Origin of the sequence: Vibrio owensii (genome assembly GCF_002021755.1) — a bacterium.
GTDB lineage: Bacteria > Pseudomonadota > Gammaproteobacteria > Enterobacterales > Vibrionaceae > Vibrio > Vibrio owensii.
This window is the reverse complement of sequence record NZ_CP019959.1, coordinates 3459193-3516863: the sequence shown is the minus strand read 5'-3', so window position 1 is coordinate 3516863 and position 57671 is coordinate 3459193. Positions and strand designations below refer to the sequence as shown.

The window sequence follows — 57671 nt, the reverse complement described above, 5'->3', positions numbered from 1 at the left end:
GTCCTGATTACCAATCGTGGCAGTCCTTACGCAGTAAGTCCTCTGCGCGTTTTGTCGGTTTAGTGATGCCAGAAATGTGTATGCGTACACGTTATCAAAACGCCAAAGTGGGATTCATCTACAACGAGAAGCAAAACGGGCTTTGGGGCAATGCGGGCTTTGCGTTTGTATCCACCATTATGCGAGAGCATCAACGGGTGAGTTGGTTTGGCTTCTTGAAATCTCGTTGGAACGACAACAACCAAGGTGCCGTGGTCAATCAAAGCCAAAGCGATAGTCATTTTCTGATTCAACCACAAACCAAAGTGACCTTGTTTGGGCAACTGTCGACCTTCTACAGTCGAAGTGGTTTTATCCCTCTTACTAAGAGCCCTTTGAGCGATAAGTTTTACTTCAATGGTAACAATTCGATTTGGCACAACAGCGAGTCTGATAACGAGAAAGTCCTCACTCAAATCCAAACCTCGTTGATGTCTTGCCGTATTGCACATTATCTCAAAGTACAAGTACGCGAAATGATCGGTAGCTTCAAAACAGCTGCTGAGTGTGAGTTGTTCCTCTCTCAGTGGGTTGAAAAATTCTCTAGTAACGTTGCGTACGCCAACGAAGAAACCCTATCAAAATACCCTTTGAGTTTTGCAAAGATCAGCGTGTGCGACTCTGACCATCATCCGGGCAATTTCGTCTGTACATTGCGTATCGTCCCGCAGTATCAATACGACCATTTCAGTGGCGAAGTGGTGCTGACAACCGAATTGGATGAGGTGGCGTAATGAGTTTTTGGCGTACCTTTGTGCAAACTGCCCCTACGACTCGTCGAGATGATATCGAGGACATCAAATATCACCTGACTCGTCTGTTCGATTCGGAAGCGTCACTGATGAGCATTGATGATCGGTTAACCGAAGTGCAGCGCTCTAACTATCGTTTTGGCATCGAGGATGTACACCTATTGAGTGCCAGTCTCGACCACCAGCAATTAGCCCTCAAACTAGAAAACTACATTCGACATTTCGAGCCTCGTCTTAGCCAAGTCATGGTTGAACTTGTTGAACGTAAAGCGGGAGAAAACACCATCGCGTTCAATATTGTCGCCAAAGCCAAAACGGCACAGGGCGAAAAAGAGCTGATTTTTGATTCCAAGATTTCATTAAGCGACATGACCACCGATATGAAGGAGGATTTGTATGAGTGATCCTCTACTGCGTTATTACGAACAAGAGCTGACTTTTGTCCGTCGAGCCCTCGGCCAATTTGGTTCTGAACATCCAGAACACGCACAACGTCTCAATATTCATCAGGGACAAATCGAAGACCCAAGTTTGGCTCGCTTACTGGATGGTGTGGCACTGCTGAATGCCAACGTTGAAAAACGTCTATCTGAGCAAATCCCTGAAGTTGTCGAAGGATTACTTGGCGTACTCTACCCAAGTTACATTCAAACGGTACCAAGTGTGGCGTATCTAGAAATGAGCACAGACGCGCCTTCCACAGACAGCACGACGCTTCCCAAAGGCACACGATTTTCTTCCGAATCGCAAGGAAAAACATGTTTGTTCACCACAACGGATGAACTCAAAACGACGCCATTTGCACTGACTGACACCAAGGCAAGCAGCGCGCCCTTTGACTTCAATCGCCCACAAGGCAGCGAACAAACTACCGCCGTTATTCAGCTCACTCTGTCTACTGGAGATGATGATGTGCACTTCAGTCAATTAGCGTTAGAAGATCTCGACTTCTTCGTTCAAGGTTTCGAGAACAATGCGGATTCCTTGGTTGAACTTCTGCTCAGTGAAGCGCGTGCGATATCGATTTCCAACATCAATGGTGAGAACCACGCAGTCTTGGCTGCCGATCAACTCAAGAGCCGAATCAGCGATAAACAGTTTCAATTTCTGCCACAAAAAGGCAATCAATTTTCTGGCTACCATTTGATGAACGAATTTTTCTTCTTCAAAGAGAAACGTCAGTTCTTCCGTCTTAAAGGCTTTGGTGAAGCGTGTCAGCAACATGATTGCTCCACTGTGGTATTAAACCTGTTCATGCACTCTTTACCGATGGAGTTTATCCGTCTTTTCGACAACCAAGTGTTTAAGCTCAATGTCGTGCCTGCGGTGAACCTCTTCGAGCAAACGGGCGAACCAACCAGCTATGACCAACGTAGCCTGACCATTCCCGTTAATGCCGATGCGCATACCGATAATGAGATTCAAGTGGTCGACATTTTGGATGTGTTTGAGATTACGTCTAGCGGTCAAAAACTGCTGACGCCACTGTTTAAAGACAGTTACCAAAGCGACCCACATTGCGATTACTGGCAAAGCCGAAAGGAGTCCACAGGTGAACTGCGATTGGCGATCAGCCTAAACGCCAACCAAGAACTCGAATTCAACAAACTCTACGGTACTCGCCTTCTTTGTACCAATGGCAAACAAGCATGCACCATCAATGGTGAGATGACATGTTTAGAGCCGATAGATTTACCCGACGATTTTCATTCGCTCTACCCACCGTCAGCTCCAATAGAGCGTGAATCTGACGCTAATATGCACTGGCAATTTATCGGGCTACTGAACAGTAACTTCTCGTCTCTGCTGCACTCAGAAGATCCGACTCAGCAGCTTAAGCAAATGCTGCAATTGTGTAGCCGCAATCAGTTAGTAAGCGATGAAATTCAGATGATTCAGTCAGTAAAAGTGCGCTCACAAGTTTCATCGATGCGTATTCTTGGCAAGAACGTCTTCTCTCCGGGCACAGAGATTGAAATCACTCTCGATACCTCTGGTAACTATCTGACTTTCACCGATGTATTGAATCGCTTCTTCCAACAGTTCTGTAGTTTTGATCGCTACATTCAGCTCACAATTCGTCTTTATGGCAAAGATGGCATTGCGAGGCGTTACCCAAAAATCCACGGGAGCCAGCGCTCGATGTAGCGTGGAAGATAGATGATGTCGATGTTACTGATTAACGATTTAAAAGCGAACCCACATGAGTATGACTTTGCTCAAGCAATGCGATTGCTGATGCAAATGGCAAAACAGTCTGGGCACAAGCTGAAGTTAGAGCTTAAAGCGGAAGCCATGCCCCATGGTGATGCCGACGATATTCAATACTTTTCGTTCAGTGACCACAGCGCCAAGGTTCGTATTGCGCAGCAAGCACTATCTGGCGCACAAGGGGTTATCCCAAATTACATCTATGAGGAATTGTTGTTTGCACTGCATAACGACGATCACGCACTCAAGGACTTTTTAGACGTATTCAATCAACGCCATTTTGAACTTGCCGCGCAACTAGAGCTCGCTCCTCACCTTTTGGTGCAGAAAGAGCTGGCAAAAGAAAAAACCGATTTACTCAAACAACTGGCGAACCTGAAACGCGAACACGGTGCGCTGTTCCAGTATTCACTGCTGTTCGCTCAAGGACATCGTAACTTAGAAACGTTAGAGCAGATTCTCAACGACTACTTCCCTTACCAAATCGATGTGTCGACTAAGAGCCATGAACGTCGCCAGTTACCCGCTAGTTCTCTTACCCGTTTAGGACAGAAAGACGACTATAACAGCGGAATCGGACAGGGTTTCCTCATTGGTAAAACGTGCATGACTTACAACCAACATTTGGTGGTGAGTATCCAGCCTGCCAACCGCAAAGAACTGCATCAAATTCATAGAGATACTCAGTTGGCGAGCCACATGCGCCAGCTCATTCAACATTATTTACGAGACGCCACGCCGATTTCTATTTATCTCAACGTTAAGCGTGCGTATCTCGAAAAACCAAGGCTGTCTACTCAACCAGATCAAGCCGCGAAATTGGGTGAAGTGGATTGCCTCGCCCCAGAACGTAAACCTACAGAGCGGATTCGGATTCTTCTGAAGTAGCTAGGTAGACACCGCGACGACAAAGAAGGTTATCGCGCAAAAGACAAGGATAAGGTTATGACACAAGTAACGCTGACAAATTTAGTCGCCAAGTTATCGCCAGAATTAAAACGCGCATTGGAAGCCTCTGCGGGTGCAGCCATGAACCAAGGCGTTGCTGCCATCGAGCCGGAACATTGGTTGCTCACGCTATTGAATCAGCAAGACTCTCATTTAAAAACGCTGATTGAAAGTCAGAAGATCAACCAAGATCAACTTGCCAGTGAACTAGCAAATCGCATCGAGCGCTTACCAAAAGTACAAGACAGCCAGCCAACGCTCAGCCATGCACTGACTGAACTTCTCAAAGACGCTTGGATGATTGCCTCCGTTAACTATGGGCATGGCGAAATCATCAGTCTGCATCTCGTTCAAGCGCTGCTACAACAGAACGTCATGGGCGTATCGAGCAAGAATCTCGAATCTCTACAAAACGTGTCGACCGAGTCCCTGCAAGGTTTAATCAACAAAACGCCGGTTAAGCGAGCAACACAACAAAGCACAGGTGAAGCAAGTTCAGCCGCAAATACAGCAAGCGCGAACGACGCATTAAGCAAGTACACCATCAACCTGACTCAACAAGCGATTGAAGGCAATATCGACCCGATTTCTGGGCGTAATTCTGAAGTGAGAAAAGCCATCGACATTCTTTGTCGTAAACGCCAGAACAACCCTATTTTCGTTGGTGAACCAGGCGTGGGTAAAACCGCTGTCGTTGAAGGCTTAGCGCTGAGAATCGCAGCAGATGAAGTGCCAAGTGCGCTGCAAGGCGTTCAACTCCATTCGCTTGATTTAGGGCTATTACAAGCAGGTGCGAGCGTAAAAGGCGAATTTGAAAATCGCCTTAAAGACGTCATCAATGAAGTGAAAAACAGCGATGTACCAATCATTGTATTTATTGATGAAGCACATACGCTGATCGGCGCTGGCGGTGCAGCAGGACAAAATGATGCTGCCAACTTATTGAAGCCGGCTCTTGCACGTGGTGAGTTCAAAACCATTGCCGCAACAACATGGGCAGAATACAAAAAGTACTTCGAGAAAGATCCTGCTTTGACCCGCCGTTTCCAAGTCGTCACGGTAGAAGAGCCAAATGCAGAAGATGCCAAACAAATGCTGCGAGGCATTGCGGCTTCATTGCAAAAGCACCACGGCGCTTTTATTACAGAATCAGCCATTGATGCGGCGGTTAACCTATCTATTCGCTACTTACCTTCTCGCCAATTGCCAGATAAAGCGATCAGCCTACTCGACACGGCTAGTGCGCGTATTGCGTTAACTCAAGGTGCAAAGCCAGAAGTGATAGAAGCGTTAGAGCAAACCATTCGTTATCAACAGAACGAGCAGTCTGCTTTGGAGAAAGAGTTTGATTTATTCGGCTCAGGCGCAGAAGAAATTGCCGAATTGAAGCAAGAAATCACTATCAATCAATCTCAATTAGCGGACTACCAGACGCGTTGGGAACAAGAGATTACGTTGGTTGATGAGATTAAAGCGCTTCAACAAAGCATCACAGAAAGCGAAACGCCGGACGAAACTCAGCAAAGCCAGTTGAATGCCCTTCTCGACCAATTGCACGAACTTCAAGGCGAAGAGCCGTTAGTTAATGCAATGGTGGATGATTCGACCATTGCTCAAGTCATTTCCGGTTGGACAGGCATTCCCGTTGGCAACATGATGAGTGACGAAATCGCTCGCCTATTGTCACTGGAATCAGAGCTGGATAAACGCGTTATCGGTCAAAACGTGGCGAAGCAAGAGCTGGCAAAGGCGATTCGAATCTCACGCGCTGGCTTAACCGGCAACCGTAAGCCAATCGGTGTATTCTTGATGTGCGGTCCAAGTGGTGTCGGTAAAACAGAAACCGCCATGGCACTCGCGGAGCAACTTTACGGAGGCAGCAACGATCTCACGGTTATCAACATGACCGAGTTTAAAGAAGAACACAAAATCTCAATGTTACTTGGCTCGCCTGCTGGTTATGTTGGTTTTGGTGAAGGTGGCGTGTTAACCGAGGCGATTCGCCGTAATCCCTACTCTGTTTTGCTTTTGGATGAGATGGAAAAAGCGCATCCGGGCGTTCATGATCTCTTCTATCAAATCTTCGATAAAGGACACATCAAAGACAGCGAAGGTCGCACGGTGGATTTCAAAAACACCTTAATCATTATGACTTCTAACGCCGCTGACCAAGCGATTTGCGATGTGTGTGATGAAAACGCCGAACGCATCAGCAACGATGAACTGCTTGAAGCGATTCGTCCCGATCTACAACGTTACTTCAAACCTGCATTCTTAGGGCGTACCACCATCGTGCCTTATTACCCACTCAACGATGATGAGCTGGCGAAGATCACCGAAATCGCGCTAAACCGCATTCGCAAAAAACTGGCAGAACAGTATCAAGCGAGCTTTACGTGGGATGCAGGTTTCGTGGATTTGGTTGTCAGCAAAAACACCGATCCTACGACAGGTGGTCGTGCGGTTGAGCAAATCATTAACCGCTCTTTGATGCCGAAATTGGCAGAAGAATGCATCGCACGTCTGAGCGCACAACAACCAATTAGCCAAGTGACGGTCACCGCTGCGTCGACGCCACAGGGCTTTGAACTGGATATTCAGTAGTAATGAATCATGATGTTTAGAAGCGTACATTCACCCCATCTCGTCACCACCTCGATTCTTGTTCAAGAGGCGGCGGTCAGCTGTGGGGTGAGTCTTTTCCGCAAAATAACCAAGCTGGTTTCATCGCTGTTTATTTTGCTTGGTGCCCTATTCTCGTTCGAAGCATGGGCGCAAGTTTGGATTGGTCCCGACCGATTGCTGCTTGCGACCCACAAATGGGCACCGTACCAAACTCACCAAAATCAAAACATGGATGGGTTTGCGCTCAACCGCGTCAAATGTGCGCTGGGCGAAATGGGACAACCTTACCAACTGACCATGACGGAATGGTCTGACGCACAGCTCCACGTACACAGTGGTCAACAGCACGGCTTTTTCGTCTCGCCGAAAACCAGAGAGCACGACAGCTACGCAACGTTGTCTGCTCCTATTACCGAGCAAAAGTTGCGTTGGTATTTCGGCCCCGGTGTAGAGCCTAAGCTTGATGATTTGTCAAAGTTGAACCTTAAGTTCTCGGCAGAATTTGGCTCAAGCACATGGTTTTGGCTGAAACGTAATGGATACAACGTCGTTAAGCAGCCACGAGATGCTAAGGTTTTACTAAGGCTTTTAAAACAAAGAGAAATTGACGTCGCACTGGAAGATGAACGGGTGTTTCACACCGAAATCAGCCAAGCCTCTCTTCCAAGCGATTACTTCTATTCTCAAGTATTCGAAACCAAGCCCATGGGCGTGTATTTCTCTAACCGCTTTTTGGAAAAATATTCTGGTTTCTTAACCGCTTTCAACACAGCGTTGGCTAAATGCGAGGGATAACAAGTGGCGATCAGCATACATTTGATTTCTGTACCCTCTGAAGAGGTGGTGACTTCAAGAGTCATCTATCTGCCCGAGTCTGGCGGGCAGTTTGGGCGTTCTGCTTCTTGTGAAGTGGCATTGCCCGATCAATCAAAACGCATCTCGCGTATCCACGGACAAATTCGTCTCACTGACACAGGTTATTTGGTTAAGAGTACTGGCAAGAACCCAGCTCGCCTCAACGATAAAGCCATGGTGAGAGATAAAGATTACTCACTCAACGATGGCGACATTTTAAAGATCGAAAGCTATTCAATGTTGGTATCAACACTCACGTCGAGCAAAGCGCCTGTCGAAGAGCAATCCGATGACCTCTTTGCGACCAAGTTCGACCTGCAACTGGAAGACAATGTCGATTTTCTCGATGAAGGAGATATCGTCGAACCCGTGAAATCGGAAGTTCATTACTCTCACCAAAATGTAATGAGCGATGACCCCTTCTCCTCCGACCCGTTTGAAGACATCGACGATGACGAACTGGCGGATCACTTTGAAGTGGATGAGGTGTCGAAACAGCAGCAAGCAATGGAGCGTTCTACGGAGATTGAGTATCTTCCGGGAGACCACCTTCCAACGTCAGAGCTGGAAGCCTCCATCGAAAAGCTGATTACGATTACCGAGAAGAATCAACAATACCTTCGCAACCCACCGCTTGCACATGATGCTTTGTTTGATGCGTTGGACAAAACACTCGATCAGTTCCTCAATGAGTTCGCGCCAAACCAACTAGAGAATCAATTTAGTGAATTTGTGTCTGGCGGATTGTTCAGCAGCAAAGACAAGAAGTATTGGAAAATCTACCGCAAGCACTTCCAACATCGGCAGGACAACGGTGATTTTCGTCGCCAGTTCAAAGCGATGTTTATGGAAAATATGCAAAAGCAAAGCGAGGAAAGCTGATGAAGATTTGGCTTAGTTTACTCGCTTTCGCTTTGGTGGGATGTTCATCTGACCCAACACCGGTTGTGACGCAATATCAATTGGCGGTGAGCGCCGAGAAGACGATTAACCCAAGTGTTAACAACAGTACTAATCCCGTAGTAGTACGCTTGTATCAACTGACCGATGCACAGCAGTTTAAGCAATTGCCGTTTATCGATTTGTACAACGATGACGTGAGCCTATTGGGCGCAAACTTGGTGTCGAAACAAGTTCTGCCCGTGGTGATGCCAGACAGCAATAGCAAACAAACCTTAGACATCAACAAGACGACTCAATACATCGGCGTATTGGTGGAATTTGCCGAATACGATGCAAGCACGGCGACGGTAGTGACAACCACGCCTCAGGAAGAAGAACAATATATCCAGTTAAAGATCAGCGGTAACAAAGCAGCATTGCAAACCGTGACACCAGATTCGCCTTGGTGGGATGTCTTTTAACTCGATTCAGTAGATAGGGAAATCACGTGGACGCATATAAAAAAGTCGTTTGGCAAGAAGGTATGTTCATTGCCCCACAACACTTTCAACAACAAGACAGATACACACAAAACTACGTCAGACAAAACGTCGAAACGCTTGCTGGTTATGCCCCTTACTATGGTGTGACCGACTTGGTGATCAATCACGATCTACTTAAAATTGGCAAGCTTTCCGTCTCTTCTAGCGCGGGTTTGTTCCCAGATGGCACGCATTTCGAACTGAAACGCGAAGTCGCCAGAGATGTGCCGCACGGTACGATTGAGAAAATGGCTTACTTAGCGCTGCCTGTTTCTCTGCAAGGCAATAATGATTACGCCAATGATGAATCGGAACAAAGCCGCTATCTCACACGCACTATCAATGTGTTTGATACTTCAACCTCTGAGAATGCCAGCGTTGAGGTAGACGTCGCACAGCTCAATATAGCGATAAAACTAGAAGGCGAAGACACTTCGGGCTTTACCCTGATTCCTTTCGCCAAAGTATTGGAATGCAGTGAAACGGGCGAAGTGATGCTAGACCGTTCCTTTATTCCTGCGTGTTTGCATTATGGTGCATCACAGTTATTGGTTGAGCGTTTGAAAGAGATTCATGCCCTCACCTCTAACCGTGCCACCAGCTTGCTCAAACGTATTCAAGCCGGACAAGGGCAAAAGAGCCCACAGTCGATGATGCAGGATTACCTGTGGCTGCAAACACTCAACACTTGGCTTCCGTGGTTTGATTTATCTTTGTCGAATCCAAAGTTTCAAACCCATCAGCTTTATTTGGAGCTACGCAAGTTTGAAGCGCAAGTCATGGCATCTACACCCGCGATTCCAGAACCGTGTCAGCCGTTAGATTTCCATCGTCTGTATGATTGCTTTAATCCGCTTTTTTCGAATCTGCGCAATATGCTCACGCTGGTTCAACAAGACTCTGTGATTGAGTTTGTCTTCGATACTTCATTGTTTGAACGACGACGCTTGCTGCGCACGTTGGTGAAAGATGGTCACAACCTGTCCGATCGCCGATTCGTTCTAAGTGTCCGTTCCAATATCAGCAGCACCGAGCTTAACGAATTGTTCCCTGCAGCAGCGAAACTCAGCAGCAATAACAAAATTGTCGAGATTGTGCGTAATGCCCTTTCTGGCGTGCAACTGACGCCGCTTCCTGTTGCGCCAAGTGAACTAAAACCGATGCAAGGTACAGCGTATTTTGAAGTGGATACGTCAGACCGCAATTGGTTAGAAATGATTGAAAACCGCGATGCACTGGCGCTGCACGTCGATACACGTGTTGGCGACCTAGAAGTGATGCTGTACGCACTGAGGTAGTAAGTTATGAACTATTTGGATGAAGATACCTTAGTTTGGGACAGCAGCGAAAACGACTTCGTAAGTAAAGACACCGACATGCCAGACGTAAAGTGGCATTCGGTCAACGCTGCTCAAGCCAATATTGGGTTCTTACATCATTTCGATAAAGCCGAGAATCAGCTGATCAACATCAGTTCTGAGTTACTGGCTGTCACGCTCAAGATCAACACTTTACCGGAGCCCGAAGACATTACCACGCTCAGGCATCAACTGGTGGCTTCCATCAATGAGATTAAAACCAAAGGCGCCGAGTTGACCTACCCAGTCGCCGTGATCGACAAGCTTTGCTTCCTGTATGCCGTGGTTTTGGATGAGTTGATTGTCTACACCGATTGGGGTGAAAAACGCGGATGGGAGAACAAAACCCTACTCAGTGAACTGTTTGGTATGCGCAACGGCGGTGAGCTTTTTTTTACTGTGGCTGAGAAAGCAGCGCGCCAACCGCACAAGCTGATCGACTTATTAGAAGTGGTTTATCTGTTTCTCAATATCGGGTTTAAAGGTCAGTACCGCGAAACGGGCAGCGAACAGCTAAAGAGTTTTACCTACCGCTTAGAGCAGATTTTAAGTCAGTACCGACAAGCCGGTGGAATCTATTGTCATACTAAGGTTTCGGTGCCTAAAACACGTAAACCAACGCGCAAGAAACGTTACCTTGTCACCACATTATTTTTCCTAACTATCATTGGTTTGAGCGTTGCTCTGACCTATTTCTGGTACAACAAAACCAAACCACAGCGGGCACGAGATTTTGTCCAGCTTGGTGAGTACAGCCAACGCTATATTGAATCTGGTCGTGCGGAAGACATCGTTTATGTCAGCACTGACGACGATTTAAAAGGCAATAAAGTCGCGGTAAATACCACTCAACCACCTCGTCCAGTCCCGAGCCAACCAAAAGCCGTGACGCAACAAGCGAAAACTTCCACGCCAGAGACGAAGAGCGATCCAGTCTCGAGTCTTGCAGCAGACACTGATTGGCTGGTGCAGCTTGCGACCTTCTCTAACCTTAAAAACGCCGAGAAGTTTATCGCCCAGCTGCCGACATCCAACTATCAACCTGTCGCGGATAACATCAATTCATACGTTCGCGTCATTGTTCGATGTGACAACTCAGAACAAGCGAAAACCATCAATAACTGGTATCGAGAGAATGCCAACGTCAACGGCTTAGTGGTGCATAACAAAAACAATCAAAGCGAGGTTGAGTCACAATGACGCAAGACAACCCAAACACACCGACAAGAAAAAAGGCAATCATTTGGAGCCTTGTTACCCTTCTGCTTCTGGCAATCTTAGGCGGCTTACTGACTTGGTTTGTTGCGTATCCTGATTTCTTATGGACAGGCGTCATCACGACAACCATTGTGGCACTGCTCTCTGCTGGGCTTTGCTTTTGGTTAATCAACCACAAGGTGAAAAAGAGTCTTGAGCAAGACCAAGAACGTGCATTAATTATCAAACGCTCTAAGTTACTCGCCTTCCACTTCAAGAAAATGCTCGGCGTACAAAAACGTAAAAAGCGCTTAACCAGCCGTTACGATCAACCGATTTATCTGTTACTCAGTGATAACCCAAGCAAAGACAAAAGCATCATCACGCAGATGGGTTACGAAGCTTATAAGGTGGATGACTTTGGTAACGACATTGAGTTTCCAATTCTATTTTGGCTCAGTGAACACTCAGTTCTGATTTCCGTCAGCATGGGCGAAGATCAACAACCGCTTTACTTAAAAACACTGTGCCAGTGCCTAAATAAATGGCGTCCGAGACAAGCGATTAACGGCTTGTTGCTCACCACAGAAATTGAACAATTAGTTGGCAATAGTGAGACACTTTCACAAAAAGCCGACCAATTGAAATCGCAAATCAAAGCATTCAATCGTTCATTTGGTTTGAACTTACCTGTCTACAATGTCCTAACCAACATGGGACAAGTGAGCGATTTCTGTCAGTTCTTTTCTGCATTTGATGAGGCGAGACGCAATGAAGTGTTCGGCGCCACCAGCCCAGTACAAAAACATGGTGGCATAGACGCCAATTGGTTCAATGACGAATACGACCACCTCATTGGTCAGTTAATCTCGAACATGAGCAACGCGTTGGGAGCGCAACTTAACCAAGATTTCCGCAATGCCATTTGTGGTGCGCCATACCAATTTGGTCTGCTTAAACAGAATTTGTGGCACTTCTTACAGCGTTTGCATCGAGGTGACCAATACACAGATGGGCTCAACTTCCGCGGCTTCTACTTTACCCACAGTGGCAGTGATTTCGCACAGCATGATTTACTGGCGAACGTGGTCAATCAGTCCCTCGGCAATGAGCAATATCAGCAACACCAACAAATGCCTGTTCAACAAACCTTGTTTGCTCAGCATTTGATGTCTCATGTAGTGCTAAATGAAAACACTTTAGTCGGGGTTAACCGCCATAAAGAGAATTGGTTGTGGTTCAGCCAAACCGCCTACACCCTAATTTGGCTCGGTTTATTGATTGGTACACTGACGATTCTCAAGCTCGACTTCGATTATCAAACCAATCGTGAAGCCAAAGCCGATGGCATGTTAGAGCGTTACAAAGAAGCGATCGCAGCACAGCCATACAGCAAAGAAGATTTGGTGGGCAACATTCCAAACCTGTACACCATGCATCGCATTTACGCGTTATATCAGGAGCCTGAACCTTGGTATACATTGCCATTCCTACCGAATGCGACCATCAAACCAGAAGTTGAAGCGGCTTACACCAAAGAGCTGCAACAAGTGCTGATCCCTTCTATGGCGCACACCATTGAGAGCGACTTGTATGTGTATGTGAACTTGGAAGATCAAGCCAGAACACTCGAATTGTTGAACGACTATCGACTGTTGTTTGATAAAAATCGCACCAACATTGAAGAGCTCAAAAGCTACTTCCTAGCAAACTTAGAGCATCAAGGCGAAGCGGACAAAACCAACGTTGCTCAGCTCAAAGTGTTGCTCGACGATGTGTTTAACCAGCACTTGGTGGCGACAACTGCCAATCAAGAGCTTGAAGGGCTGGCGAAGCAAGTCATCAATCAATCCAACATCGAGACGCTACTCTACCAACACATTTTGAACGATCATGCGTACGAGAAGCGCATCGATGTGCGTAAAGAACTTGGCTCCAACTTCAACCAAATATACCAATTCAAACCTGGTTACGTGGGTTACTTCGTGCCTTACTTGTACACACCGACTGGCTTTAACGAGTTGGATCTTTCGGTGGAATCCCCTCTTCTTATCGAAGCGTTATCCGCTTATGAAGGCATCGCAGGGCAAGCACCAAGCGCGCTAGAGATGCATAGAATCAGCCACGATTTAAAGCGCATGTACCAGAACGATTACATCAATTATTGGCGCGATTTTATTAACAGCATCGAGGTGAAAACCATTTCCGGTTCTGAGCAGTTGAATGCCAGCTTGAACGTGCTCAACAATGCCTCAAACAATCCAATGTCTAAGCTGTTTACCACCATCAGCAACTACACTTCGGTTCTTCTACCTGAGCCAAAAGATGCGAAGAAGAAGACCGATGAAGAGATTGCCGATGCTGCGCAAGACAACGAGAAAAAGGAATCAGCTCGCCAAATCACACTGACGTTTAACGATTTCCACAAACAAGTGACGCCAGATGATCAGGGTAAGAAACCAATAGATTCCGTTCTGGAAGGTTTTGCGAACACGGCTAAATGGCTCGATCAGTTCTACAAATCCAACACGCCAGACAAAGTGGCTTACGAAACGCTATCCGCCGGTTTAAAAGCGCAAAACCCTGTCGCACAGTTGGCGTCACTGACCGATTCCCAGCCAACGCTATCCGGTGAAGTGATTGACTACGTGACAGTGCAAACCAATGAGTTAGTGATGAACTTAGCTCACCAATACCTTAATAGTATGTGGAACAGCGAAGTCTACCAGCCTTATGAAAACACCATCGCGGCTTTCTACCCGTTTAAGAAAAGTGCCAACAGCGACGCAAGCACGGCGGATGTTGCTGCCTTCTTCAAGACAGATGGCACATTGGACACCTTCTATCAAACCATGTTGAAAGGCTTCTCGACAGAGCAACGTGCGCCATTTATGTCCGGCTTACTGCCAAATACTGGCTTTGCGTTAGATCCTGCGATTTGGCTGATGTTTGATAAAGCCAAAGACATTCGCTCTGCCCTGTTTTTAGCTGACCCGAAAAACGTTGCGATTCAATTCCAGATGAAACCAACAGAGATGAGCTCGGCACTGACTGAGTTTTCCATTCGGGCTGAAAAACCGATTTTCACCTATCAACACGGTCCGATGCTGTGGACACAACAGAGCTGGAAAGGTGATTCTGTCGCACAAGATGCACTTACAGTGCGCCTACAAAAACAAGCAACGCCGATTGCCAATGAGCAGTTTAAAGGCAGTTGGGCATGGTTCCGCTTGATTGAGCCGCGCGTCACTTCAACCTCTTCGCAAAGTACCCAACTTGAGTTTGATTACAATGGCGATAAGGTTCGCTTAACGATTAAAACTCAAGGTCAGAACAATCCGTTTGTGCCGAATTTCTTTGCGGGCTTTGTGTTACCTGCGAGCATTTAGTGATGAACACGTTCGCCAACCAAACCTTGTTTAGAGCCTGTGGCGTTACTTATGTAGCGCCTTTGAGCGAAAACGTGTTTCAGTGCGAGCACAAGCTTTATGGCACTGTGGCGATCAAGGTAGCGCGAAGCTTGGCTGAGAAACGGGCTTTGATGGCGGAAGCGGACTTTCTATCCAAATACGCGTCGGATTACTGGGCAAACTTTCATGGTTATGGCTCGCAAAACCACGCCGACTGGTTAATGAGTCAATATCTGGAAGGCAAAACACTTAACGCGATAGAACCTGATTTATTACCTCAAGATTTAATAACCAAGCTTGAATTCGCTTTGCTCAATCTACACAAAACGGGTTATCTGCATGGCGATATCAAGCCACATAACGTCATCGTGACGCCAAAGAACCAAGTTCGGCTTATCGACTTTGGCAGTGTGATTCGAGTTGCTGCTAAATACCGAGAGCATTCACATACAACCGTTAGCCGAGCCTATAGTGCGACCCGCCCTTTTTTGCGTACCGGTCAGGCAAGTAAGAACGATGATTTTTATGCCTTAGCAATGACCTTGCTCAGCTGTCACGATCAACATCCCTTTGCTGGTCTCTCGCTACAAGAAGCGGCAGAACTGCTACCTACCCCTAGCAACATTGATTTACCAGCACGCTACCAAGTTCTGATACAAAAAGAGTGGCAACGAATGCGCCACTCTTTGAAGCTGTAGGGATTCAACGCTCTATGCTCTCTGGGTTACGCGTCCGATGATTTGGACTTCAGATACTTCTCAATATCCACCTCATCAACCTGTTCGGCTGGCATAAACTTGTTGGCATAGTCACGGTAAACACCGCTTTCTAAGAACAACAAGAACAAGTCCATATCCAAATGCTCATCCAACGCCATCTTGTACATGATGTCGACCGCAACGCTCACTGGCTTGGCTTTCTTGTAAGGTCGATCACCTGCGGTTAGCGCCTCAAAGATATCCGCAATCACCAAGATGCGTTCTGGGGTTGACAAATCTTCCGCACTCAACCGACGCGGATAGCCTGTGCCTTTCAGAGTCTCATGGTGGGTCGAAGCGTAACGCGGCACGTTACTTAACTCCGGAGGGAATGGCAGTGCCCCCAGCATTTTGATGCCACTGATCATGTGCTCGTTAATTTTGAAGCGGTCTTCTGGTGTTAACGTCCCGCGGGAAATGGTCAGGTTGTACACTTCACCTAAGTTATATTGATGCTCTGGTACTTGCACCTTAATGCCATGTTCTGGTGCAAATTCCATTGGGCGAACGCGCTCGATAATATGGTCAGGTTTATCCGCTAAAAGGTTTTCGACCACGGGTAGCGTCACGTCTGATTTTGGCTTAATCATTTCTTCAAACGGAGAAAGACCAAGATGATCATCATAGTGACGCAACCAAGTTTGTTGGGCGATTTGTTTAATGCGCTCAATCTTATCGTCACTCATGAACTCACCACCCACGTTGGCGTTGGCAACAAATCGGAAGTCCTCATCCAACTGCGCAACTCGCTGGTCGAACTTGGCTCGCGCCTCTTCTTTTGACAGTTCACCAGTAGATATCGACTTCCACATTTCCACTTCAGCGTCTCGCCTTAGTACTTCGAAACGAGTGCGAATTTCATTGATGCGGTTGTAGTTGGCTTCTAACTTAGTACCTTTATCAACGATGTGCTCTGGCGTGGTGATCTTGCCACAGTCATGTAACCAAGCCGCGATACGGAATTCACGTCGTTCATCGTCATTGTTGAACTTAAAGTCTTTGAACTTACCGGTGTCGCACTTCTCTACTGCCTCTGCCAACATCAAGCCAATTTCTGGAACACGATTACAGTGCCCCGCAGTATAAGGAGACTTGTCATCGATCGCTTGCGCAATAAGGCGAATAAAGGCTTCAACAAACTCTTCTTGCTGTTGCTCGTGATGCTGAATCTCTTGCGTCATTTCGGTGACCGAATCGGACAAATCAGAAACTTCTTTGATACGCGTTTCTACCGGGACGAGTTTATCAAACTGACGATCCTTGATTTTGATGGTCTCTTTTCGCAGCGCAACAATTGGGCGCACAATTGGCGAACCCACTCTCCACGCCAATGGGAAGAGAATCATCATTGCGAACGCCGTAATAGCAATCGCTTTAGACAATCGACTTGTCACCGCATCAGTCACTACTTGACCAGAAACGATCACAGCAAAGTAATCGCTCGTACCACGAGTAGAATGCAACTTGGTGAGATAGAGAAATCGACTTTCACCATCAATGGTCACTTTGTTCATTAGGTCGTGTTTGTCTTTTTGAATCGCCAACTCGTAGACCTCGGGATACGGAGCAAAACTCCCCCTCCATTGATGAGGTTTGAGCCACTTCTCTTGCAACGCTACTTTTTGTTCTGGTGAAATTGCCGCGATCGCTTGGTTGATAAGCTCAACCACGTCTTTGTCTTTCTCCTTCATAAACAGAGAAAACTCCAAAGGTGGCGCGTCGAGCAACCCGACATGAATATTGGTCAGCTTCACCAACCGCTTCATCTCAACCATGGTTAAGTAAGTGTCTACAAGGTACTGAATATCTCCCATGTGCAGCGCTCGTTTTGCCAAATCGAGATTCGGTTGTTCGATAATATTCAGTGACGGATAGCGTTCAAGTAGCCATTCTTTCATGCCAAAACCCGCCACCACGCCAATACTGTCGTCACCTAATTCCGTCAATGACTTAGGCATTAGATTGGTCGTTTTCGTCGCAATCGCAAGCTGCCCGATGAACAGAGGATCACTTTTGATCCCTAACTCTGACGGTGTGCCAAGCACAGGTTGGAGGATATCAATCTCTCCCTTGCGATATTTCTTTTCCAACTCTCTTGAGCTAAAACCATTAACGAACTCTAACGTCATGCCCGTTTTCTGCGAAACCAGATTGAGCACATCAACAGCATAACCACCTGGTTCGCCGCTCTGGGTGTAGTCGTAAGGTCCCCAGTCGTTTTGATTCGAAACCACAAACTCGCGGTCAACTAGCAAGGTTTTTTGCTGCTCGCTTAATGCCAAAAGCGATGAATCAGGAATATCAACTTCGTGAAAAACGTTGATGCTGGACGCGACCACTTCACCACGATTGTTGAATATAAACGCTTCAACACCATCATCTTTCTTCATCCCAAGTTCGGTAGCACTGATCTTTTCACTCAGTGAAGAAAGCACCGTATCTACGCCAATAACGGCACCTTTACTGCGCACAGAGTAAGACTGCCCGGTGATTTTTAAATGCTGAAACAGATAAGGATCGGTTTTGTAAACGCTGTCTCTTGAGGCACCCGCAAACCAAGGTCGGCGAGATGGATAAAAGTTACTTTTCTGTTCTGTTTGGCGGACAACCTCAAGCGATTCCGAGTAATACATGGTTTGCCGCACCCGCTCCTCGCCGTCACCTTTGATGGTGATGATGACCCAGCGCTCATTGGCGGTTGCCCCTATCTTTCCTCTAACTTCTGGGGACGATTCCAAATTGATGACTTGGAAGAAATACTCGTTGTTATTGGCAAAATAGATACTGTAAAAAACGGGGTTGTCGATGAGCGCTTGAACGAACACTCGTTGGATTTCATCCACACTGAATTGCGTATCACTGAAGTCCGCTACACTGCGCAAGATACCCGCGCTACTGGTCGCACTGGCATCAATTTGATGGATATGATTACTGACGTCTTTGGCGGTCATGGTTAAACGAGTCAGGATATGTTCTTCCGACATCTGTTTACCGAAGTAATACTGCATTCCGAGTCCAAGCAGCGCCGTTACCGCCGTAGCAATAACAAACAAACTCCCGACGGTGAATTTAATCGAAAATTTACGAGGGGTACCAGATTTAGTCTTCACGCGATAAAGCCCTCCGATGGCTTCAACAACAAACTCAGCAACTCGCTTTATCAAAGCAACCTGAAGCATATACTTTTCAAGTCTAGTAGATATTTTTCAGAGACTTGCGTCGCATACAAGCCAGAGATCACTTTTACGCAATAAAAAAGAGCGATACCGAAGTACCGCTCTTAGCTGATGTTTTTGGGAGGGTTAAACCATTGTGATTCAGTGAGAGAGATACTTTTGAATATCAACCTCGTCCACTTGCGTTTCTGGCATAAACTTCTTCGCGTATTCGAGGTAAACGCCGCTCTCTAGGAACAACAAGAACAGGTCCATATCCAAATGCTCATCCAACGCCATCTTATACATGATATCGATAGCCACACTCACTGGCTTTGCTTTCTTGTAAGGTCGGTCTCCCGCCGTTAATGCTTCAAAAATATCGGCAATCACTAGGATGCGCTCTGGAATCGACAAGTCATCCGCACTCAACTTACGAGGGTATCCTGTCCCTTTCAGCGTCTCGTGGTGAGTAGACGCATAACGCGGAACATTGCTTAGCTCTGGTGGGAACGGCAAGGCCTCTAGCATCTTAATGCCACTGATCATGTGTTCATTGATTTTGAAGCGATCTTCTGGTGTCAGCGTACCGCGAGAAATCGTCAGGTTATAAACTTCACCCATGTTGTACTGATGCTCCGGTACTTGCATTTGAATGCCATGCTCCGGCGCAAACTCAACAGGGCGAATACGCTTGATGATATGTTCTGGCTTGTCTTCCAACAGTTTTTCCCTAATAGGCAGCTGCGTGTTAGAAGCTGGCTTGTTCATTTCTTCAAATGGTGACAAACCTAAGCGGTCATCAAAGTATCGTAACCACGTTTTCTCAGCGATTTGCTTCACGCGTTCGATCTTATCTTCACTCATGAACTCACCACCAATGTTTGCATTAGCGATAAACTCAAAGTCATCGTTGAGCTGACGTACTTTTTCTTCAAACTCGGCTTTTGCGACGTCTTTGTCTACCTCGCCACGTAACAAGGCGTTTAGGTATTCGATCTCTAGGTCTCTGCGCAACACTTCAAATCGAGTGCGAATTTCATTGATTCGGTTGTAGTTCGCCTCTAGCTTGGTGCCTTTATCAACGATGTGCTCTGGTGTTGTGATTTTGCCGCAGTCGTGCAACCAAGCCGCGATACGGAACTCTCTTCGCTCAGCATCATTTTGGAAGGCGAAGTTTTTGAATTTACCGCTTTGACATTTTTCAGCCGCTTCCGCCAGCATCATGCCGATTTCTGGCACTCGGTTACAATGCCCTGCGGTGTATGGTGACTTGTCATCGATCGCTTGTGCGATAAGGCGAATAAAGGCTTCAACAAACTCTTCTTGCTGCTTCTCGTGTGACTGAATCTCGGCCACCATTTCCATCATTGCATCTGAGAGTTCATCAATCTCTTTTACTCGCGTCGTCATCGGCCACACTTTATCGAAGCGACGAGCACGGATCTTTCTCGTTCTTGCTTTCAGCGCGTAAATTGAACGCGTCATTGGTGTGCCAAGTCGCCAAGCAAGAGGGAAAAGACCTAACATGACCAAGGCTGTAAACAACAGCGAGTTAAACAAGCGCTTTGTTACTGCATCGGTGACGATTTCTTTCGGAATCACTACCGAAAAGTAGTCATCACCGCCACTAGAGCTTGAAATTGGCGTGACATAAACAAAGTAGTTTTGCCCTTCAATGCTTCGTCTCACCATGGTGTTGTAGTTAGACGTATCTTTCGACAGTTGAAATACTTCTGGGTATGGCACAAACGTTCCGCGCCAATGGTTTGATTCCAGCCATTTTTGCGTTAGCGCTTCTCTTTGCTCCGGTGTAATCGACTCGATGGCAAGGTTGAGCACCTCTAACAAACCCGCGTGCTTTTGGTTAATGTAAATGTGATAAGGCACAGGCTTCGCATCCAGTTTTCTTACCGTAACGGTCGATGTTTTCTCCAAGCCATTCAATTCATCCAACGTCAAATAGGTATCAACCAAATAAGGTATCTCGCCTTTCTCTAGCGCTTCTTTCGCATCACTTAAGCTTTCAAATTCAACGATGTTCAGCTTAGGGTAGTTTTCTTGTAACCACTCCTTCATGCCAAACCCGCAAACAACGCCCACTTCATCAGTGAAATTTTCAAGAGAAATAGGAATGAAACGTTGGCTTTTCCCTGCTATCGCCAAGTCTGCGGTGTACATGGTAGCGCTTTGCTCGCCGTACTCAGGCACTTCACCAGACACGGAATGCAGAACATCAATGGTGCCTCTCAAGTACTTTTTCGACAACGTGATCGATTCAAAACCATTGATAAAATCGAACTCTAAGCCGGTTTGCTGAGAGAGAATTCTCAACAAATCGACGGCATAGCCTTGCGGTTCACCGGCTTGAGAAAAGTCATAAGGTCCCCAGTCGTTTTGGTTCGAGACCAACAATGCCGGTGAGTTCATTACAAGCGCACGTTGAGGCTCAGTCAGCACTAAAGGTTCAGACGGTGGCACTTCGATATCGCGTTCTAGATCGATGTTCGACGCGATCACTTCACCCTTATGGTTGAAGATAAAAGACTCCGCCCCACTTTCTAAACTCATACCCAGTGCGGTTGACGCGATTTTTGAGTTCAGTGTCGACAGTTCAATATCGATACCGATAACATCTTTACCACTGCGGATCGCATAGCTCTGCCCCGTGACCTTCATATTTTTAAACAGGTAAGGCTCGGTCTTATAGACGTTTGTTTCTGTTGCCCCGATAAACCATGGTCTGCGGGTAGGATAAAATGACGTTTTGCTCGCAACGGTTCGATTCACATTAAAGTTGCTGTCCACGTACGACACAATCATTTGTCTATCCGGACCAATCCCAGTGGCTTTAGCGATGGCCCAGCGATCTACCGCATCGGCGCTCATCTTATCACGAATCGTTACCGAGGTTTTTAGGTTAATGATTTGAAAGAAATCGTCATTCTCGCTACCCACATACAAGCTTTGAATGAACGGGTTTTCATCCAAAACTTGAGCAAACAAGGTGAGAATTTCTTTTTCAGAAAAGTTGTGGTCAGACATAGAAAGAAAGCTCTTGAGCATTCTTGTACTGCTGATCGCATTGCTATCGACTTGGTGAATGTATTCACTTACATCTGCCGCTGCCGTACTCAACCTTGAGATGACGTGCTCCTGCGACATTTTCTGCCCAAAGTAATACTGCATACCCATAGCAAAGATCGCCGTAAGTGCCGTCACTAACATGAACATGCTACTTACAATAAACTTGATTGAATATTTACTTTTTAGCTCAGAACTGCGTTTCATTCTTGCGCCCCGGCATCACCATAAAGTGCCAAAACTGTCGGCTTTACATCACCATTTACTATCAAAATACTAAATAACCCCATACATAAGCGTAGACTTATACAACGTAATATTTGCTATCAATTTTGCAAAACCTATGTTTAAAACGATCCGATAAATAAGATTGTCCTTCACAGAACCAAATTTATTACTTGTTAATTGACTCAAATTGATGGTTAACAGCGATTATTTTTTGATGCATATCGCAAGCAAATCCATTCTTCAAAAGGCATTCACAAAACCAGACAACACCTACATCGACACCACCTTTCTAATAAGCTCAATGTTTATACTAGTGGGAATCAATACACACTGCTTGTCGTGAAAATAAGAAAAAAGCATCGCTTGTATTTGGATGAGAATAAGCACTGATAGGTTTTATCTGTTGAAACAATCGTTCATCTCAAATTTATCCTGAGCACTTCGCTCGCTACCATGTCACCTCTTTTGTGTTACACCCCATTTATAAGAAATCTCTATGAAACAAAAAGGATTCTCCCTAACAGAAGTGGTGGTTGCGGTTATAGTACTGGCGATCATTGGACTGTTTTCTGCACCTAAGATGATGCAAATGCAACGCGAGGCTCGAATCAATACCCTAGAAGCATTCGTTGGTGCTTTTCATGCTACCAATGAGGTCGTGATGACCAAGGCCAAAATACAAGGCGTTGAAAAGGAACCGTTGGCAAAACTGTCAGAGCATGACATTTATATTCGAATGGGTTCACTCGCGTTGGATGATTTTAACGTGGCGAATGCAATGGAAATCGATGGGTTCAATCTTGCCAATATGGGCTCGACGGAAACACCTTCATTGCTGGTCTATTTAGGTAAGGAGAAATCCCTACAACAAATCCGAGATTCGGGCTGTTTTATCAATATTCATCGTCCTTTCACGGCTTTCGATGTAGAAGGCATCGTGGCCATGGATGAGCTGAAAGTGAGTAAATTCTACGACTATTGCTAGCTCATCATTTTAGAGAGATTAGATTACCGGAAAGCCTTACTGCACATTAGGCGTATGCTTGCTAACGTCCTGTATGCCTTTGAGGTTTTATTATGATCGTTGTAAAAAAAGCAGACGCCTCCGACGTTGCGAAAATTGCCCCTCTTTACCTGAAGTATCTTGAGTTCTACCAAGTCGATGTTTCAGATAAAGATCCCGAGGCTTTTATCAAATCTCGCATTGAGAATGAAGAATCAGTCGTGTACTACGCGACTGATGAAAGTGGGCAAACGCTTGGTTTTGCGCAGCTTTATCCACTCTTCTGTTCGTTAGAAATGAAAAAGATTTGGCTTCTCTACGATTTGTACGTGGATTCATCCCAGAGAAAGCGAGGGATTGGTGAACGCTTATTGGAACAAGCAGACCTACTGGCGAAAGAGACTGACTCTGCCTTTGTTATGTTAAACACAGGCATAGACAACAAAGCCGCTCAATCTGTGTATGAGAAACACGGTTACGTACGCGATGTCAAGTTTTATAACTATGTTCACATGCTTAAGTAATCAAACCCAAAAGTGAGCAAATAGCGAAAAGCCGAGTTGTACTCGGCTTTTTATGTTCAACCTACGCCACTTTGTACTTGCTGATAGACAATCAAAAACAAACCTGCAAATACCGCTACCGTCAGTAATATCTTTAACCAAAGAAACTTCATGATTACCTACTCTTCTGGCGCATATTGGTCAAACACTTCTTGAGCTGTCATTTTCTTGCTGTGTGGCTGCAGATCATAGTACGCAGGCTTCTCATCGGTGAATATTTCTAAACTCAATTTGAAATCTGGCTCATTAAATAACCCGGCGGAAAGAATGTATTCATCCGTTGCCAATAAATGGTAATAGATGTTCGTGCCGCATTCAGCACAAAAACCTCGTACTGCCCACTGGGATGATTGATAACGTTTAGGCTCAGCACCACTAAATGTCACACCGGGGCCGCAATGCACCGCATGCAGAGGCCCACTTGACCACTTTCGACACATATCGCAATGACAAAAGCTCACTTCATTGTGTTGAGGTGCGGTCACTTCAATAGCGCCACATAAACATGTTCCTTTCATCGCTGTTCCTCCCTATTCAACCTCCATCATTATGGCGGTTTTAGACTCTTAATTGATGTGACCAACCTAGTCTTTCGCCACATTCTCCGGCCGGCATGTTTGCGTGAACTTTATGAACAAAATGTCGCTTATGCTCAATATTCTCTTTATCTACGCATTAGAGACATCACGTTAACACCTTATTAACCTTTAGCTCATCACTAGCGAGTCTCCCTACCTCGTTAGGAGAACAAATAATAAGACTCTTCAAAACAAGAGAGTCACCAACATAAGGAACGTGAAACATGTTAAAGGTACTCAAACCAACGCTCGCCGCATCCATCATTGCAGCCTCATTTTCTTTCCACGCTTTTGCTGCTGATGTTGAAAAACTCCATTTCCTAATCCCTGGTGGTGCTGGTGGCGGTTGGGATATGACAGCTCGTGGCACAGGTGATGTACTGGTTAAATCCGACATCGTTGAGAATGTCTCTTTCCAAAACCTCTCTGGTGGCGGTGGTGGTAAAGCCATTGCGCACCTCATCGAAACCGCTGAGCGCCAACCTGACACGCTGATGGTCAACTCAACCCCAATCGTTGTTCGTTCACTGACGGGTATCTTCCCGCAATCCTTCCGAGATCTGACGCCAGTAGCCGCAACGATTGCTGACTACGGCGCTATCGTGACTTCCGCAGATTCGAAGTACAACACATGGGAAGATGTGGTCAAAGATTTCGAATCTAACCCACGTAAAGTAAAAATCGCTGGCGGTTCTGCACGAGGCTCGATGGATCACCTAGTCGTCGCGGCCGCATTTAAAGGCGAAGGTTTTGACGCACGTAAAGTTCGCTACATCGCGTATGACGCTGGTGGCAAAGCAATGGCCGCACTTCTATCTGGCGAAACACAATTGCTTTCAACCGGTCTTGGCGAAGTATTAGAGATGTCGAAATCTGGTCAGGTAAAAGTACTGGCGATTACGGCACCAAAACGTCTAGACGCTGCACCAAACATCCCTACCCTGAAAGAATATGGCAATGAGACTGTGTTCGCGAACTGGCGTGGCTTCTTTGCCGCTCCTGGCACAAGCCAAGCCAAGCTCGACGAATGGAACGCGGCTCTGACCAAAATGTACAAAACGGACGAATGGCAAGTTGTTCGTGACCGCAATGGTTGGATTGACAACTACAAAGCGGATAAAGAGTTCTTCGCGTTCCTAGAAGAGCAAGAGCAGCAAATGGGCGATCTAATGCGCGAATTAGGTTTCCTGAAGAAGCAATAACTCCCATCCGAGTTTATGGGGTTAGCTATCCCTAGCCCCAGTTGTATTTGCACTCTAATTTCACCGTATATGGGCATTGTCGATAATCGACAAGTAAAAACTCCTTTGTTTATTGATTGGTAAACACTAAGTAACTCGACTAGCAGCGATGCGCTTAATTGTTAATGACTTAGTCCTTCTTCATTAACGCCCATATACGGTCTTTTCCTGTTGTTCTAGGAGTTGGATATGTCTCATTCAACCAATATTTTTACCAAAGAGAATCTGCTGTGCCGCGATCGTGTCGGCGCGATGATCTTTTTATTGTTTTGCCTATGCTATGGCTACCAAACCACGCAAATCCCTCTCTTTCCCGGGGATGAATACGAACCCTTCACGGCTCGCACCTTACCGACCATTCTGACCTACGTCGGGATTGGTTTAGCGCTAATGCTATTGGTCACTGGTCAGCCCGATAAACAAAGCGGCGCTGTGATGTCATTCAATTGGAAACTGCTCATCGCCTTTTTAGTTTTGATGGCGCTTTATGGTCTGGGTTTGACTTACATCGGCTTTGTATTAGCGACAGGATTCTTCCTACTTGCGGGCTTTTACCTTCTTGGCGAACGACGTAAATCGGTGTTGTTTGGAGCCTCATTCCCGTTCGTTATCGCGTTTTACTTGTTGCTCACTCAAGGTCTGGATATCTACCTTGAGCCTGGTCTGATTTTCACCATCTGGTAGTCAAAAGAAAGGACTGAATTATGTTAGATGGAATTCTACAAGGTTTATCCACCGCCGTGATGCCAATGAACATCATGATGGTGATTGTTGGCTGTTTCGTCGGTACGTTTATCGGCATGCTACCGGGGCTTGGTCCTATTTCTGCCATCGCTCTGATGATTCCTATCACCTATGGGTTGGATCCGTCTTCAGGTCTGATTCTGATGGCTGGTGTTTACTATGGTGCGGTATTTGGTGGTTCAACTTCTTCTATTCTTATCAACGCACCGGGTTGTTCTTCAACCGTAGTAACCGCGTTTGATGGCTACCCAATGGCACAGAAAGGACAAGCAGGTAAAGCACTTGCGCTGGCGGCTTACTCTTCTTTCACTGGCGGCACGCTCTCAGCCATCATGCTGCTTGTAGCGGCACCAGCATTGGCTAACGTCTCGCTAAGCTTCCAATCTTCAGACTACTTTGCGCTAATGCTTCTTGGCTTATCCGCCGTGGCTGCGTTCGCAGGTAAAGGACAAGTGATCAAAGCGTGGATGATGACCATTCTGGGCTTGATGCTGTCTACCGTCGGTATTGATAAAGGCGTCGGTGTTGAACGCTTCACCTTTGGTCTTACAGATTTGATGGATGGTTTCAGCTTCCTATTGTTGGCGATGGCGACCTTTGCGCTTGGTGAAACGTTGATGGGTATTTTGAAGCCTTCCGAGGACACACGTGATGAAGAACAAGATAAGCTGAGCAACATTGGTTCGATGAAAGTCACCAAGGAAGAAATCAAAGAAGTGGCGCCAGTTTCTATTCGCTCTTCAATCCTTGGCTTCTTTACTGGTGTGCTTCCGGGCGCAGGTGCAACCATCGCCGCCTTCTTAAGTTACGGCATGGAACGTAACCTTGCTCCAAAGGATAAAAAAGAACAGTTTGGTAAAGGCAGCATCCGAGGTTTGGTTGCTCCAGAGTCTGCGAACAACGCAGCATCAAGTGGTTCTTTCGTTCCTCTATTGACCCTTGGTATCCCGGGCTCTGGTACAACCGCAATTATGCTAGGAGCATTAATCGCCTACGGTATTCAACCGGGTCCTCGTCTGTTTGTTGAGCATCCAGATGTGTTCTGGTCGGTAATTATCTCCATGTACTTCGGCAACATTGTGTTGGTTATTCTTAACCTACCGCTGATCCCATACATCTCAAAGCTGTTGGCCGTACCAAGAACCGTGTTGTTGCCGATGATTCTGTTCTTCTCTATCACCGGTGTGTATCTGGTTTCTTTCAACACCATGGACGTGTTTGTGATGTTACTTGTGGCAATGGCCGCCATCGCGCTAAGGCTGGCAAACTTCCCTCTCGCACCGCTGTTGCTTGGCTTTATCCTTGGTGGATTAATGGAAGAGAACCTACGCCGTGCATTGATGATTTCCGACGGTGAACTGAGCTTCTTATGGGAACGCCCAATCACACTGACATTTACAGTACTCGCGGTATTGGTACTTGGCAGTCCACTGTTTGTAAAACTCTTTCAAAAGCTTAAAGCACAACCAGTAAAAGTTGAGCAATAAGCATTCTATCTCTCCCTCAAGATAGACCTTTGAAACCAAGCCACCCTCTGCGGTGGCTTTTTTCTTGGACTAATCACTACTTTATTTCTTTGGGTGAGTTGCGTAGTGTTAACCGTTCAGAAACAAAAATTATAAAAACAAAAAGGATCTTTTATGTTGCTGGAATTTGCTCTCTTGTTTGCTGCAGGCGTCGTTGGTGGGATCATGAACTCCGTCGCCGGTGGTGGTAGCTTCATAACCTTCCCTGCATTGATGGCGGTTGGCGTGCCTCCCATCATGGCGAACGCGACGAATACCTATGCTTCTTGCGCAGGCTACATTAGTGGTGCAATCGGCTTTCGCGAAGAAATCATGAAGAACAAGCAAGAGCTGGCTTTCACTATCTCTTTCAGTTTGATTGGCGGTGCTGTCGGTGCTTACCTTCTGCTGAATACGCCAGAATCTGTTTTTCTTGAAGCGATTCCATGGCTACTGTTATTTGCAACCGTACTCTTTTTAACGGGCTCACGCATGACAGCGTTGATTAAATCTCTGACCAAGGAGACCAAACACGCCAGCATTCTGGGTGTGATTGCATTAAGTCTTCTTTTGATTGGCGTCTCTGCTTATGGCGGCTTCTTCAATGCCGGACTAGGCGTGATCGTGTTGAGTTATTTAGTGGTTGCAGGACACCAAGATATCAACCTAATGAACGGGCTTAAGCTGCTGGTTTCGACCTGTGTTTCTCTGATTGCCATCGTAATTTTTGTTGCTAACGGTTCAATCGATTGGACCAAAGGCAGCGTTGTGATGATTGGCACATTGGTCGGCGGTTATTTGGCCGCGCGTGTATCTCGCCAGTTGAATCCCAGCCACGTAAAAGGCTTTGTCGCCCTCACTTCAATCGCGATTACCATTTACTTCTTTGTAGATGTATATGCCTAACTCAATACCGCGATATAACCAAAGCCAAGCACGAATAGCACACAAACAAAAACGCCATCGCAAATTACGATGGCGTTTTTAATGGTTCTGAGTGAGATTACTTAATCAACCCCACTTCTTTGTAGTACTTCTCAGCACCTGGGTGAAGTGGAGCAGATAGACCATCTTTCACCATTTCTTCTTTCTTCAAGTTTGCAAATGCTGGGTGTAGACGGCGGAAATCATCAAAGTTTTCGAATACCGCTTTCACTACGTTGTAGACTACTTCGTCTGGCACTGCCGTTGAAGAAACAAACGTCGCACCTACACCAAAGGTTTGTACATCACTTTCTGAACCGCGGTACATACCACCCGGTACGTTTGCGATACGGTAGAAGCTGTTATCAGAAACCAACTTCTCAACTTGTGGGCCGGCTACCGTTACGATGTTGCTGTCACAAGAGGTAGTCGCTTCTTTAATCGCACCACTTGGGTGACCTACTGTGTAGATCATCGCGTCGATCTTGTTGTCACACAGTGCTTTAGACTGCTCTGATGCTTTCAACTCAGACACCAGTTTGAAATCGTCATTCGTCCAGCCGTACTCTTTCATCAGCACTTCCATAGTACCGCGCTGACCTGAGCCTGGGTTACCAATGTTCACTCGTTTGCCTTTTAGGTCATCAAACGTTGTGATGTTCGCGTCTTTACGAGCCACAACGGTGAACGGTTCTGGGTGAACAGAGAACACAGCACGAAGCTTTTTGAATGGTCCTTTATCTTCAAACTTGCTCGTACCGTTATAAGCATGGTACTGCCAGTCTGACTGAGCGATACCTAAATCCAACTCACCTGCACGAATGGTATTGATGTTGTAGATAGAACCACCGGTACTTTCTACTGAACAACGGATGCCATGATCAGCACGTGATTTGTTCACCAAACGACAAATAGCCCCCCCCGTTGGGTAGTACACGCCAGTTACACCGCCCGTACCAATGGTTACGAACGTATCTTTAGCAGAAACTGAAAAACTTGCACTTAGTGCAGCCAGAGAAGCCGCGACAGCAATTTGCTTGAGCTTTAACATTGAACGTCCTTATTTTTTCCTTTGTTTATGGCCAAATAAGTATAGCAATCGTTAACAAGTTGATAACGTTCGAGATCACATCCTGAGAATAATCACCACACCGCAAAAGGCTTTGATCGGTAAGCAATTATGAACCGCGTACGACTTTAGTTTTAGTCCAATTAAAAAGCCCGCAGAGTTTGCCTGTGGGCTGTTCGGTGTTTCAAGCGTACTTAGTCGAGCGCTAAGGTTTTCTCTTCGACGTTGTCATTGGTTGCGGAGGCACTTTGCTTCCCTTTCCTGTGTGTCCATAGATAAATCGATGGAATCACAGTAAGCGTGACGATCATCGAGATCACGCAGCCCCAACCAACCACCAGCGCCATCGGTGACATGTAGTTATCGTAACCACCCAAGCCATAAGCAAGTGGGATAAGCCCTGCAACGGTTGTAATTGTTGTTAAGGTGATTGGCCTTACGCGGCTTTGTGTTCCACGAATGACAAAATCTAGCAAGTTAGTGTCGTTACATTCCGCTTCGTGTTCTTTGAAGTGCCAAATCAACACCAAGCTGTTGTTCACCATAATACCAATCAAGGCAATCATCCCTATGATGGAGAAAAAGCTCAGCACCTGATTATGTAAGAACAAAATGAACAGCGCGCCTGCGATGCCAAATGGAATAACCGTCAATACAATTAAGGTTTCGCGCATTCGGTCAAACAGAAGAATCAGAAGCAACGCAATACCAATAAACGCCACGCTAATCGCGATCATAAAGCCTTGCTGCGCTTCTTGTGTTTCTAAAATCTGTCCTGTCGCAATGATAGAAGCACCGCCGTATTCTTTATTGGCAAAGGCTTCTTGAACCGCAGCAAACACGGCAACTGGATCGGTGACGGTCGAATCGACACCTGACGACACACGAATTACTCGCTCTCCATTGAAGTGTTTGATTTGCGCTTCTGCATCGGCATTTTTCCAGCGAACCAACTCACTTAATGGCACCAGCTTGTTATTGATGGCACGAACTAAAATGTTATCCAGTTCTTTTAAGGATTTGTCGTCTTCTTCTAGCGCGACTCGGAAGTACACTTCTTCTTCACCATTAAAGATCCGCGTCACGCGTTGACCGTCAATCGCAAACTTTATGATATCCCCGACCTTGTTGGCACTGATGCCGTAGTACTTGAGCCAATGATGCTGCAGCTCAGCTTGAATCTGTGGTGCTGGTGCATTTAAATCACGTCGTACTCGGCTCGTCCCTTCCAATGATTCAATGTACGCCGTCAAATCATTAGCAAGCTTTTCTCGCCCTTCATCCGTACCGCCAACGACACGCAAGTCCACCGGACGCCCTACCGGAGGACCGCCACCATCAATATCGAACTCAATTTGAGCCAACCCAGTAATTTGCGTTGCTTTCTCTTCCCACTCTTCGACGATTTGCTCTGCGGTTCTTGTTCGGCTGTTTGGTGGTGTTAATGAAATCACCCAATAGCTATTTGGTGAACTTACTTCGCCATACCAATAATTCACCTCTTCAGTGCTTTTGATCAGCGCTTCGAGTTGTTGTGTTTCTTTCCAGACGTCATCCAAATCTAACTCTGGATTCGATTCAGCACTGATTTCTATCAAATACGCGCCGTCTGTTGGGAAAAACAAGAAGCTCAAGCTCTTATATGAAATGGCTCCTAAAGTCAGAATCACCACTGTAATACAGGGCAACGCGACCTTGCTGTTTCGAATGACAAATTCAATCAAACGATTCAGTACGCTTAAATCTAAAAATGGCTTTTTCTTTACCTGACTCTTACGCAAAATGCCTTTTAAATGGGCAGGAATAAAGAACAGCGCGTCGATAAACGAAAAGCCCAATGCAATAATGACCGTAAGTGGAATCACATACACCAATTTGCCGCTGTTCCCCGGCAAGAAAAGCAAAGGTATAAAGGCAATCATGGTCGATAAAATGCTTGCCAACACCGCTGGGAATACACTCTTCACCCCTTGTGTGACGGCCTTCTCAACCGGATAACCCTCTTCAACTAATGCGACGATTTTATCGCTCACCACCACGGCATCATCGACAATTATTCCGACAATCAAAATTAAGGCGGACATAGTGAACACATCGAGTATCTGGCCGAAAGGAGGCAGCAAAGCCAGCGTGCCGAAGATACATACGGGAATAGAAACCGCGACCCAAAATGCAATGCGTCTATCAAGGAAAAGCGCCAACGTAATCAGTACCAAGCCAAGTCCAACCAAGCCGTTGTCTTGCACGATGCGCGCTTTCTCATGGATGTCTTCGGACAAATCAGAACCGATGGCGATAGTGTATTTGTCACCGAGCATTTTTTGCTGATTTGCAATCAAAGCTTTCACCGCGTTAGAGGTGCTAATAACGTCCGCGCTTTCATTGGTTCTTAAGTCAAAAAGAATACTTTTATTACCGTTGATTGAGCCATAAACCTCGCCTTTTTCAAACCCATCCTCAATGAGACCTGCAACGTCTTTAAGTTGAATATTCGGGCTGAATGAGATGAACATTTCACGCAATTCTTCAATGCTATCCAGCTCGGCAGAGGTCATCAGTTCTGGGTTGTTCTTTAACGTTTCCAGACGACCACCGCTGATCAGCGTATTTCGCTCTGCAATCAATGCCGCCACTTGATCGAGCGTTAAGCCATAACGTCTCAAAGAAATCGGTTCGAGTTGAATTAAGAACTCTGGCGCACGCAAATCGACGGTGTAAACTTCACCAATCCCCTCGACGCGTCGCAGAGCCAACTCTAGGTCTTTGGCTTTATCTCGCAGTGCTTTATAACCAACATCACCAGAGATGCCGACCACCATGAAATCCAAGCTGTACGACTTTTTGATCGACAACGCTGGCGCTTCGGTCACACCAGCGGGTAAATCCGTTACCCTTGCCAATGCATCTCGAATGTCTTGGTAAACCGCATTCGGATCAGAGACATTGCTGTCCAGCACCACACTGATGTTTGAGACGCCCGTTTCCGACGTGGAGGTGAACTCTTTCAAGCCTGAAATAGACAGCAGTTCTTTCTCAATTTTACTGGTGATGTTGCTTTCAATGTCTTTCGCACTGGCACCAGGATAAACCGTGACGATATCGCCTTTTCCTAAGTCAAATCGAGGCTTCTCAGCAAGGGGAAGATTGTAGGCAGTAAGGACACCAATGCTGATGATCAAAATGGTCAGGATTTTAGACGCAAACTTTCGGTGAGAGAGCAAATCTAAGAAGAAATTCACATGGCCTCCTGATCATTGAAATACACGTATGATTCCATGCCCGGATTAAGCTTCCCGTCGGCGTTATCGACCGTCACTTCGACAAGGAAGCCCGGCTCACTGTTTTGGAAAGCAGGAGAAAGCAAAGTGATGGTGCCATCTAGTGTTTGCTCAACAGAAGGCACCTCGACCTTAACCTTCTCGCCTTTGCTGAACTTGTTGAAATCAATTTCTAACAGATGAAATCGCACTTTCAATCGCTTCATATCAGCGATGGTAAAGAGCGCATCACCCACCGAAATAAACTGCCCTAACTCAATAGAGCGATTGATGATCACCCCATCAAAAGGCGCATCCGGCGAGGCTTTATCCAATGTTCGTGCAGCGATTTTGTAGTGGGTATTGCTTACGTTGAATTGAGCTCGACCAATGTTAGTCACGCGAATTTGGTTGTCTACGTCACTAGCCGAGACGCCGTTGCTGGTCAGCAGGGATTGATAACGTTTTAGTTGTTTCTCTTGAATATCCAACTCGGCACGACTCACCTCTAACTCGTTACGGGCTAAGTCCAAACTCAATGCATAATCTTCTGAAGATAAAGATAAAAGCTCCTGACCTTGAGTCACAACATCACCGTTATCGTAGCGATAAGAATCCACCACGCCGACGACTTCACTTTTTACCACGACGCTTTTTTCAGGAATCAATTGACCAACGACATAATCGCTCGCCGCATGAGCTGCACTTGATAGGAGAAACAAGGGTATTAATACGGATCTTTTTTTCATTTAGTTATCTCATTTCCGATGAACCCAATGACTTGTGTAATTGTTCTGTCCGAAAGGAACCACTGAGTTGAACATACAAGCCATTGATGTTTAATAAGGCATTAACCAAAAGCAAAGCCAACAGTTAACGCAATTATTCATTGATGCTTGATATATAAATTATCAGTGGCGGTGTGGAAAAAAAGTGAGTCTCTATTGCTGCAATTACCCTTTCTATTTTTGTTGTTTTAACAAAAGCTTTTTGCCATTACTGCCGTTAATTGCAAATCATCAAAAGAGTAGACTGAGGGTAATTCGAAATAGGAGCTTCTTATGAGCAACGCACTTTTCAACGCATTCCAATTCGGCGATTTTGCTGTAAACAACCGCATCGCAATGGCACCAATGACTCGCTCACGCACTTCACAACCGGGCGACGTGCCAAACGATATGATGGCGACTTATTACCAACAACGCGCCACAGCAGGTTTGATCATTACTGAAGGCGCACCAATTTCAGCAGTAGGTCGCGGCTACTCAATGACACCGGGTATTTACACTCAAGAACACATTGAAGGCTGGAAAAAGACCATCGACGCGGTACATAAGGCTGGCGGTAAAGTCTTTATTCAACTTTGGCATGTTGGTCGTCGCAGCCACGACACGATCGCTGGTGAACAACCTGTATCGGCTTCTGCAATCAAAGAACCAGACATGGTATTTGGCCCTCTTCCAGAAGGCGGGTTTGGTATGATCGAAACCTCAATGCCGCGAGCAATGAGTGAAGATGACATCAAACAAACCACTACAGATTTTGTGCAAGCAGCGAAAAACGCGATGGAGGCTGGCTTTGATGGCGTTGAGATCCACGGCGCTCACGGTTACTTACTTGATCAGTTTATGCGCAAAGCATCTAACCAACGTGATGACCAATACGGTGGCTCTCAAGAAAACCGTATGCGCTTTATGTTGGAAGTGACCGAAGCGATCGCAAAAGAAATTGGCGGCAATAAAACAGCTATCCGCCTGTCTCCTTTCGTTACCGAAGGTTCAAACGTCGTTGATGACGAAATTGTCGAGTTAACAGTGAAAGCACTAGAGAAGCTTGCACCGATGAACCTTGCTTACATTCACTTCAGTGAGAATATCTCTAACTACACTGAAGCAACGGATGCCTTCCGCAAACAAGTTCGCGAGGTGTACCCGAACCCAATCATGGTTGCAGGTAAACTCACCGCAGAAAAAGGCCAAGCGTTGCTAGACTCTGGCTTAGTGGATTTAGTGGCGTTCGGCCAACCGTTCATCACTAACCCAGACTTCGTCTACCGCGTGGAAAACGGCATCGAGCTAACACCAGTTGGTTACGATGCGCATTCCACCTTCTACGGCGGTGATGAAAAAGGTTACACCGATTACCCTTGCGCGACCGCATAAGTGAACATAAAAAGCCCCGAAAATTCGGGGCTTTGTTTTACTGCTTTTTCTGTTGCCTTAAAGGCGATTTGTTTAGAAGAAGCCTAGCGGATTGACGTCGTAGCTAATGAGTAGGTTTTTCGTATTCTGGTAGTGATCGAGCATCATCTTATGCGTCTCACGACCAATACCTGATTTCTTGTAACCGCCGAACGCAGCATGTGCTGGGTATGCGTGATAGCAGTTAATCCAAATGCGCCCTGCTTCGATGTTTCGTCCCATGCGATAAGCGAGGTTTTGGTCTCGCGTCCACACACCTGCACCCAAGCCATATTCTGTGTCATTGGCAATCGCTAGTGCTTCCGCTTCGTCTTTGAAGGTGGTCACTGCGATGACTGGGCCAAAGATCTCTTCTTGGAAGACGCGCATCTTGTTGTGACCTTGTAACAAAGTCGGTTGAATGTAGTAACCCTGCTCCAAGTCGTTTTCTTGTTTCGCTACATCGCCACCAAACACGACTTTCGCGCCTTCTTGACGACCGATTTCTAGGTAGCTCAGGATCTTATCGAACTGCTCTTGCGAGGCTTGAGCGCCAACCTGAGTATCGGTATCAAGTGGATTACCCTGCTTGATTGTCTGCGCGCGCTCTGCAACTTTAGCGATAAACTTGTCGTACACAGACTCATGCACTAACACACGTGAAGGACAGGTACACACTTCCCCTTGGTTAAAGAACGCAAGTAAGGTGCCTTCAATACACTTATCTAGGTATTCGTCTTCATGATCAAACACATCTGGGAAGTAGATATTTGGAGATTTACCACCAAGCTCAACCGTCGATGGAATAAGGTTCTCTGCGGCACATTTCAGAATATGGTTACCGACTTCTGTTGAACCCGTAAATGCCAACTTAGCGATTCGGTTACTGGTCGCTAGTGCTTGCCCTGCTTCTGAGCCAAAGCCATTGACTACGTTCACTACGCCAGCTGGCAGAAGGTCACCAATTTTTTCCATCAGAACAAGAATCGAAGTCGGCGTTTGCTCGGCAGGTTTAAGCACAACACAACAGCCCGCAGCCAAAGCTGGAGCCAACTTCCAAGCCGCCATCAACATTGGGAAATTCCAAGGGATGATCTGCCCAACTACCCCAATCGGCTCAGGGAAGTGATAACTTGCGGTATGCTCATCTAACTCGGCCGCACTGCCTTCTTGAGCGCGGATACAACCTGCGAAGTAGCGGAAATGGTCGACGACCAAAGGTAAGTCTGCGGCTAGCGTTTCACGAACGGGTTTGCCGTTTTCCCATGTTTCTGCCACAGCCAACTCTTCAAGGTGTTGCTCAATGCGATCGGCAATCTTAAGTAGGATGTTCGAACGTTCAGTCACACTGGTTTTCGCCCATTGCGCTCTTACGCCATGTGCAGCATCCAGTGCAAGATTGATGTCTGCTTCTCCAGAACGAGCCACCTTACAATACGCTTGGCCATTGATTGGCGATGTATTGTCGAAGTATTCACCACCCGTTGGTTTTACCCATTCGCCACCGATGTAGTTGTCGTAATGCGATTTGAAATTAACGATGGCATTTTCACTACCTGGCTGTGCATAAATCATAACCCTTCCTTTTGTTCTCGTTCAGTTTTTTGTTTTAAACAACCGAGTGTTCAACTCTGTTTTGTTGTTCACTTCATTACTCAAGTCACATGCCAACAACGCGCGTCTTGTTGTTAATTAAATGTAAAACTATGATTACCGAGCGATAACAAACCAAGTGAGTGACGTTTGAGCGGATGTATGGTGTGAACACCAGTGTTCAAGTGTTCCAAAATGGCACACCCTCACTGTGACAAAATGGTACAGTCATGGAACTTCAACACATTACCAACAGCAATTGGCTTTCCACTTCATGGGATAGAAGTGAACAAGCCGGTTTAAAACAGCGACGTCGACCAGATGATATTCGCGTAACTTCCGCGTTTCTTGAAGACAGACGCCACCAGCTCAATTTCTTGATCGATGCGGTCAAACAATTCGCTCTGCCTTTGTTTAATCAGCTATTTGCTCACAGCGACAGTCGCCTAATATTGACCGATGCGGAAGGCGTGATCATTGGAAGTTGGGGACAACCTAAATTCCGCGAAAAGTTGACCGAGATTGCACTCAGTTCTGGTGCTTGCTGGCAAGAAAAGCTCAAAGGAACGAATGCCATTGGTACTGCATTAGTGGAAGCAAAACCCGTCTCTGTGATTGGAGACCAGCACTTCATATAACATCATCGTTTCATCAGTTGCTCGGCAAGCCCTATCTTAGATCATTTGGGTAACTTGATTGGGGTTCTGGACATCACTAGCGAACAAAAGAAGCATGACTTTTCAACACAGGTCTTAGTGCAAAACATGGTTCAGCAAGTGGAGAACCAACTGCTCAACCAAATTCCTCAAGGGCATATTCGAGTAGATTTAGCTTGTGAGCAAGGTCTACTGAATAGCGGTTGGCAAGGCATCATCATCGCCAATGAAGAGGGTCAGATTCTGGCTCATAACCAAGTTGCCTCACAACTGCTGGATCAAACCAACGTTGTTGGACAACAACTCGCCTCAATACTCGACAGTTCTTCTAATAACCAATCTTTAGTCTTCAAAACTCAGCCACTATCGGAGCGTAAAACATCATCTCGTGCCATTTCTGCCTCTAATGACCTGCATTACGGCGATACCACCGTCGAGCACTGTTGGCAGCAAGCCAATCGAGTTATCGACAAAGACATTAGCTTGTTGATCCTTGGCGAAACGGGCGTAGGTAAAAATGAGTTTGTTAAAGCTCTGCACAAAAACAGCCAGAGGAAAAACGGCCCCTTGGTTTCCGTGAACTGCGGTGCGTTGCCAAAAGACTTGGTCGAATCCGAACTGTTTGGTTATGTTGCAGGCGCATTCACCGGAGCAAACAACAAAGGCTATCAAGGTAAGATCCGTCAAGCGCACAAAGGCATCTTGTTCTTAGATGAAATCGCAGACTTACCATTAGAAGCGCAAAGCCGACTACTACATGTTCTCCAAGACAAAACCGTGTTGCCTGTCGGCTCAAACCAAACCATCCAAGTGGATACACAAATCATCGCTGCAACACACAAAGACTTAGAGCGATTAGTCGAACAAGGTGAATTTCGTCAGGATCTTTATTACCGCCTAAACGGACTCATCGTCGAATTGCCTCGTTTCCAAGAGCGTAGCGACAAACAAGCGCTGATTGAAAACATTCATCGTCGTCATGCTGAGTCTGAACAAAGTATTTGCCCTCATCTGCTGTCATTAATGTTGGGCTATGGTTGGCCGGGGAATCTGCGTGAGCTCGACAGCTTAATAAAAGTGTCAGCCTTGATGGCGCAAGGAGAAGCGCAACTCGAGCTTAGCCACGTACCGAACCACCTTGCCAAAAAGCTAAGCCAAGCAAGCGTTATCGGAGAAGTGGGGACATCAAAAACCAGAGACATGCGTACGACTGTGGAAGATAAGTTGGTAAAAACCTACCAAGCAAACCAAGGCAACATCAGTAAAACCTCGCGCATGTTGGGTCTGAGCCGCAATACCATTTATCGCAAACTCAAGAGCCTTGGTATGCTGAAATAATGAAATGTAAGAGATAAAAAAAGAGCACCTCTTTGGGCGCTCTTCTTATTTTGAAACCTAGCCTTACAGTCCGCCTTCTTGCTGCGCCTGTTTTACTAATGCCTGACGTTGAGTTTCCGTTTCAGAATTCACTTTCTGTTCCTTGTGCGTTTCCTGATCCATATCTGCCGGAATGAAAACAAAGTACTTGTTAAGAGTCATCGTAAGAACCTCAATTAATAGTGTTAAATCACCTTCTTGGTAAATGTAAACAACACCAGCAAAAACGACTTATGCCGGTTCCTTGTTGTAGGTTTCAAAAAATAGAGGATGTTTGTCTACTAAACATCCTCCATATGCATGCTAATTATAGGAGGAGATCAAGGGCTTACCTAACACTGTTTTTCATCTTTTACGTAATCTTAGTTTCGATATCAGTATTGATACACCATACCCTTACGAGCTAACTCTATGTCACAAAAGAAAAAAATGATGCAGATTTTATTGGAACAGAGGATGAGAGGCGTTGATACTTAAAGCTCAATGTTTTGAGGCGCTTACTTCGTGAAAAATACCATTGATTTAAATCTGTATCGCTTTCTTTACCTGCTCAGCCAGCAAAAAACGCAGGCGAAAGTGTGTCACACTCTCGACATCAGCAAAGCGACTTTTACTCGACAACTCGCCGAATGTCGCCAGCGATTTGATAACGAACTGTTCAATGCGGAGAAAGGGTTCTACACCCCCACTCTCCTTTGCCAGCAGCTATGTGAAGCCATAAGCGAGCCGTTAGAACAACTTGAGCAGATACCGCAACTGGCGCAAAGCTACAATGCGAATCAGCATGCGAACGAATACCTTTTCAGCATTATCAATCCTCTTTCTGCCATGTTGACGATTCCTTTGGTCACCGCCCTCACAACAGAAGAGCAAAAGCCTAAGATCGCCTTTATTGATTGGTCGATTGAAAGCATAGAAAACCCCAAACGTGGTGCTGTCGCGATTGGTATTGGTGGTTTTCCGAATGAACTCAATGAAAGGATGGTAGAACGCAAAGTCAGCTCCGTTCCCATTTTCGCTTACGTCAATGATCAACACCCACTCAGTCAACAGCAAGAAATAGAGCTGAGCGATATGGAGAACCTAGATACTGTGCGCGTCTCAATGGGATCGCTCGATGTAAGCGCTTATTACGAGCGCATGCGTAAGTTAACTGGCGTGAATCTAGAGCAAAAACTGACTGTCTCCTCCATGAGTGCTGCGCTAGATTGCGTCAAAGTCAGCCCATATGTATTTGTCGGTATGTACATCGAAGACCAAGAGTTGCCCCCTGGCATTCGTCGATTGCCTTTGAAGTTAGAAGGTAAACCCATGATGTTTGACGTTGGCATTCAGTACCATCGCGCCTTCTACCAACATCCAATCATTGCGCAAGTAGAAGCATTTATTAAACAAGCACTTAGATAAACCACTAAATTCAATTGCCACATCGTTAACGCATACAAAAAAGCCGACCAATAAACAGGCCGGCTTCCTTCTTCAGCTTCTAGGACTTAATCTCTTATCTTATTTAACCTCAGTGATATCACTTGGCTTCCAAGTGCCGTCGTACCAAGGTTCTAGTGGACCATATACTCGCAAGATGGTGAACCAACCTTTGTTAGGTACGGTTTGAATCCAGTTTGCTTCTTTGCCTTTTGGAGCTTTCGGGCCAAAGTACAAATCAATCGAGCCATCTGAGTTCTCAATCATCTCATCGCGTTTATCGTTCTTACTTGGGAACGGTTGGCTCGTTTGTAGCTCCGAACGTGTTTGCGTATCGTAAGCCACCACAGACCAGAAGTTCTTCGCTGGCACATTGGCAGGAATCGTCAGTTTGTAATTCTTGCCGCCATCAAAGTACTCACCTTGTGCAGACTTATCAACAATCGCGTATTTCGATCCTTTACCAACCATCTTCAATGCCATTGCAGGCGTGTTAACCGTTGCCATGTAGAAGAAATAGGTACGTGCATCTAGGTTTCGTCCACCGTTGCCTTCTTCAATTAACCACTGGTAGTCGTTGCCAATAAATGCGGTCTTCCAGTTACGGTCGTTCCAAATATATGCATTCTCGGTGCGTGGGTTAAACATCAGTGCACGTGCCGTTGCATTACCAATCGCAGCACCATCTTCAAGGATCTTTTGCATGCGAGCATCCGGTGCAAATGGCTTGCCCTTCTGAATACCGATAGTCGCAATCAAGCCACGCATTTCTGGGTCGATGAACTCAATCGGCTCTTTGTCGATCACCGTTTTGATTTCATCATAGAAATGGTCGTCGTTCGCATGGATAGTATTGAAAGACTTACCACTACCAGAGATGAATTCCATCTTCGGTTGTTCACCTTTCTTCGCCAGTGGGTAAATCTTCAAACCTGTGTGGTATGAGTTAACCGCTGCATCCGTCTTACCATCTTTCAGGAACCCACGCGCAATAAACCAGTTGGTATAACTTGTCGACTGCGAGACATGGTAACCCTCAGGTACTGGGCCCTCGTAATTTGGTGGCAAGATGAGGTATTTACCACCCTGACCTTTATCTGGACCTACAACGCCCATATCGGTCACAAAACGGAAGAAGGCATCATTCACTGTGGTCGGCCCCATGCCCGGCGGGATTTCCACAACCGTTGGACCATCACGTTCTAAATCAAGAAATGCCGATGCGTAAACCGTATCCGTGTTACCCGTTAAAAATAGCGGGTTTGAATCCATCAGATCATCAAACAGCATCACCTGATTTGAACTCGTTAACCCCATCTTCTCATGCCCGACTCTCAACGCTTCCATAGAGGCCATAGGAATCGCGTTCATAAACACTTCTGTCGCACGCATGGTATCGAGATTGTTGTACAGCTTATCCATGGTTTGTTGGCTTGGCACGCCATCCTTGAAATTCAAAGTACCAATGCTGGTTTCAACCTTATCTGGTGTCATGATGCTTGAAGGAATGTCAGTGTTGTAAGCGCTTGTGCTTGCCATCACTGATGATGAAACCAATAGGCTGGTAATCAATGCGACACGTTTAAGTTGAGTCTTTAACATAAGAGTTTCCTGCGTTTTCAGTTGGGATGCATTTACTTTAGTCAAAGATAAAAATCATTTTTGACGCTCAACAGAATCAAAAATGCTGTCCAAAACGCTATGCAATGAAACTCACAACAATTGGCGATTAAAAACTGTCTACCAGGTCAATATTTAATCTTTTTTGAGAAATATTTAGCCCACTTTTTGGGTATCTTCTGAGCAAAAAAGAGACAATACAAATGCGGAGTGAAAGCACTCTGGCTCTACCCACTAAGCTCTGGGAGGCGTTATGAAAAGTAAAAAATTAGGTCATGTAATGTCATTCAGCAGAATGTTTTCCTTCATTGCCTTTCTGACAGCCACATTCGCTTGGGTATTAAGTATGTATGCCCTCTTTACGGTTTCCGTTGTGGCACTTTTCGTCAGTGGACTTCTCTACTTGAATGACAGATTCGGCCATCACCCAAAAGGCAATGTAAAAGAAAAGAGCGCTTAGGCGCTCTTTGAGTACTAATGAACAATGCTCCTAGACTTGAGATAAGCATTTATTTCATCAAGTTGATATAAGTTGCCGTCTTCGGTCATAGTCAACATCGTCTCATCTCGACATAACTCAGGCTCTCTGACCATTACCTCAATGCTCGGCTTACTCGATGCTAAAGAAAATAACGGGCATTCATAGTAGCCTTGACCTGTCGCGAGTGAAATTAATCTTTCTTGCTCTATAAGAGAAGCAGGCCACACTAGAGCTACCACTGACAACAACACAACTTCAAGCGAACGACTTAATGCCGTCGACACGGATTTGCCTATCTTTGCTTTGTATATGGCATAAAAACAACTTACAAGAATAGTGATGCTAGCGCCAATAACGATTATATAGCGCGTATTAACGTAGATTATTTGATATTGCTTAGCTAATTGAACCTGTAATCTTAAAAATTCGAAATGAGCACTGAGCAACGTAAAAGCAATGCCACATGTAATCAAGCTGATAACAAGAGCGACCAGGCTGACTTTTTTTATGCTTGGCGTATCATCCATTGTCCTACTATTCCCTATTAGAGCCTGATGCTATTTCACGTGTCTTTAATAACTTATCAACCCTTTCTAATTCGTGAAAATAGCCATACATAGCAATGCGATTGATCTCGGCATCCGAGCAAAGCCTCTCATTTTTTACCATTGCTTCTATCGTCATTCCGCTGGACGCGATTGTGAAAGGTGGACACGCTGAGTAACCATTATTTTCTGCAATATACTTCAATCGCCAAAATTCAAAAATTTGAATTGGAATAGCAACGATAAGGGACAAGACAACTGCTATGGTTATCACTCTAACCGGCACTTTGACTAACTGTGTCATTCGATCAAATAAAAGATAAACCAATAATATAGGGCATAAGAGTAAGCTTGCGATACTTAAAACATATGACGCATCAATATAGACCACTTGAAAATTACTACTGAACTGAAGCGTTAGAGATTCGAAAGCGAAATGATGATAAAGGCGATAAATGGCATAGATGATCAACAATATGAACATAAGCGACGCAAAAACTGGATGAAATGGATGCTTCTGTTGTGTCATATCTATTACCGTGACCTTGTAGTTGAGGGAACGCCAGAGAGCGGCTTAGCTTCACTCTTCGGAAAGGAATATTAAACTGATAGCAAATGCATGCTCTCCCATTTCTGAGAACTGCGTGACGAATCAACGTTTAATGTAACTTTTAAATCTGCCAATACCTCAATATCTTACAGACACAAAAAAGGATGCCACTTGGGCATCCTTTTGCTTTTATCCGTTTACTGACTGCGGATTAAACGTCGTAAGTTGTAGACGCTGTGTCGCCGCCTGTACCAGTCCAGTTTGTGTGGAAGAATTCACCACGTGGACGGTCAATACGCTCGTAAGTGTGAGCACCGAAGTAGTCACGTTGAGCTTGAAGCAGGTTCGCTGGTAGACGTGCTGTTGTGTAACCGTCTAGGAAAGATAGCGCAGAAATCGTACATGGCATTGGGATACCAGACTCTAGAGATTTCGCTGCTACTTTACGCCATGCTGCTAGGCTGCCTTGTAGGATGTTTTTGAAGTACTCATCAGAACCTAGGAATGCGATATCTGGGTTCGCTTCGTACGCATCACGGATGTTGCCTAGGAATGCCGAACGGATGATACAACCACCACGCCACATTAGCGCTACGTTACCGTAGTTTAGGTCCCAACCGTTTTCGTTAGACGCTTCGCGCATTAGCATGAAGCCTTGAGCGTAAGAGATGATCTTAGAAGCTAGTAGCGCTTGACGTAGTGCATCAACCCACTCTTGCTTGTCGCCTTCAACTGGAGTGATTGTCTTACCGAATAGAGATTCAGCTTCAACACGTTGGTCTTTCAGTGCAGATAGACAACGAGAGAACACAGACTCAGAGATAAGCGTTAGTGGAATACCTAGGTCTAGTGCGTTGATACCAGTCCATTTACCAGTACCTTTTTGGCCTGCTGTGTCAAGGATCTTCTCAACTAGAGGCTCACCATCTTCATCTTTGTAGCCAAGGATGTCAGCCGTGATTTCAACAAGGTAGCTGTCTAGCTCAGTCTTGTTCCAATCAGCGAATACTGCTTGCATCTCGTCTGCAGACATACCAAGACCGTCTTTCATGAACTGGTAAGCTTCAGTGATAAGCTGCATGTCGCCGTATTCGATACCGTTGTGTACCATCTTAACGAAGTGACCAGCACCGTCGTTACCAACCCAGTCACAACATGGCTCGCCAGCGTCAGTTTTTGCAGAGATACCTTGGAAGATTGGCTTAACCGCTTCCCAAGCTTCAGCCGCGCCGCCAGGCATGATTGAAGGACCAAAACGCGCACCTTCTTCACCACCAGATACACCAGTACCGATGAAGTGAATGCCTTTCTCACGGCAATGTGCTACGCGACGGTTTGTATCTGGGTAGTTAGTGTTACCACCGTCGATGATGATGTCGCCTTCGTCTAGAAGCGGAATTAGGTTGTCAATGAACGTGTCAACAACGTCACCTGCACGAACCATAAGCATCACTTTACGTGGTGTTTCTAGCTTCTCTACTAGTTCTTCTAGAGAGTATGCACCGATGATGTTTGTGCCTTTCGCTGGACCTTCCAGGAACTCGTCTACTTTAGCTGCAGTACGGTTGTGAGCCACAACTTTAAAGCCGTGGTCGTTCATGTTTAGGATAAGGTTTTGACCCATTACAGCAAGGCCGATTACACCAATATCACCTTTCATTGTTTCTCTCCAATTGTCTTTTATTCGACCAGCGGCCGCATTAAGCGATTTTTGCCGCTGCGTCTAAATCTAAATACCATTCCGTCAGACCCGCTTTCGCTTGGATCTTCGCTGCCGGATATGGAAGTACGCGTGCTGGTGAGCTGTTAATCTCTTCGATAATGTCTGCTTTACCAGCGCCAAGTACCAAGTAACTGATGCGCTTCGCTGCTTCTAGTACGCGTGCCGTTTTTGATACGCGAATCTGACCAGACTCAGGATGAGAAGCCAATACTGATAGGTTCTCATCATCGTAGTTTGTCTGACCTGGGAACAGCGATGCGGTATGACCGTCTGCGCCAACACCAAGTAAGATCCAATCAAACACAGGAGTGCCATTTTCAGTTGGAATCACTTCTGCCATCTCTTTCGCAAAGCGTTGTGCTTCAACTTCTGGCTCGTCTTCACCACGAATGCGGTGGATGTTCTCAGCAGGAATGCTTACTTGGCTAAATAGTAGCGTATTTGCCTCACCGTAGTTGCTTTCTGCATCATCAGGAGCAACACAGCGCTCATCACCCCACCAGAAGTGTAGGTTTTGCCACTGAATTGACGTCGCGTAAGCTTCTGTTGCCAATAGCTTAAACAGCATTTTAGGTGTGCTGCCGCCAGAAAGAGAGATGTGAACAGGTCGGCCCATTTCGCTAAACGCTTTCATGTCGTTAGCAAGGCTTTCTACTACCTGCTCTGCTGTTTGGTAGATCTTATGGTTGATCATAGTTCGCAGTAGTCCGTATCTGTTAGGTTTTTACAAGGGAAGCGCCATGCGCGGTTAGCTCGCTGTAGCAAGTCGTCCGCTTCTTTTGGTCCCCATGTACCACATGCGTATCCGAATAGCGCTTGTGGGTCTTGCTTGAAATCTAGAATTGGTTGCACGTATTTCCAACACGCTTCAACCGCATCGCTACGAGCAAATAGCGTTGCATCACCGTTTAGGGCATCAAGTAGTAGACGCTCATAAGCAGTTAGCATTTGGGTTTCTTGCAGGTCAGCATAGTGGAAGTTCATTTTCACTTCCTTCGCTTTAAAGCCTGCGCCCGGCTCTTTCAGACCAAAGCTCATTTGAATGCCTTCGTCTGGCTGAATACGAATAATCAGCTTGTTCTCTGGTGCGTTTTGACCAAACACTGGGTGTGGTGTCTGTTTAAAGTGGATAACCACCTCAGTCACGCGAGTCGGTAGACGCTTACCTGTACGTACGTAGAAAGGCACGCCATTCCAACGCCAGTTGTTGATGTAAGCTTTCAGGCCGATGTAAGTCTCAGTACGAGAATCGTCCGCTACGCCGTTCTCTTCACGGTAACCAGGAAGTTGTTGACCACGAACTTCAGACGCCGTGTACTGACCCAATACAAGGTCGTTGCGAAGTGCGTCTTCATCCAATGGTTTAAGACACTGAAGCACTTTCACGACTTCATCACGCATCGCGTCAGCATTGATTTGTGCAGGTGGCTCCATACCAACCATTGCCAGTACTTGTAGCAAGTGGTTTTGGAACATGTCGCGAACCGCACCTGAACCATCGTAGTAACCGCCACGCTCTTCTACGCCTAAGAATTCTGCGCCAGTGATTTCAACGTAATCAATGAAGTTACGGTTCCACAATGGCTCAAACATAGCGTTAGAGAAACGAAGTACAAGAAGGTTTTGAACCGTTTCTTTACCTAGGTAGTGATCGATACGGTAGATTTGATGCTCTTGGAAGTGCTCGTGGATTTCTTTGTCCAACGTACGCGCTGATTCAAGATCGTAACCAAAAGGTTTCTCGATGATCAGGCGTTTCCAACCATCTTCCTCGTTGTTCAGACCGTGTGCTGCAAGGCTTGCAGGGATCACGCTGTAAAGGCTTGGTGGCGTCGCAAGATAGAAAAGCGTATTACGTTGTTCGAATTGGTATTCTTCTGCTAGTTGGTCTAAACGAGTCGCCAACTTGCTGTAATCTTGTGTGTCAGAAGTATTGATTGCTTGGTAATGCAGGTGGTTGATAAATGCATTAAGCGTTTCTGGCTCAGTTTTCTCCATTTCCTGAAGCGATTTTTTCAGCTTTTCGCGGTAAGAATCGTCGCTGTATTCAGTTCGACTTACGCCAAGAATGGCAAAATTCTCTGGAAGCTGTTTGTTCGCATAGAGGTGGTATAGAGCAGGAATTAACTTACGGTATGTAAGGTCGCCTGAAGCACCAAAAATAACGATGCTGCTGTTTTCTGGTATTACCATCATCTTTCCCTTAAAAACGAGGTACTTATTGTGTGCCCGGATACGGCTAAAAGGATTGAGCCAACCCTATCAATGGCACCCCAAAATAGAAAATTGGTCTTACCTATTACGTTGATAGGTAAAGCCTATAGTCCCAAATCACTGCAACTGCTGAGCTCCTTAAACATAGTCTGGATTTCAACATTTGTAGGTCGTTTAGAACGCTTATGTCTCTCGAGTACAACCTTGCACTCTGCGGAGGAGATTTCCGACACGGGGGCGTATTGTCTACGACTATTTGATTTACATCAACACTTGGTGGTGCAAACGTTTAAATAATTTACACGATACGCAACAAAGCATTGAATAATAAGAAGTAATCAATAACCTTTCGAGAGTTATAAAATTTAAGCAAAAACTCTAAATTGAAGAATAAATGTTCAAATTTGCAATCCATTACATAAGTAATGCGATTCAGGTGGAGTTTACTCCTCAATTCGCAACTCGTTGAGAATGATACTTAATGAATTATAACCGAGCGTTCTATCGGGAAGCAGGTAGAGAGGTAGTGGTTAATACTCAGAAATGAAAGGATGGCTAGATAAAAGCCACCACTTTACGAGTTAAAACGACAATGATTACCTTATCACTTTTTTATAACTGCGCTCTGGTCGCCCTACTGTGCCGTAGTTTAAGTCGGCTTCCAGTTCACCCGAACTAATGAGGTATTCAAGATAACGTCTGGCCGTTGTTCGGCTGGCACCGATCTGCTCGCCTGCTTCGTCCGCCGTAAACATGCCTTCTCCAACAAACAAAGCACGAATCTTGTCTAAAGTTACGCCATCGATTCCTTTTGGTAAGCGTTGTGGCGTGTTGTCTGAACCTGCATTTGATTGCAGCATCTTATCAACCAAGTTCTGATCTAAGCTTTCTGCCACGTTCAGCTGTTGACGTTGAGAGATGTACTTTTGCAATGCCGCTTCTAATCTAGGGAACATGACAGGCTTGAGTAGATAATCAACGACCCCGCCTCGCATCGCTTGTTGAAGGGTATCCACATCTCTCGCCGCGGTAATTAAAATCACGTCACAAGTTTGATTATTTGAGCGCAGCGTATTGAGAATCTCCAAGCCCGTTCCATCTGGTAGATAAACATCCATCAGTAATAAATCTGGTTTAAGGATCTCTAGCTGCATTTCTGCTTCCATCCGTGTCGTTGCTATGCCCACCACTTCCAAGCCGGAGAGTTGGCTCAGATATTTATGGTGAAGCTCTGCAATGGCAATATCATCCTCGATGATCATGACTCGCGTTGCCGTATTCATACTTGTTCTTCCTTAGGCAAATACACGGTAATTCTCGTTCCATGTTCTGTATTTGGTAGCATCTCAACATAACCGTGATAACGCGTCGCCAGTTGATTCACAAGGTGTAGCCCTACCCCTCGATTCTGACGCGACTTGGTTGAAATGCCCTTTTTCAAGAGCTCTTGTGGCTCAATGTTTTCCGGTAGCCCACAACCTTGGTCGACCACCTCTAATATCACTTCGTTTCCGTAATCACTGATCGAAACATCAATACTGCGACGTTCTAACGCAAACGCAGATTCAACACGAATCGCAGACAAAGTCGCGTCAAATGCGTTATCGACAAGGTTGCCGAGAATGGTCACCAAATCTTCGGCGTTGAGCCATTCCGGTAACGGTTCTAGACGACTGCCTTCTTCGACCACCAGCTGCAACCCCAACTCCCGTGCACGTTCTGTTTTGCCTAAAAGCATACCAGCGATAAGCGGATCTTTAATGGTGTCCCGCAAGAACTCAATCATCGCTTGGTAATGCGCCGTCTCTTGTCCAATAAGCTGCTGCACCGCTTCTAGCTCGCCCATTTGAACCAAGCCACTAATAGTGTTGAGCTTGTTTCTGTGTTCATGCGTTTGTGAGCGAAGCAAATCCGCGTACTCTTTGGTTTGCGAAAGTTGCTCGGTAAGCTCATTGATTTCATCACGTAAACGGAAGCTCGATACGGCACCGACGATTTTACCATCCACAAAGATCGGTGAACGGTTTGCAATTAAGCGTTTGTGATTGAGGAAGATCTCGATGTCGTGATCTTCTTGTCCTGTTTCTAACACTGTATACAAATCGCTATCTCGGAGCGTATCAGTCAACGGTTTGTTGAGCGCAGCCTCTCGGTTAATACCTAGAATTTGGCATGCGCTACGGTTGATCGAGCGTAATACACCTTGCGCATCAACACTGAGCACTCCTTCTTTAATGGTGCTCATCGTCACATCCAATTCACCGTATAAACGACCAATCTCTTCCGGCTCAAAGCCCATGATCGCTCGTTGGAACTTACGTGACGCATAGTTAGAGACAACAGCATTGGCTGCAACCACAACCAGTGCCATTACAATTAAAAAGGCAAGAAACGGCTCGATTCGATCTTGCAGGCGCTCTAACAGATAACCGACAGAAACCACCCCAATGATGTTGCCTTGCTGGTCAAAAATCGCTGCTTTACCACGCACGGAATAGCCTAAAGAACCTTGAGCCGTTGAGATATAGGACTTCCCTTCCACCAGCGCCCTCTGGTTATCACCGCCTTTCATCGGCTTACCAATACGTTCGTCGACGGGGTGAATCAGACGCACACCATCTTTATCGCCGATAACAATAAACGCAGCACCTAACGCATCGGTCATTTCACGAAATCGCTGTTGGTATGGCTCAGGGTTTTGAGATTCGATCATCTCGATGACGATATGAGATGTCGATAAGAAACGCGCGACACCTAGTGCCTTCTCACCCATCTCTTGTTCTTGATCGAATTTAAGGTAAGTAAAGCCCGCAGCCACCAGAATAAGAAGTTCAATCAAACCCGATAACGTCATAATAATGAGCATGCGCTTACGAAAGCTGATCGAACTCCAACTCATTGATACATCCCTTACCGTTGCGAACATTCCACGTCACTGTGGAGACACATTCTAAATTAACACTGAGTTAACAAAGAGGCTTTTACTAAATGACAAATCTGTGAACGAGCGAAATGATCTCGTGTGTTTCCGATTAATTACTAAGCGAGCAGAAGCACAAGCACTTCAAAAGTGAGAGAAAAAGTTGACGAAATAGGACGCAGAAACAGAAAGATAAGCGGTCAGGCGTTCATGTATCTCACCTGACCTTGTTGGTTTTATCGAGAAGCAAAAACGCGCTCTAAACGATCCAGTGCTTCCTCAATCACTGCAGTCGGACAAGCCACATTCATACGAATAAAGCCTCGTCCCATTTCGCCAAACATGCTGCCACCTTCTAGAACCAAGTGCGCTTCATCAGCCAGTAGATTAAGCAAGTCGGCTTCTTCTAACCCAAACTCAGAGAAATCTAACCACGCCAGATAAGTCGCTTCAGGGACATAGAATTGGATTTTTGGAATGCGTTGCTCAATGAAAGACGCCATCAAAGCCAAATTCGTGTCGATAACATTATTGACCTCTTCCACCCACTGCTCTTCTTCATTGAATGCAGCAATCGTCGCGTCCAACGCAAACGGAGACATGCCTACCTTTCCTGTGTAGTTATTCAATGTCTCCCTATGCGATGCGCTCTTGATGACCAAGTTCGTAATATGCAGCCCAGCGACGTTAAACGTTTTGTTTACCGCCGTTGCGATGATGGTATTTTCACTGTGTTCCAAGTTAAGGGCAGAAGTAAACGAGCTGTCTTTGCGAATCAAATCCGCGTGTATTTCGTCCGAGAAAAACAGCACATCGTTGTCTGCACAAATCTTGAGAAGAGACTGCGTGACTTCTGCAGACCAGATATTGCCCGTCGGGTTATGTGGGTTACAGTAAATAAAGATCTTGTTGTTCGGGTCTTTGCACTTTTCTTCAAAGTCCACCAAATCAATGCTGTATTGATTGTTCTGATCTTTGATCAGATGGTTTCGCACGACTTCACGGTTAGTCTCTTGAATCTGTAGTTGGAACGGGTAATACACCGGAGGCTGAATAATGACGCCTTCCCCTTCTTTGCTGAAGGCTCGAATCACATTACGAACCGCAGAAACGGTTCCGGCACTGTACACAATCCAATCCTGCGCAATCGACATATTATGACGTCGGCCATACCAATTGATGACGCTGTCATAATAAGGTTCAGTCTGCTGTGTATAACCCAAAGTGCCTTGCATCGCTCGGTTAGTCAGTGCGCGAGTTATTGCTGGCGCGCACTCAAAATCCATATCCGCCACCCAAAGGGAAATGGTGTCATCGTAATAATTCACCCCTAAAAAATCTTTGACTATCTGGTGGTTTGTCTTTGCAGCAAAGCTGTTTTTTCGATCTAACGTTGTGGTGAAATTATAAGAATTCGTGGTCATGAAGCTGGTACCTTTAGCGCTTAAAAATGAGAGAAGCGAATAAATGCAATGGGATTACTTGAGTCTAATCTAGCGACCATTGTTGATTAAAACTCTGACACCCCGCAAAAAAACAGCAACGTTTTCAACTTGCGTGAAACGGTAAAACTCGATGCCTTCGTCGCTTTAAGTCACGGAGCGTTTAACCACAGTCTCAACGCTCAATTTATAGCCTCCATGAAATATCAAAAATAAATCATATCGCCAGCCAAATAATGTTGTTATTTATTCAACATCATACATAAATTGCCATCCAAATCTTGAACATGATCACACCAATTTGAGCGGTTTTTGAGGCGTTTTTAGACTTTCCGTCGTATAATTTTTAGTCAAGAAGCCTGCTAGAGCTTCGAACAAAGAAAGCAGCCAACTGGAAGTCTATTTAACGCTCAACACTTGCGTCAGAAAATTTGAAGATACATTGATAAAAATACAAATACTGACCGTAGGACAAACACTTAGACACCATCTGCACTGCAATAACTATAAACAGAGGTGCTTTTATAGTTAGAAGGAACACCAAAACATGGAACGCGATACATTTGGAATTTGCCTGAATAAGGCCATGCTGTCAGAGAATATGTATTCAACGTTTACACACGTCAGGGCTTATGAAAAGAGTGATGCTAGCTCCGCTGATCTTAAGGTGCTGCTGTCATTCCCACAGATGAGTGGTAAAGACTTGCTGAATACAATGCGAGGTTCTCGTCAGCTTGAGTGGAGAGCAGAATTTCACTGCCCTTCCATGAAGTGAAACAGTAGAAAACACGTAATAACGCTGCGCCCAACTAAGCCCCACTTAATTGGGCGCAACATTTCTCCAACAATTCTTTTATCCAATCACTTAACACTTTCTAATGAATACTTTATATTAGAGCTAATACTCTAAAGCAAAGTAGCCACTATGAAACAAACCGGAAAGTTCTGGATTTTGGGCCTTCTCAGCAGCTCGATTTCTCTTGCCTGTCACTCGGCTCCCATCACATTCGATGATGCATGGAAATTGTTGTTAGAAAACAACTATTCCCTTAAAGCGCAACGTGCCAACGTAGAAAGTTATGAATACCAACAAAGCGCGACAGATAACCTCAACTTACCGCAAGTAAGCATCGGCGCGAACTACACGCGTTTAGATACTGACGTCACCTTGTCCGGACAGCAGATTCTCGATAGCACTGGGCAACACATTAGCGTGCCACCTGTTTTCCAACCTATTTTTAGTGCGCTTGCGAATACCACCTCAACGATCACAGAGCGTGACATCTTCTCTTCTTCTATTCGTGCTATCTGGCCAATCTTCACTGGTGGTCGAATCAATGCCGCTCAATCAGCAGCAGAAGGTAAAACGGACGAAGCGAAAAGCCAGCTCGCGATGGAGCAACAAGCTCGCTTTGAAGATCTCTCCAAGTACTACTTCTCCGTTGTCCTAGCAAAAGAAGTGTTGGCAACACGACAAGCGGTAGAGAAAGGGTTAACCAAACACCGCGACTTTGCGATTAAGATGGAAGAACAAGGCCAAATCGCCCGCGTTGAACGCCTTCAAGCCGAAGCCTCATTAGACAAAGCCAAAGTCGAAACACGCAAAGCCGCCAGTGATCTAAGTATCGCGCAAGCGGCTCTTGGTAAGATCTTAGCGCAGAACGACTCTGTAGAACCTTCAGAAACCCTGTTTATCAACAATAACCTGCCGCCGTTGAATGCGTTTATTGATCAAACACTGCTAACCTACCCAGGCTTAGATTTGTTGGATGCCAAACACAAACAAGCGTCGAGCTTAATCAAAGCCGAGAAAGGCAAATACTACCCAGAAGTTTACCTATACGGTGATTACAGCCTGTATGAAGATGACTCTTTGGCCAGCCAAATGAAACCGGATTGGTTAGTTGGTGTCGGTGTAAATATTCCGCTGATCGAATCCACTGGCCGCAGCGAAAAAGTAAAAGCGGCGCAAAGCATGGTCACGCAAGTCGATGCGCTAAAATCACAAGCGAAGCAAGATTTGTCACTTCTGGTACAAAAGACGTACCTAGAAGCACAACAAGCCATTGATGAGGTCCAAGGTCTAGAATCAAGTATCGCCCTTGCAGACGAGAACCTGCGCTTACGCGAAAAAGCCTTCACTCAAGGCTTATCGTCATCTTTGGATGTGGTCGACGCGCAACTGTATGTCGCCAGCGTAGAAACACAGCAATCAGCAGCACGTTTCCGTTATCTGATTTTTTTAACCAAACTATTAGCACTGAGCAGCGAAATGAACAGCTTCGCTCAATACCAACACACTGCTTACGTTCCAACATCAGCATCCAAAGAGGCAAAATAAGTCATGGCAGCAAAATCTCTAAAACCCGCTCTACTATCACTTTGCGCTTTGGGTGTCGCTTCTTGGGTTGGTTACCAGTTCTACCAAGCGTATCAACCGGAACCAGCACGTTTACAAGGGTTGATTGAAGCGCAGCAGTACAGCATCTCTTCTAAAGTCCCAGGTCGTATTGATGAAGTCATGGTACGTAAAGGCGATGATGTCGAAAAAGGCCAGTTGATCTTTACCCTTCACAGCCCAGAAATCGAAGCAAAACTGGAGCAAGCAAAAGCGGGTGAAAAAGCCGCTGGCGCATTGGCATTAGAAGCAGAAAAAGGCGCACGTGAGCAACAAATTCAAGCCGCAAAAGACCAATGGTTGAAAGCGAAAGCGGCTGCAGATTTGATGGAGAAAACCTACCAACGTGTAAACAACCTTTATAAAGATGGTGTAGTCGCAGAGCAAAAACGCGATGAAGCGATGACGCAATGGCAAGCTTCGAAATACACCGAAAGCGCTGCATTCCAAATGTACAACATGGCAAAAGAAGGCGCGCGTAGCGAAACCAAAGTCGCTGCAGCAGAGAAAGCACGCATGGCGGCTGGCGCAGTAGCGGAAGTAGAAGCGTACGCAAAAGACACGCAAATCTTTAGCTGGTTTGATGGCGAAGTCTCTCAAGTTCTATTGCAAAGCGGCGAACTTGCACCTCAAGGCTTCCCGGTTGTGACGGTTATTGATACGCAAGATTCTTGGGCGACACTGAACGTACGCGAAGACTTGCTCAAACACTTTACCAAAGGTACTACCTTTAAAGCTTACCTACCAGCATTAGATAAAGACGTTGAGTTTAAAGTGACTCACGTTGCCGTGATGGGTGATTTTGCTACATGGCGCGCGACAGACGCATCGAAAGGTTTTGATCTTCGTACATTCGAAGTGGACGCTCGCCCTACCCAACCAGAGCCTGAGCTACGCATGGGCATGAGCGTTGTGGTTGAGCTGTAATCGCGTTGGCTTAAGACTATGACGATTCAAATCTCACAACGACAAATCCTACGGCGCGATAAGTGGTTATTATCTTGCCTGACATGGGTGCCGATCTTATTGGCCGTCACTATTTGGGGCGTGTTCTCTGCAGGTATTGCCAGAGATCTCCCGATTGGTGTGGTTGATTTGCAGCACTCGCAATTGTCACGCAAGATGATTCAGTCTCTTGATGCCTCTTCCACTCTTTCTGTTGATTATCACTACACCAGTTCAACAGAAGCGAAGAACGCAATGATCGAGGGTGATATCTACGCTTATGCTGTGATTCCCCCTCAATTTGACCAAGACATTCTTTTGCATCGGCAACCGCAGCTATCGGTCTTCTTTAACAGCCAATACATTTTGGTTGCGAAACTGATCAACTCAGCGGTTGCGCAGTCTCAAGGGTATTTTGATGCCCAGCTAGAAACCATGGGTAACCTAGCAAAAGGCAACACCACAACGTTGGCTGCCATTGGTCAAGCCGTGCCAATTTCGACTCAGATTACGGCCTTGTTTAACCGTAACACCAACTACGCTCAGTTTTTGGTAACAGCGATTGTTCCGGCGATCTGGCAGATCTGTGTCGTGGTCAGTACCATTTTGATCCTCGCAGCGCATTTTCGTCTTTATGGAAATGGCAACAACAGCTTCGCGTTCTTAGGTGATCGCCCTTTCACTCGACTAAGCAAAATTCTAAGCCAGTACATTCCTGTCTTTATGGCACAAAGCGCACTGTTCTTAGTCTGGTTTTATGTGGTGCTTGATTGGCCGATGGAAGGCAGCTACTTAGTGATGTTGTTAGCGCAGTTCGTAACGACTATCGCATGCATCATCATGGGAGCGCTGTTCTTCTTCCTATCGATGGACCCAGCACGTGCAATGAGCTTTGCCGGCGCATTTACCGCGCCGAGTTTTGCATTTATGGGGATAACCTTCCCGGTTTCCGACATGAACGCGTTAGCGCAAGCGTGGCGAGGCTTATTACCAATTACGCATTACATCGAAGTTCAAGTGGATCAAGCAAGCTACGGCGCAAGTGCGGCACAATCTATCGGCTCACTCTGGCCGATGGTTGGGTACATTATCCCGCTAATGATGACGGCGGCTCTATTAGCAAAACATCGCAACACAGCTTTGTTAAATAGCGCGTCCTCAACAGATAGCAAACAGGAGGCAGTATGACACTGTGGCAACTGATCAAAACAGAACTTCGCTCAGTGATGACCAATCCTGTGGTGGTGCTGACCGTCTTTGGTGGCGTGGTGTTTTACTCCTTCTTGTACCCGCTTCCTTATGCGCAACAAACGCCAAGAGAACAGCCGATTGCGATTGTGAACCTCGATGGTAGCCAAACCAGCTTAACCCTAGAGCGCATGGTCGACGCGACGCCTCAGGTTAAAGTCGTGACGCGTTTACACACGATTGCCGATGCAAAACAAGCATTCTTAAATCGTGAAATCACTGGCTTCTTGGTAATTCCAGAACACTTCTACAAAGACTTGATGCTTGGCAGCAGCCCTACTCTGGCTTATGCCGCCGACGCTTCCTACTTCTTGGTCTACGGTACCGTAGTCGAAGGTTTGGCAACAGCAGGCGGTACGCTTGGTGCTCAAGTTAAAGTAAGCAAGATGGTGATCGATGGCGTGCCGCTGAGCATGGCCAGCCATGACTACTCTGCAATCAAACTCAACATGAAGCCAACCTTCAACCCGACCATGGGCTACATCGAATACGTGGTGCCAGCGGTGTTTGTTCTGATCCTTCAACAAACATTGATCATGGCCGTCGGCTTGCAAACCGGTACACAGCGCCATGGTCGTGGGTATTGGTCTCAGGTGCCAACTGGCGCTCTGCTACTTGCCAGAACCTTGGTCTTCGTAGCTATCTACTACCTACTCAGCGCCTATTATTTTGGCTTCAGTTTTGAACGCTTGAACGTCAACCACGTTGCCAACGCAGGTGAATTGTTGACCTTGTTATTGCCATTCTTGCTTGGCTGTTGTGGTTTAGGTTTGTGGCTTGGGTATTTGCTACCAAGGCGCGAGCTGGTGACATTGGTCGTACTGGTTAGCTCAATGCCATTAATCTTCTTGGCAGGCTTCATTTGGCCAGTTGAGTCGATCCCAGCCCCGCTGCTTTGGTTTGCCGATTTGAGCCCGAGCACGTGGGCAATCAAAGGCTTTTTAGCACTCAACCAAATGGGCGCAACATGGCAACAAGTAGCTAAACACTGGACAGCACTTTGGGTGCTTACAGTTCTTTGGGGTGGCGTTGCCTACTGGATCGCCAAACGCAATACCAAACCAGTAGTAACAGAAAGCCTAGGTTAACGGCTTTACATCCAATTAAGAAAGGGGCTCACATAACCCCTTTTTGTTTGTTCGAATATTTTAATGGCAGAGTTGAACTGAAGAGTCACTGGGTCGTTTTTGGGTAAATCCGTGTTAGAGCAATTGTATTAACACGTCTTGAGTGGATTAGAAGAAGTATTCTGAATATGCTTGTTAGCTGACTTTTTAAAGTATGCACTAAAGCTCAAAATGATAGCGAGCGAGGATACAATTGTCATAGCCGTGCCTGACACAAAGGTCACATACCCACCTAGTTCAAAGAATATGAAGTAACCAATACCTACCGATCCACCGACAAGTGCAGTGATGCAGGCCAC

43 protein-coding genes and 1 pseudogene (1 of these 44 running past the window's edge) are annotated in these 57671 nt (G+C 46.0%); 27 read left to right on the top strand and 17 right to left on the bottom strand.

Going from position 1 to position 57671, the window contains the following annotated elements; all coding sequences use genetic code 11:
* The 12 genes in view from A9237_RS16400 to A9237_RS16345 are tightly spaced (at most 57 nt apart) and all read left to right on the top strand, a layout consistent with a single transcriptional unit that may run on beyond the window.
* Window positions 1-773, top strand: the 3' portion of a protein-coding gene (locus A9237_RS16400; RefSeq protein WP_078608676.1) for a type VI secretion system contractile sheath domain-containing protein. The gene continues 622 nt to the left of window position 1, outside the view; only the last 773 of its 1395 coding nucleotides appear in the window; its start codon lies off the left edge, out of view; the stop codon is at window positions 771-773.
* The gene (gene tssE / locus A9237_RS16395) at window positions 773-1195 is read left to right on the top strand and encodes a type VI secretion system baseplate subunit TssE (RefSeq protein WP_005451929.1); all 423 of its coding nucleotides are present in this window, start codon (window positions 773-775) and stop codon (window positions 1193-1195) included. The genes A9237_RS16400 and tssE overlap by 1 nt, the downstream gene beginning before the upstream one ends.
* On the top strand, window positions 1188-2939 hold the full coding sequence (gene tssF, locus A9237_RS16390; RefSeq protein WP_078608675.1) for a type VI secretion system baseplate subunit TssF: 1752 nt from the start codon (window positions 1188-1190) through the stop codon (window positions 2937-2939). Before tssE ends, tssF begins: the two co-directional genes overlap by 8 nt.
* A gap of 12 nt (window positions 2940-2951) precedes the next feature.
* Complete coding sequence (locus A9237_RS16385; RefSeq protein WP_174574999.1) at window positions 2952-3890, top strand: type VI secretion system baseplate subunit TssG; 939 nt, start codon at window positions 2952-2954, stop codon at window positions 3888-3890.
* A 57-nt stretch (window positions 3891-3947) separates the two neighbouring features.
* Entirely contained in the window at window positions 3948-6554 is a 2607-nt protein-coding gene (gene tssH / locus A9237_RS16380; RefSeq protein ID WP_078608674.1) for a type VI secretion system ATPase TssH, read from the top strand.
* A 12-nt stretch (window positions 6555-6566) separates the two neighbouring features.
* Window positions 6567-7370, top strand: a complete 804-nt coding sequence (locus tag A9237_RS16375; RefSeq protein WP_237358436.1) for an ABC transporter substrate-binding protein — start codon at window positions 6567-6569, stop codon at window positions 7368-7370.
* A gap of 3 nt (window positions 7371-7373) precedes the next feature.
* Window positions 7374-8312, top strand: a complete 939-nt coding sequence (locus A9237_RS16370) for a type VI secretion system-associated FHA domain protein (protein WP_078608673.1) — start codon at window positions 7374-7376, stop codon at window positions 8310-8312.
* On the top strand, window positions 8312-8794 hold the full coding sequence (tssJ, locus tag A9237_RS16365) for a type VI secretion system lipoprotein TssJ (protein WP_005451918.1): 483 nt from the start codon (window positions 8312-8314) through the stop codon (window positions 8792-8794). The genes A9237_RS16370 and tssJ overlap by 1 nt, the downstream gene beginning before the upstream one ends.
* 26 nt (window positions 8795-8820) lie before the next feature.
* On the top strand, window positions 8821-10152 hold the full coding sequence (gene tssK, locus A9237_RS16360) for a type VI secretion system baseplate subunit TssK (protein ID WP_009696959.1): 1332 nt from the start codon (window positions 8821-8823) through the stop codon (window positions 10150-10152).
* A gap of 6 nt (window positions 10153-10158) precedes the next feature.
* Complete coding sequence (gene icmH / locus A9237_RS16355) at window positions 10159-11412, top strand: type IVB secretion system protein IcmH/DotU (RefSeq protein WP_078608672.1); 1254 nt, start codon at window positions 10159-10161, stop codon at window positions 11410-11412.
* A complete protein-coding gene (gene tssM / locus A9237_RS16350) occupies window positions 11409-14798 on the top strand; it encodes a type VI secretion system membrane subunit TssM (RefSeq protein WP_078608671.1) in 3390 nt (1129 codons plus the stop codon). The genes icmH and tssM overlap by 4 nt, the downstream gene beginning before the upstream one ends.
* Window positions 14799-14800: 2 nt before the next feature.
* Window positions 14801-15517, top strand: coding sequence for a protein kinase domain-containing protein (locus tag A9237_RS16345; RefSeq protein WP_078608670.1), 717 nt, complete (start codon window positions 14801-14803; stop codon window positions 15515-15517).
* A 26-nt stretch (window positions 15518-15543) separates the two neighbouring features.
* On the opposite strand, the gene A9237_RS16340 is transcribed toward A9237_RS16345, so the two are convergent.
* Window positions 15544-18687 (bottom strand): HD domain-containing phosphohydrolase, encoded by a 3144-nt coding sequence (locus A9237_RS16340; RefSeq protein WP_078608745.1) that lies wholly within the window; start codon window positions 18685-18687, stop codon window positions 15544-15546.
* A gap of 207 nt (window positions 18688-18894) precedes the next feature.
* Complete coding sequence (locus tag A9237_RS16335; RefSeq protein ID WP_078608669.1) at window positions 18895-22023, bottom strand: HD domain-containing phosphohydrolase; 3129 nt, start codon at window positions 22021-22023, stop codon at window positions 18895-18897.
* Between the two features lie 517 nt (window positions 22024-22540).
* Here A9237_RS16335 and A9237_RS16330 point away from each other — a divergent pair.
* On the top strand, window positions 22541-23029 hold the full coding sequence (locus A9237_RS16330; RefSeq protein ID WP_078608668.1) for a prepilin-type N-terminal cleavage/methylation domain-containing protein: 489 nt from the start codon (window positions 22541-22543) through the stop codon (window positions 23027-23029).
* A gap of 92 nt (window positions 23030-23121) precedes the next feature.
* Complete coding sequence (locus A9237_RS16325) at window positions 23122-23571, top strand: GNAT family N-acetyltransferase (RefSeq protein WP_078608667.1); 450 nt, start codon at window positions 23122-23124, stop codon at window positions 23569-23571.
* 158 nt (window positions 23572-23729) lie between these two features.
* On the opposite strand, the gene A9237_RS16320 is transcribed toward A9237_RS16325, so the two are convergent.
* Window positions 23730-24128, bottom strand: a complete 399-nt coding sequence (locus A9237_RS16320; protein ID WP_039985485.1) for a GFA family protein — start codon at window positions 24126-24128, stop codon at window positions 23730-23732.
* A 284-nt stretch (window positions 24129-24412) separates the two neighbouring features.
* Between A9237_RS16320 and A9237_RS16315 the strand changes: the two genes are divergently transcribed.
* The 4 genes from A9237_RS16315 (at window position 24413) to A9237_RS16300 (ending at window position 28584) form a co-directional block, all read left to right on the top strand.
* On the top strand, window positions 24413-25390 hold the full coding sequence (locus A9237_RS16315; protein WP_009704382.1) for a tripartite tricarboxylate transporter substrate binding protein: 978 nt from the start codon (window positions 24413-24415) through the stop codon (window positions 25388-25390).
* A gap of 228 nt (window positions 25391-25618) precedes the next feature.
* Window positions 25619-26113, top strand: coding sequence for a tripartite tricarboxylate transporter TctB family protein (locus A9237_RS16310; protein WP_005451900.1), 495 nt, complete (start codon window positions 25619-25621; stop codon window positions 26111-26113).
* A gap of 20 nt (window positions 26114-26133) precedes the next feature.
* The gene (locus tag A9237_RS16305) at window positions 26134-27660 is read left to right on the top strand and encodes a tripartite tricarboxylate transporter permease (protein ID WP_005451899.1); all 1527 of its coding nucleotides are present in this window, start codon (window positions 26134-26136) and stop codon (window positions 27658-27660) included.
* 153 nt (window positions 27661-27813) lie between these two features.
* Window positions 27814-28584 carry a sulfite exporter TauE/SafE family protein gene (locus tag A9237_RS16300; protein ID WP_078608666.1) on the top strand — a complete coding sequence of 257 codons (771 nt, stop codon included), beginning with the start codon at window positions 27814-27816 and terminating at the stop codon, window positions 28582-28584.
* Window positions 28585-28681: 97 nt separating this feature from the next.
* Here A9237_RS16300 and A9237_RS16295 read toward each other — a convergent pair whose 3' ends face one another.
* The 3 genes from A9237_RS16295 to A9237_RS16285 all read right to left on the bottom strand — a co-directional run bounded on the left by A9237_RS16295 (window position 28682) and on the right by A9237_RS16285 (window position 33677).
* On the bottom strand, window positions 28682-29653 hold the full coding sequence (locus A9237_RS16295; RefSeq protein ID WP_078608665.1) for a TAXI family TRAP transporter solute-binding subunit: 972 nt from the start codon (window positions 29651-29653) through the stop codon (window positions 28682-28684).
* Between the two features lie 212 nt (window positions 29654-29865).
* Window positions 29866-32910 (bottom strand): efflux RND transporter permease subunit, encoded by a 3045-nt coding sequence (locus A9237_RS16290; protein ID WP_078608664.1) that lies wholly within the window; start codon window positions 32908-32910, stop codon window positions 29866-29868.
* Complete coding sequence (locus A9237_RS16285) at window positions 32907-33677, bottom strand: efflux RND transporter periplasmic adaptor subunit (RefSeq protein WP_078608663.1); 771 nt, start codon at window positions 33675-33677, stop codon at window positions 32907-32909. Before A9237_RS16285 ends, A9237_RS16290 begins: the two co-directional genes overlap by 4 nt.
* Window positions 33678-33989: 312 nt before the next feature.
* On the opposite strand from A9237_RS16285, the gene A9237_RS16280 reads away from it, so the two are divergent.
* Window positions 33990-35090 carry an alkene reductase gene (locus tag A9237_RS16280; protein ID WP_078608662.1) on the top strand — a complete coding sequence of 367 codons (1101 nt, stop codon included), beginning with the start codon at window positions 33990-33992 and terminating at the stop codon, window positions 35088-35090.
* A gap of 72 nt (window positions 35091-35162) precedes the next feature.
* On the opposite strand, the gene exaC is transcribed toward A9237_RS16280, so the two are convergent.
* Complete coding sequence (gene exaC / locus A9237_RS16275) at window positions 35163-36683, bottom strand: acetaldehyde dehydrogenase ExaC (protein ID WP_038881709.1); 1521 nt, start codon at window positions 36681-36683, stop codon at window positions 35163-35165.
* A 248-nt stretch (window positions 36684-36931) separates the two neighbouring features.
* Here exaC and A9237_RS16270 point away from each other — a divergent pair.
* Window positions 36932-38695 (top strand): annotated as a pseudogene (locus tag A9237_RS16270) (sigma-54-dependent Fis family transcriptional regulator).
* 63 nt (window positions 38696-38758) lie between these two features.
* Here A9237_RS16270 and A9237_RS27375 read toward each other — a convergent pair.
* Window positions 38759-38896, bottom strand: a complete 138-nt coding sequence (locus A9237_RS27375) for a hypothetical protein (RefSeq protein ID WP_009704374.1) — start codon at window positions 38894-38896, stop codon at window positions 38759-38761.
* A 342-nt stretch (window positions 38897-39238) separates the two neighbouring features.
* Between A9237_RS27375 and A9237_RS16265 the strand changes: the two genes are divergently transcribed.
* Window positions 39239-40141 carry a LysR family transcriptional regulator gene (locus tag A9237_RS16265; protein WP_045481021.1) on the top strand — a complete coding sequence of 301 codons (903 nt, stop codon included), beginning with the start codon at window positions 39239-39241 and terminating at the stop codon, window positions 40139-40141.
* Between the two features lie 99 nt (window positions 40142-40240).
* On the opposite strand, the gene A9237_RS16260 is transcribed toward A9237_RS16265, so the two are convergent.
* Window positions 40241-41761 (bottom strand): DUF1254 domain-containing protein, encoded by a 1521-nt coding sequence (locus A9237_RS16260; RefSeq protein ID WP_078608661.1) that lies wholly within the window; start codon window positions 41759-41761, stop codon window positions 40241-40243.
* Window positions 41762-42032: 271 nt separating this feature from the next.
* Here A9237_RS16260 and A9237_RS16255 point away from each other — a divergent pair, with 271 nt between their 5' ends.
* Window positions 42033-42239, top strand: coding sequence for a hypothetical protein (locus A9237_RS16255; protein ID WP_020197504.1), 207 nt, complete (start codon window positions 42033-42035; stop codon window positions 42237-42239).
* A 14-nt stretch (window positions 42240-42253) separates the two neighbouring features.
* On the opposite strand, the gene A9237_RS16250 is transcribed toward A9237_RS16255, so the two are convergent.
* The 8 genes from A9237_RS16250 to A9237_RS16215 all read right to left on the bottom strand — a co-directional run bounded on the left by A9237_RS16250 (window position 42254) and on the right by A9237_RS16215 (window position 51636).
* Window positions 42254-42787 (bottom strand): hypothetical protein, encoded by a 534-nt coding sequence (locus tag A9237_RS16250; protein WP_078608660.1) that lies wholly within the window; start codon window positions 42785-42787, stop codon window positions 42254-42256.
* A gap of 7 nt (window positions 42788-42794) precedes the next feature.
* On the bottom strand, window positions 42795-43334 hold the full coding sequence (locus A9237_RS27555; protein WP_153303240.1) for a hypothetical protein: 540 nt from the start codon (window positions 43332-43334) through the stop codon (window positions 42795-42797).
* A 232-nt stretch (window positions 43335-43566) separates the two neighbouring features.
* Window positions 43567-45015 (bottom strand): decarboxylating NADP(+)-dependent phosphogluconate dehydrogenase, encoded by a 1449-nt coding sequence (gene gnd, locus A9237_RS16240; protein ID WP_005442184.1) that lies wholly within the window; start codon window positions 45013-45015, stop codon window positions 43567-43569.
* A gap of 40 nt (window positions 45016-45055) precedes the next feature.
* Window positions 45056-45772 carry a 6-phosphogluconolactonase gene (gene pgl, locus A9237_RS16235; RefSeq protein ID WP_020197501.1) on the bottom strand — a complete coding sequence of 239 codons (717 nt, stop codon included), beginning with the start codon at window positions 45770-45772 and terminating at the stop codon, window positions 45056-45058.
* Window positions 45769-47271, bottom strand: a complete 1503-nt coding sequence (gene zwf / locus A9237_RS16230) for a glucose-6-phosphate dehydrogenase (RefSeq protein ID WP_078608659.1) — start codon at window positions 47269-47271, stop codon at window positions 45769-45771. The genes pgl and zwf overlap by 4 nt, the downstream gene beginning before the upstream one ends.
* A 617-nt stretch (window positions 47272-47888) precedes the next feature.
* Entirely contained in the window at window positions 47889-48575 is a 687-nt protein-coding gene (locus A9237_RS16225) for a response regulator (RefSeq protein WP_038894101.1), read from the bottom strand.
* Window positions 48572-50191, bottom strand: a complete 1620-nt coding sequence (locus A9237_RS16220; protein WP_078608658.1) for an ATP-binding protein — start codon at window positions 50189-50191, stop codon at window positions 48572-48574. The genes A9237_RS16225 and A9237_RS16220 overlap by 4 nt, the downstream gene beginning before the upstream one ends.
* Window positions 50192-50448: 257 nt before the next feature.
* Window positions 50449-51636, bottom strand: a complete 1188-nt coding sequence (locus A9237_RS16215; protein WP_078608657.1) for a MalY/PatB family protein — start codon at window positions 51634-51636, stop codon at window positions 50449-50451.
* 565 nt (window positions 51637-52201) lie between these two features.
* Here A9237_RS16215 and A9237_RS16210 point away from each other — a divergent pair.
* From A9237_RS16210 to A9237_RS16190, 5 genes are all read left to right on the top strand, one after another.
* A complete protein-coding gene (locus tag A9237_RS16210; RefSeq protein WP_010648656.1) occupies window positions 52202-52429 on the top strand; it encodes a hypothetical protein in 228 nt (75 codons plus the stop codon).
* A 150-nt stretch (window positions 52430-52579) separates the two neighbouring features.
* A complete protein-coding gene (locus tag A9237_RS16205) occupies window positions 52580-53995 on the top strand; it encodes a TolC family protein (protein ID WP_078608656.1) in 1416 nt (471 codons plus the stop codon).
* A 3-nt stretch (window positions 53996-53998) separates the two neighbouring features.
* Window positions 53999-54979 carry an HlyD family secretion protein gene (locus A9237_RS16200; RefSeq protein WP_078608655.1) on the top strand — a complete coding sequence of 327 codons (981 nt, stop codon included), beginning with the start codon at window positions 53999-54001 and terminating at the stop codon, window positions 54977-54979.
* 18 nt (window positions 54980-54997) lie between these two features.
* Window positions 54998-56185, top strand: coding sequence for an ABC transporter permease (locus A9237_RS16195; protein ID WP_078608654.1), 1188 nt, complete (start codon window positions 54998-55000; stop codon window positions 56183-56185).
* On the top strand, window positions 56182-57333 hold the full coding sequence (locus A9237_RS16190; RefSeq protein WP_045416696.1) for an ABC transporter permease: 1152 nt from the start codon (window positions 56182-56184) through the stop codon (window positions 57331-57333). The genes A9237_RS16195 and A9237_RS16190 overlap by 4 nt, the downstream gene beginning before the upstream one ends.
* The last annotated feature ends 338 nt before the right edge of the window (window positions 57334-57671 follow it).

What these genes read in the sequence shown, in the direction of transcription:
- A9237_RS16250 (WP_078608660.1), bottom strand. Translation starts at nt 42,787, where the DNA reads ATGGATGATACGCCAAGCATAAAAAAAGTCAGCCTGGTCGCTCTTGTT.
- A9237_RS16280 (WP_078608662.1), top strand. Translation starts at nt 33,990, where the DNA reads ATGAGCAACGCACTTTTCAACGCATTCCAATTCGGCGATTTTGCTGTA.
- A9237_RS16385 (WP_174574999.1), top strand. Translation starts at nt 2,952, where the DNA reads ATGATGTCGATGTTACTGATTAACGATTTAAAAGCGAACCCACATGAG.
- A9237_RS16215 (WP_078608657.1), bottom strand. Translation starts at nt 51,636, where the DNA reads ATGACCACGAATTCTTATAATTTCACCACAACGTTAGATCGAAAAAAC.
- A9237_RS16325 (WP_078608667.1), top strand. Translation starts at nt 23,122, where the DNA reads ATGATCGTTGTAAAAAAAGCAGACGCCTCCGACGTTGCGAAAATTGCC.
- tssF (WP_078608675.1), top strand. Translation starts at nt 1,188, where the DNA reads ATGAGTGATCCTCTACTGCGTTATTACGAACAAGAGCTGACTTTTGTC.
- A9237_RS16305 (WP_005451899.1), top strand. Translation starts at nt 26,134, where the DNA reads ATGTTAGATGGAATTCTACAAGGTTTATCCACCGCCGTGATGCCAATG.
- A9237_RS16320 (WP_039985485.1), bottom strand. Translation starts at nt 24,128, where the DNA reads ATGAAAGGAACATGTTTATGTGGCGCTATTGAAGTGACCGCACCTCAA.
- A9237_RS16295 (WP_078608665.1), bottom strand. Translation starts at nt 29,653, where the DNA reads ATGTTAAAGCTCAAGCAAATTGCTGTCGCGGCTTCTCTGGCTGCACTA.
- A9237_RS16260 (WP_078608661.1), bottom strand. Translation starts at nt 41,761, where the DNA reads ATGTTAAAGACTCAACTTAAACGTGTCGCATTGATTACCAGCCTATTG.
- A9237_RS27555 (WP_153303240.1), bottom strand. Translation starts at nt 43,334, where the DNA reads ATGACACAACAGAAGCATCCATTTCATCCAGTTTTTGCGTCGCTTATG.
- A9237_RS16195 (WP_078608654.1), top strand. Translation starts at nt 54,998, where the DNA reads ATGACGATTCAAATCTCACAACGACAAATCCTACGGCGCGATAAGTGG.
- A9237_RS16190 (WP_045416696.1), top strand. Translation starts at nt 56,182, where the DNA reads ATGACACTGTGGCAACTGATCAAAACAGAACTTCGCTCAGTGATGACC.
- A9237_RS16335 (WP_078608669.1), bottom strand. Translation starts at nt 22,023, where the DNA reads ATGAAACGCAGTTCTGAGCTAAAAAGTAAATATTCAATCAAGTTTATT.
- A9237_RS16375 (WP_237358436.1), top strand. Translation starts at nt 6,567, where the DNA reads ATGTTTAGAAGCGTACATTCACCCCATCTCGTCACCACCTCGATTCTT.
- A9237_RS16210 (WP_010648656.1), top strand. Translation starts at nt 52,202, where the DNA reads ATGGAACGCGATACATTTGGAATTTGCCTGAATAAGGCCATGCTGTCA.
- zwf (WP_078608659.1), bottom strand. Translation starts at nt 47,271, where the DNA reads ATGGTAATACCAGAAAACAGCAGCATCGTTATTTTTGGTGCTTCAGGC.
- pgl (WP_020197501.1), bottom strand. Translation starts at nt 45,772, where the DNA reads ATGATCAACCATAAGATCTACCAAACAGCAGAGCAGGTAGTAGAAAGC.
- tssM (WP_078608671.1), top strand. Translation starts at nt 11,409, where the DNA reads ATGACGCAAGACAACCCAAACACACCGACAAGAAAAAAGGCAATCATT.
- A9237_RS16310 (WP_005451900.1), top strand. Translation starts at nt 25,619, where the DNA reads ATGTCTCATTCAACCAATATTTTTACCAAAGAGAATCTGCTGTGCCGC.
- tssH (WP_078608674.1), top strand. Translation starts at nt 3,948, where the DNA reads ATGACACAAGTAACGCTGACAAATTTAGTCGCCAAGTTATCGCCAGAA.
- tssJ (WP_005451918.1), top strand. Translation starts at nt 8,312, where the DNA reads ATGAAGATTTGGCTTAGTTTACTCGCTTTCGCTTTGGTGGGATGTTCA.
- A9237_RS16205 (WP_078608656.1), top strand. Translation starts at nt 52,580, where the DNA reads ATGAAACAAACCGGAAAGTTCTGGATTTTGGGCCTTCTCAGCAGCTCG.
- gnd (WP_005442184.1), bottom strand. Translation starts at nt 45,015, where the DNA reads ATGAAAGGTGATATTGGTGTAATCGGCCTTGCTGTAATGGGTCAAAAC.
- A9237_RS16200 (WP_078608655.1), top strand. Translation starts at nt 53,999, where the DNA reads ATGGCAGCAAAATCTCTAAAACCCGCTCTACTATCACTTTGCGCTTTG.
- icmH (WP_078608672.1), top strand. Translation starts at nt 10,159, where the DNA reads ATGAACTATTTGGATGAAGATACCTTAGTTTGGGACAGCAGCGAAAAC.
- A9237_RS16285 (WP_078608663.1), bottom strand. Translation starts at nt 33,677, where the DNA reads ATGAAAAAAAGATCCGTATTAATACCCTTGTTTCTCCTATCAAGTGCA.
- A9237_RS27375 (WP_009704374.1), bottom strand. Translation starts at nt 38,896, where the DNA reads ATGACTCTTAACAAGTACTTTGTTTTCATTCCGGCAGATATGGATCAG.
- A9237_RS16345 (WP_078608670.1), top strand. Translation starts at nt 14,801, where the DNA reads ATGAACACGTTCGCCAACCAAACCTTGTTTAGAGCCTGTGGCGTTACT.
- A9237_RS16315 (WP_009704382.1), top strand. Translation starts at nt 24,413, where the DNA reads ATGTTAAAGGTACTCAAACCAACGCTCGCCGCATCCATCATTGCAGCC.
- A9237_RS16300 (WP_078608666.1), top strand. Translation starts at nt 27,814, where the DNA reads ATGTTGCTGGAATTTGCTCTCTTGTTTGCTGCAGGCGTCGTTGGTGGG.
- tssE (WP_005451929.1), top strand. Translation starts at nt 773, where the DNA reads ATGAGTTTTTGGCGTACCTTTGTGCAAACTGCCCCTACGACTCGTCGA.
- A9237_RS16255 (WP_020197504.1), top strand. Translation starts at nt 42,033, where the DNA reads ATGAAAAGTAAAAAATTAGGTCATGTAATGTCATTCAGCAGAATGTTT.
- A9237_RS16225 (WP_038894101.1), bottom strand. Translation starts at nt 48,575, where the DNA reads ATGAATACGGCAACGCGAGTCATGATCATCGAGGATGATATTGCCATT.
- A9237_RS16220 (WP_078608658.1), bottom strand. Translation starts at nt 50,191, where the DNA reads ATGAGTTGGAGTTCGATCAGCTTTCGTAAGCGCATGCTCATTATTATG.
- A9237_RS16330 (WP_078608668.1), top strand. Translation starts at nt 22,541, where the DNA reads ATGAAACAAAAAGGATTCTCCCTAACAGAAGTGGTGGTTGCGGTTATA.
- exaC (WP_038881709.1), bottom strand. Translation starts at nt 36,683, where the DNA reads ATGATTTATGCACAGCCAGGTAGTGAAAATGCCATCGTTAATTTCAAA.